This window comes from Schauerella aestuarii, from assembly GCF_009866805.1.
Taxonomy (GTDB): Bacteria; Pseudomonadota; Gammaproteobacteria; order Burkholderiales; family Burkholderiaceae_B; genus Schauerella; species Schauerella aestuarii.
The window spans coordinates 113,994-171,664 of the sequence record NZ_SIZW01000039.1 but is presented as its reverse complement, the minus strand read 5'-3'; the positions used below and the strand labels follow the sequence as shown (position 1 = coordinate 171,664).

At 64.1% G+C, this 57,671-nt stretch carries 51 protein-coding genes and 1 pseudogene (2 of these 52 cut by a window edge); 30 read left to right on the top strand and 22 right to left on the bottom strand.

Annotated elements, in window-relative coordinates:
* A protein-coding gene (locus EYW45_RS03865; RefSeq protein WP_161134058.1) for a LysR family transcriptional regulator crosses the window boundary here: on the bottom strand, positions 1-375 show its beginning. The gene continues 603 nt to the left of window position 1, outside the view; only the first 375 of its 978 coding nucleotides appear in the window; it begins with the start codon at positions 373-375; its stop codon lies off the left edge, out of view.
* Between the two features lie 342 nt (positions 376-717).
* On the opposite strand from EYW45_RS03865, the pseudogene EYW45_RS24425 reads away from it, so the two are divergent.
* The 3 genes and pseudogenes from EYW45_RS24425 to EYW45_RS03850 form a co-directional block, all read left to right on the top strand.
* A pseudogene (locus EYW45_RS24425) lies at positions 718-825 on the top strand (type II toxin-antitoxin system HicA family toxin); the annotation flags it as partial.
* Positions 826-892: 67 nt separating this feature from the next.
* Positions 893-1,306: a type II toxin-antitoxin system HicB family antitoxin gene (locus tag EYW45_RS03855; protein WP_161134057.1), complete on the top strand. Its 414-nt coding sequence runs from the start codon at positions 893-895 to the stop codon at positions 1,304-1,306.
* Positions 1,307-1,308: 2 nt separating this feature from the next.
* The gene (locus EYW45_RS03850; RefSeq protein ID WP_161134056.1) at positions 1,309-1,833 is read left to right on the top strand and encodes a hypothetical protein; all 525 of its coding nucleotides are present in this window, start codon (positions 1,309-1,311) and stop codon (positions 1,831-1,833) included.
* A gap of 95 nt (positions 1,834-1,928) precedes the next feature.
* Here the strand turns inward: EYW45_RS03850 and EYW45_RS03845 are convergent, their stop codons facing one another.
* From EYW45_RS03845 to EYW45_RS03820, 6 genes are all read right to left on the bottom strand, one after another.
* A complete protein-coding gene (locus EYW45_RS03845; protein WP_328703589.1) occupies positions 1,929-2,399 on the bottom strand; it encodes a MaoC family dehydratase in 471 nt (156 codons plus the stop codon).
* The gene (locus EYW45_RS03840; protein WP_161134055.1) at positions 2,396-3,364 is read right to left on the bottom strand and encodes a Bug family tripartite tricarboxylate transporter substrate binding protein; all 969 of its coding nucleotides are present in this window, start codon (positions 3,362-3,364) and stop codon (positions 2,396-2,398) included. The genes EYW45_RS03845 and EYW45_RS03840 overlap by 4 nt, the downstream gene beginning before the upstream one ends.
* A gap of 47 nt (positions 3,365-3,411) precedes the next feature.
* A complete protein-coding gene (locus EYW45_RS03835) occupies positions 3,412-5,889 on the bottom strand; it encodes an acyl-CoA dehydrogenase (RefSeq protein WP_161134054.1) in 2,478 nt (825 codons plus the stop codon).
* Positions 5,886-7,109, bottom strand: a complete 1,224-nt coding sequence (locus EYW45_RS03830) for a CaiB/BaiF CoA transferase family protein (protein ID WP_161134053.1) — start codon at positions 7,107-7,109, stop codon at positions 5,886-5,888. Before EYW45_RS03830 ends, EYW45_RS03835 begins: the two co-directional genes overlap by 4 nt.
* A gap of 101 nt (positions 7,110-7,210) precedes the next feature.
* A complete protein-coding gene (locus tag EYW45_RS03825) occupies positions 7,211-7,993 on the bottom strand; it encodes an enoyl-CoA hydratase/isomerase family protein (protein WP_161134052.1) in 783 nt (260 codons plus the stop codon).
* A 24-nt stretch (positions 7,994-8,017) separates the two neighbouring features.
* The gene (locus EYW45_RS03820; RefSeq protein ID WP_161134051.1) at positions 8,018-9,238 is read right to left on the bottom strand and encodes a CaiB/BaiF CoA transferase family protein; all 1,221 of its coding nucleotides are present in this window, start codon (positions 9,236-9,238) and stop codon (positions 8,018-8,020) included.
* 261 nt (positions 9,239-9,499) lie between these two features.
* Here EYW45_RS03820 and EYW45_RS03815 point away from each other — a divergent pair, with 261 nt between their 5' ends.
* Positions 9,500-11,851 (top strand): acyl-CoA dehydrogenase, encoded by a 2,352-nt coding sequence (locus EYW45_RS03815; protein ID WP_235938827.1) that lies wholly within the window; start codon positions 9,500-9,502, stop codon positions 11,849-11,851.
* Here the strand turns inward: EYW45_RS03815 and EYW45_RS03810 are convergent.
* A complete protein-coding gene (locus EYW45_RS03810; protein ID WP_161134050.1) occupies positions 11,840-12,103 on the bottom strand; it encodes a hypothetical protein in 264 nt (87 codons plus the stop codon). The genes EYW45_RS03815 and EYW45_RS03810 overlap by 12 nt on opposite strands.
* Here EYW45_RS03810 and EYW45_RS03805 point away from each other — a divergent pair.
* Positions 12,093-13,061: a Bug family tripartite tricarboxylate transporter substrate binding protein gene (locus EYW45_RS03805; protein ID WP_161134049.1), complete on the top strand. Its 969-nt coding sequence runs from the start codon at positions 12,093-12,095 to the stop codon at positions 13,059-13,061. The genes EYW45_RS03810 and EYW45_RS03805 overlap by 11 nt on opposite strands.
* A gap of 156 nt (positions 13,062-13,217) precedes the next feature.
* On the opposite strand, the gene EYW45_RS03800 is transcribed toward EYW45_RS03805, so the two are convergent.
* Complete coding sequence (locus EYW45_RS03800) at positions 13,218-14,156, bottom strand: LysR family transcriptional regulator (RefSeq protein ID WP_161134048.1); 939 nt, start codon at positions 14,154-14,156, stop codon at positions 13,218-13,220.
* A 118-nt stretch (positions 14,157-14,274) separates the two neighbouring features.
* Here EYW45_RS03800 and EYW45_RS03795 point away from each other — a divergent pair, with 118 nt between their 5' ends.
* Both EYW45_RS03795 and EYW45_RS03790 read left to right on the top strand, forming a co-directional pair.
* Positions 14,275-15,243: a Bug family tripartite tricarboxylate transporter substrate binding protein gene (locus tag EYW45_RS03795; protein WP_161134047.1), complete on the top strand. Its 969-nt coding sequence runs from the start codon at positions 14,275-14,277 to the stop codon at positions 15,241-15,243.
* Positions 15,244-15,328: 85 nt separating this feature from the next.
* Positions 15,329-17,356: a BCCT family transporter gene (locus EYW45_RS03790; RefSeq protein WP_161134046.1), complete on the top strand. Its 2,028-nt coding sequence runs from the start codon at positions 15,329-15,331 to the stop codon at positions 17,354-17,356.
* A gap of 94 nt (positions 17,357-17,450) precedes the next feature.
* On the opposite strand, the gene EYW45_RS03785 is transcribed toward EYW45_RS03790, so the two are convergent.
* The 5 genes from EYW45_RS03785 to EYW45_RS03765 are packed head-to-tail and all read right to left on the bottom strand — an operon-like array spanning position 17,451 to position 22,271.
* Positions 17,451-18,464 carry a proline racemase family protein gene (locus tag EYW45_RS03785; protein WP_161134045.1) on the bottom strand — a complete coding sequence of 338 codons (1,014 nt, stop codon included), beginning with the start codon at positions 18,462-18,464 and terminating at the stop codon, positions 17,451-17,453.
* 41 nt (positions 18,465-18,505) lie between these two features.
* A complete protein-coding gene (locus EYW45_RS03780) occupies positions 18,506-19,294 on the bottom strand; it encodes an ABC transporter permease (RefSeq protein ID WP_161134044.1) in 789 nt (262 codons plus the stop codon).
* Entirely contained in the window at positions 19,291-20,127 is an 837-nt protein-coding gene (locus tag EYW45_RS03775; RefSeq protein WP_161134043.1) for an ABC transporter permease, read from the bottom strand. The genes EYW45_RS03780 and EYW45_RS03775 overlap by 4 nt, the downstream gene beginning before the upstream one ends.
* A complete protein-coding gene (locus tag EYW45_RS03770; RefSeq protein WP_161134042.1) occupies positions 20,127-21,200 on the bottom strand; it encodes an ABC transporter ATP-binding protein in 1,074 nt (357 codons plus the stop codon). The genes EYW45_RS03775 and EYW45_RS03770 overlap by 1 nt, the downstream gene beginning before the upstream one ends.
* 12 nt (positions 21,201-21,212) lie before the next feature.
* The gene (locus tag EYW45_RS03765) at positions 21,213-22,271 is read right to left on the bottom strand and encodes an ABC transporter substrate-binding protein (RefSeq protein ID WP_161134041.1); all 1,059 of its coding nucleotides are present in this window, start codon (positions 22,269-22,271) and stop codon (positions 21,213-21,215) included.
* Between the two features lie 105 nt (positions 22,272-22,376).
* Here EYW45_RS03765 and EYW45_RS03760 point away from each other — a divergent pair, with 105 nt between their 5' ends.
* The 8 genes from EYW45_RS03760 to EYW45_RS03725 all read left to right on the top strand — a co-directional run bounded on the left by EYW45_RS03760 (position 22,377) and on the right by EYW45_RS03725 (position 30,657).
* Entirely contained in the window at positions 22,377-23,414 is a 1,038-nt protein-coding gene (locus EYW45_RS03760) for a GlxA family transcriptional regulator (RefSeq protein WP_161134040.1), read from the top strand.
* Positions 23,411-24,304, top strand: a complete 894-nt coding sequence (locus EYW45_RS03755) for a LysR family transcriptional regulator (protein WP_161134039.1) — start codon at positions 23,411-23,413, stop codon at positions 24,302-24,304. Before EYW45_RS03760 ends, EYW45_RS03755 begins: the two co-directional genes overlap by 4 nt.
* Positions 24,305-24,651: 347 nt before the next feature.
* Complete coding sequence (locus EYW45_RS03750; RefSeq protein WP_161134038.1) at positions 24,652-25,698, top strand: TRAP transporter substrate-binding protein; 1,047 nt, start codon at positions 24,652-24,654, stop codon at positions 25,696-25,698.
* A gap of 162 nt (positions 25,699-25,860) precedes the next feature.
* Complete coding sequence (locus tag EYW45_RS03745) at positions 25,861-26,481, top strand: TRAP transporter small permease subunit (protein WP_161134037.1); 621 nt, start codon at positions 25,861-25,863, stop codon at positions 26,479-26,481.
* On the top strand, positions 26,478-27,761 hold the full coding sequence (locus tag EYW45_RS03740; protein WP_161134036.1) for a TRAP transporter large permease: 1,284 nt from the start codon (positions 26,478-26,480) through the stop codon (positions 27,759-27,761). The genes EYW45_RS03745 and EYW45_RS03740 overlap by 4 nt, the downstream gene beginning before the upstream one ends.
* A 37-nt stretch (positions 27,762-27,798) precedes the next feature.
* On the top strand, positions 27,799-28,479 hold the full coding sequence (locus EYW45_RS03735; protein WP_161134035.1) for a DUF2848 domain-containing protein: 681 nt from the start codon (positions 27,799-27,801) through the stop codon (positions 28,477-28,479).
* A 19-nt stretch (positions 28,480-28,498) separates the two neighbouring features.
* Positions 28,499-29,854, top strand: a complete 1,356-nt coding sequence (locus tag EYW45_RS03730) for an amidase (protein WP_161134576.1) — start codon at positions 28,499-28,501, stop codon at positions 29,852-29,854.
* Between the two features lie 8 nt (positions 29,855-29,862).
* Positions 29,863-30,657: a putative hydro-lyase gene (locus EYW45_RS03725; RefSeq protein ID WP_161134034.1), complete on the top strand. Its 795-nt coding sequence runs from the start codon at positions 29,863-29,865 to the stop codon at positions 30,655-30,657.
* 113 nt (positions 30,658-30,770) lie between these two features.
* On the opposite strand, the gene EYW45_RS03720 is transcribed toward EYW45_RS03725, so the two are convergent.
* Complete coding sequence (locus EYW45_RS03720; protein ID WP_161134033.1) at positions 30,771-32,027, bottom strand: MFS transporter; 1,257 nt, start codon at positions 32,025-32,027, stop codon at positions 30,771-30,773.
* A 77-nt stretch (positions 32,028-32,104) separates the two neighbouring features.
* Between EYW45_RS03720 and EYW45_RS03715 the strand changes: the two genes are divergently transcribed.
* Positions 32,105-32,806, top strand: a complete 702-nt coding sequence (locus EYW45_RS03715) for an ArsR/SmtB family transcription factor (RefSeq protein ID WP_161134032.1) — start codon at positions 32,105-32,107, stop codon at positions 32,804-32,806.
* 73 nt (positions 32,807-32,879) lie between these two features.
* Here the strand turns inward: EYW45_RS03715 and EYW45_RS03710 are convergent, their stop codons facing one another.
* Positions 32,880-33,788, bottom strand: a complete 909-nt coding sequence (locus EYW45_RS03710; protein WP_161134031.1) for an EamA family transporter — start codon at positions 33,786-33,788, stop codon at positions 32,880-32,882.
* 379 nt (positions 33,789-34,167) lie between these two features.
* On the opposite strand from EYW45_RS03710, the gene EYW45_RS03705 reads away from it, so the two are divergent.
* From EYW45_RS03705 to EYW45_RS03680, 6 genes are all read left to right on the top strand, one after another.
* Entirely contained in the window at positions 34,168-35,148 is a 981-nt protein-coding gene (locus tag EYW45_RS03705; RefSeq protein WP_235938825.1) for an SDR family oxidoreductase, read from the top strand.
* A 94-nt stretch (positions 35,149-35,242) separates the two neighbouring features.
* A complete protein-coding gene (locus EYW45_RS03700) occupies positions 35,243-35,746 on the top strand; it encodes a MarR family winged helix-turn-helix transcriptional regulator (protein ID WP_161134030.1) in 504 nt (167 codons plus the stop codon).
* A gap of 306 nt (positions 35,747-36,052) precedes the next feature.
* Positions 36,053-37,261 carry an ABC transporter substrate-binding protein gene (locus EYW45_RS03695; RefSeq protein WP_161134029.1) on the top strand — a complete coding sequence of 403 codons (1,209 nt, stop codon included), beginning with the start codon at positions 36,053-36,055 and terminating at the stop codon, positions 37,259-37,261.
* A 60-nt stretch (positions 37,262-37,321) separates the two neighbouring features.
* Complete coding sequence (locus tag EYW45_RS03690; RefSeq protein ID WP_161134028.1) at positions 37,322-39,283, top strand: ABC transporter permease; 1,962 nt, start codon at positions 37,322-37,324, stop codon at positions 39,281-39,283.
* Positions 39,280-40,059 (top strand): ABC transporter ATP-binding protein, encoded by a 780-nt coding sequence (locus EYW45_RS03685; RefSeq protein ID WP_161134027.1) that lies wholly within the window; start codon positions 39,280-39,282, stop codon positions 40,057-40,059. Before EYW45_RS03690 ends, EYW45_RS03685 begins: the two co-directional genes overlap by 4 nt.
* On the top strand, positions 40,056-40,802 hold the full coding sequence (locus EYW45_RS03680; RefSeq protein ID WP_202444574.1) for an ABC transporter ATP-binding protein: 747 nt from the start codon (positions 40,056-40,058) through the stop codon (positions 40,800-40,802). Before EYW45_RS03685 ends, EYW45_RS03680 begins: the two co-directional genes overlap by 4 nt.
* Positions 40,803-40,806: 4 nt before the next feature.
* On the opposite strand, the gene EYW45_RS03675 is transcribed toward EYW45_RS03680, so the two are convergent.
* Genes EYW45_RS03675 through EYW45_RS03665 form a run of 3 tightly spaced genes read right to left on the bottom strand, consistent with a single transcriptional unit; the run spans position 40,807 to position 45,814 of the window.
* Positions 40,807-44,112, bottom strand: a complete 3,306-nt coding sequence (locus EYW45_RS03675; protein ID WP_235938823.1) for a c-type cytochrome — start codon at positions 44,110-44,112, stop codon at positions 40,807-40,809.
* Positions 44,109-44,630 carry a (2Fe-2S)-binding protein gene (locus EYW45_RS03670; RefSeq protein WP_161134026.1) on the bottom strand — a complete coding sequence of 174 codons (522 nt, stop codon included), beginning with the start codon at positions 44,628-44,630 and terminating at the stop codon, positions 44,109-44,111. Before EYW45_RS03670 ends, EYW45_RS03675 begins: the two co-directional genes overlap by 4 nt.
* 23 nt (positions 44,631-44,653) lie before the next feature.
* On the bottom strand, positions 44,654-45,814 hold the full coding sequence (locus tag EYW45_RS03665) for an FAD-dependent monooxygenase (protein ID WP_161134025.1): 1,161 nt from the start codon (positions 45,812-45,814) through the stop codon (positions 44,654-44,656).
* Between the two features lie 333 nt (positions 45,815-46,147).
* Here EYW45_RS03665 and EYW45_RS03660 point away from each other — a divergent pair, with 333 nt between their 5' ends.
* The 8 genes from EYW45_RS03660 to EYW45_RS03625 all read left to right on the top strand — a co-directional run bounded on the left by EYW45_RS03660 (position 46,148) and on the right by EYW45_RS03625 (position 54,930).
* Complete coding sequence (locus tag EYW45_RS03660; protein WP_161134024.1) at positions 46,148-46,900, top strand: maleate cis-trans isomerase family protein; 753 nt, start codon at positions 46,148-46,150, stop codon at positions 46,898-46,900.
* Between the two features lie 18 nt (positions 46,901-46,918).
* Positions 46,919-47,743: an alpha/beta fold hydrolase gene (locus EYW45_RS03655; RefSeq protein WP_161134023.1), complete on the top strand. Its 825-nt coding sequence runs from the start codon at positions 46,919-46,921 to the stop codon at positions 47,741-47,743.
* 32 nt (positions 47,744-47,775) lie between these two features.
* Positions 47,776-48,831: a M29 family metallopeptidase gene (locus tag EYW45_RS03650; RefSeq protein WP_161134022.1), complete on the top strand. Its 1,056-nt coding sequence runs from the start codon at positions 47,776-47,778 to the stop codon at positions 48,829-48,831.
* A complete protein-coding gene (locus EYW45_RS03645; RefSeq protein ID WP_161134021.1) occupies positions 48,828-49,475 on the top strand; it encodes an isochorismatase family protein in 648 nt (215 codons plus the stop codon). The genes EYW45_RS03650 and EYW45_RS03645 overlap by 4 nt, the downstream gene beginning before the upstream one ends.
* Positions 49,450-51,759, top strand: a complete 2,310-nt coding sequence (locus EYW45_RS03640) for a xanthine dehydrogenase family protein molybdopterin-binding subunit (protein ID WP_161134020.1) — start codon at positions 49,450-49,452, stop codon at positions 51,757-51,759. Before EYW45_RS03645 ends, EYW45_RS03640 begins: the two co-directional genes overlap by 26 nt.
* A 130-nt stretch (positions 51,760-51,889) precedes the next feature.
* A complete protein-coding gene (locus tag EYW45_RS03635) occupies positions 51,890-52,441 on the top strand; it encodes an ureidoglycolate lyase (RefSeq protein ID WP_268894260.1) in 552 nt (183 codons plus the stop codon).
* 197 nt (positions 52,442-52,638) lie between these two features.
* Positions 52,639-52,989: a hypothetical protein gene (locus EYW45_RS03630; RefSeq protein WP_161134018.1), complete on the top strand. Its 351-nt coding sequence runs from the start codon at positions 52,639-52,641 to the stop codon at positions 52,987-52,989.
* A gap of 186 nt (positions 52,990-53,175) precedes the next feature.
* Positions 53,176-54,930, top strand: a complete 1,755-nt coding sequence (locus EYW45_RS03625) for a M14 family metallopeptidase (RefSeq protein WP_161134017.1) — start codon at positions 53,176-53,178, stop codon at positions 54,928-54,930.
* Between the two features lie 62 nt (positions 54,931-54,992).
* Here the strand turns inward: EYW45_RS03625 and EYW45_RS03620 are convergent, their stop codons facing one another.
* From EYW45_RS03620 to EYW45_RS03610, 3 genes are all read right to left on the bottom strand, one after another.
* On the bottom strand, positions 54,993-55,979 hold the full coding sequence (locus tag EYW45_RS03620; RefSeq protein ID WP_161134016.1) for a Bug family tripartite tricarboxylate transporter substrate binding protein: 987 nt from the start codon (positions 55,977-55,979) through the stop codon (positions 54,993-54,995).
* Positions 55,980-56,060: 81 nt separating this feature from the next.
* Positions 56,061-57,260 carry a CaiB/BaiF CoA transferase family protein gene (locus EYW45_RS03615; RefSeq protein WP_161134015.1) on the bottom strand — a complete coding sequence of 400 codons (1,200 nt, stop codon included), beginning with the start codon at positions 57,258-57,260 and terminating at the stop codon, positions 56,061-56,063.
* A gap of 18 nt (positions 57,261-57,278) precedes the next feature.
* On the bottom strand, positions 57,279-57,671 hold the end of the coding sequence (locus EYW45_RS03610; RefSeq protein ID WP_161134572.1) for a hydroxymethylglutaryl-CoA lyase. 597 nt of this gene lie beyond the right edge of the window; 393 of the gene's 990 nt are visible here — the last part of the coding sequence; its start codon lies off the right edge, out of view — the gene reads right to left on this strand; it ends in the stop codon at positions 57,279-57,281.

The following is a 57,671-nucleotide window of genomic DNA, read 5'->3' as shown; positions in this document are numbered from 1 at the left end:
CGAGAACAAGCGGCGAATGAGCGGATGCGCTGTGGACGGCAATAATCCCAGCGTCACTTCACCGGCCGGCTCGCGCGCTTCGGCATTCAATTCGAGCTCCAGCGCTTCGGCATCGCGCAGCAATGTCTGCACGAGCGGAAACAGGCGCGCACCGATTTCCGAGAGCTGCACGCCACGGCCGGTGCGATTGAAGAGCCGAGCATTGCAATCGCGTTCGAGCGCGTTGATGCGGCGGCTCAATACCGACTGATCCTGATCCAGAAAAAGTGCCGCGCGCGTAATGCTGCCGAGCTCGGCGGTCGCCATGAAGGCGCGCCATCGCTGCAGATCGGCAGTGACGTCGAGTTGAACGCCGGTGGCCTTCGATTTATTCATCGTGCGGTGTGCCATGAGGTCGCATCAGAGATGCGCCAACTTAGCACACTGGCACGCGGTGATTGCGCGCGAATCACTTAGGATTGGCGCGCTGAAGCGCATCGGCGATGTTGGCAGACAGAAGGCGGCGCGTACCCGAGCGATGAAGCCGTAGTCATCTTTGTACGGGCCGAAATCGGCGTGGAAAACAGACTACAGCGATCACAACATATTTGTTTCTTAAAACAACATATATGTTGTATATTCGGCAAGTGATCGAGGCAAATGAAATACAGCGAATTCCGCAGATGGCTTATCAAAAACGGCGTGGAACTCATCGCGCACTAGGCCGGAAGCAGTCATTTCAAAGCAACCCTGAACGATCGAACCTCGATCTTTCCAGACCACGGCGGTAAGGAGATCGGTACCGGACTGGTGAACAAGATCAAGAAGGACCTCGGACTGAAGTAGCGCAAGCGACTCGCAAGGGATGCAGCTCACCGCTGCACGAATGCGCGCCAACCGCAAAGGACACGCCATGTTGACGTATTGCTACACCTTGACGCCTGACGACAACGACACACTGCTCGTTCAATTTCCCGACCTGCCCGAAGCCGCCGCCGTCGGCGAGAACGCGGACAACGCAAAAGCCAATGCAGTGGAAGCGTTGGAAGCTGCACTGCAGATGTACCTTGACGCGCGCCGGCCTGTTCCCCTGCCCGCCGCCGTCGGCGCCGGCGCCGTTACCTTGCCGGCCGTTCAAACCGCAAAAGTACTGTTGTCCAACGAGATGGTCATGCAAGGCATCCGCAAAGCGGAACTCGCGCGGCGTCTGACCCTGCACATGCCGCAAGTCGACCGCATGCTCGACCTGTCACATGCATCCAAGATCGAAGCGATCGAATCTGCGTTTGCTGTATTGGGCAAACGTCTCAACATTGAAGTTGTCTAACCATGACCCTGACCCCCACCCTACCTGTACAGCATCTCGATCCCAGCTATATCTCAGCAAACATCGACGAGCGGTTTCGTCCTTTTTTCCTGATCAGCGCCGCCGACATCCCTATTGCGATGAAAGACACGATCGATTCGCTGTGCGTGGCCGTCAATCTGTTTGGCGAGCGCGTTCGCTTTCGCGTCGCCAAACATTTGGTGGTGGGTGGATCGCCATTCAATATCGAGCTCGCCAGCGGTTCCCTGTTGTATACGCCGAAGAAGGAAACCATTCACGTGAACATCGAGGAGTACATCTTTCTCGACGTGAACAAAGCGCAGGCCCTCTCGAAAAACATCCGAATCGCAACGTTCGTGGAAGAGTTTGTGCACGCTTTCATGAACATCACGGATGAGGATTTGACGGCGAAAGTGGTGTGCCTCATCTATCCCCAAGTGCAATTCATCGAGGGCCAGTACTTCGATATCGGCGCCATCGCCGAGCCATCGGGGTTCGGTCTTCCGCCGAGTCAAACTATTCCCTGACTGTCGGTTCGCTCGACGTGGAACCCGGCGAGGTCGCCGGGATGTTCCGATGGCCTGCAATCTCCTGCAGGCACGTGCCGGCAGCGGGGCCACGCTTACGCCGCCGGCGCATCCTCGAACAGCACGATGCAGTCCGCCACAAAAGCGGGCCGTTCACTGCCCTCGATCTCCATGGTGCATCGCAAGGTGACCTTGGTGCCTGCGCCTTGTCGCGCAGCCGCCGCCACCGTTTGATGCAGCCGCAGCCGGCATCCCACCGGCATTGCGGCGGTATAGCGCACGCGATCCGTGCCGTAGTTCAACCCGCGCCCGCGCTTGGCGATATGGAAGATCTCGCGCTGCATGCGGGGCACGAGCGACAGCGCAAACAACCCATGCGCAATCGTCTTGCCTTGCGGCATTTCCCGCGCGGCGCGCGCCACGTCCACGTGAATCCAGAAGTCGTCGCCCGTCAGCTGCGCGAAGCCATCGAGGTGCGCCTGAGTCACGGTAAACCAGTCGCTTGCGCCCAGCGATTCGCCAATCCGCGTCTCGAAGTCGGCCGGCGTGGCAAGGTGCACCGTCACGGCTGCGCCTCACCCAGTTTGCCGTCCTTGATCACTTTGCCCCACTTCACGAATTCCTGGTCCATCAGCTTGCGGTACTCCTCAGGCGTGGTGGTGACCGGCAAGGCACCTTGATCGATCAGCTTCTTGCGCACCTCCGGCTCGTTGACGGCGGCGATCACCGCCTGGCGAAATTTCTCGATGATGGCAGGCGGCACGCCCTTCGGCGCGATGATGCCGTAATTGGAATCCGACACGACGCCCGGCAGGCCGAGTTCGGCTGTGGTGGGGACGTCGGGCAAGCCTTCGAAACGCTTGGCGCTCGACACGGCCAACGCCTGCACGCGGCCCGCTTTGATGAAGCCGATGGCGGCCGACGCATCGCCCGGAAACACCTGAATCTCGTTGCCCATCAGTGCGGTGACCGCCGGTGCCGCGCCTTTATATGGGATGTGCGTGAGCTTGATACCCGCCTGCTGATTGAGCAGTTCGCCGCCCAGATGCGGGGTGGTCACATTGCCGGCCGAGCCGAAGTTGTACTTGCCCGGATTGGCCTTTGCGGTGGCGATGAGTGCGGGCAGCGTCTTCTCGGGAATGCTGGTGCTCGCCATGATCACCTGTGGAATGCGCACCACCAGCGTCACGTAATTGATGTCCTTCAATTCATACGGCACCTTCATCACGTGCGGCAGGCCCGTCAACGCCCCCGGCACGCCGAAGCCGAACGTGTAGCCGTCGGGTTCGGCGCGCACCGTGGCGTCCGTGCCGATGGTGCCGCTGGCGCCCGCGCGGTTGTCGATCACCAGGGATTGCCCCAGCTTGGCCGACACCTCCGGCGCAATCAGGCGCGCCACGTTATCCACGGGGCCCCCAGGCGGATACGGCACGATCAATTTGATGGGGCGCACGGGCCAGTTGTCCTGCGCAGCGCCCGCACTGCCCATCACAGCCAGGCCGATTGCGGCCGCGGTCAAGATACGTTTCATGGTTGTCTTCCTCCTTCGGATTCGCCGGTCTTGCGCGACCGGTCATCTCATTGATGGGCCAGGCCCAACACCTGTTTGGCCAGGATGTTTCGCTGCACCTCGTTGGTACCGCTGAAAATGGTTGCCGCCAGCGCCGCCAGATAAGGCGCCTGCACATGCACATGCGTGTCGGGATAGGCGCTGCGGGCATGCGTCCCGCCCCACATCTCGGCCATGTCGATCAGGAGCGCACCGATGCGCTCGTGCGTTTCCGACGCCCAGATCTTGAGCAACGACACCTCTGCCGGCAGCGGCCGGCCCGACTTCGCGATATCGGCAAACACGCCATACATCGCAGACAGGTCCGCGGCATCGAGTTGCAGGCCGGCCAACCGATCGACGAAGACGGGGTCACGCATCCGATCCTGGTGCGCGGCCAATGCCGCGACCTGACCTAGTGCGTAATGCGAATGCTTGGGGCTGCCGCTGAAGAGCCGCTCGAAACCCAGCAGCGCTTTGGCAATCGTCCAGCCGCCATTCAGTTCGCCTACCAGATGCTTGCGCGGCACGCGCACGGCATCGAAAAACACCTCTGCAAACTCGGCGTCGCCCGATAGGGTTTCGATCGGCCGCACGGTCACGCCGGGCTGCTTGAGATCGACCAGCAGAAAGCTGATGCCGGCCTGCTTCTTCACCGTTTTGTCGGTGCGCACCAGCATGAACATATGCGTGGCGTCCTGCGCCAGCGTGGACCAGGTTTTCTGGCCCGTCACGATGAAATCGTCGCCGTCGGCAATGGCCTCGCAGCGCAGTGCAGCGAGGTCGGAACCGGCATTGGGCTCCGAGTAACCTTGTGCCCACACATGCTCGCCGGACAGGATCGGCGGCATGAACGCCGCCTGCTGTTCGGGTGTGCCGAAGCGCGACAGGATCGGCCCCAGCATCACCAAGCCCTGATCCGGCGCGCGGGCTACGCCGTAGCGCTCGGCCTCTTCGATGAATGCGATCTGCCGGGCGGGCGACAACGCCATACCGCCATGCTCGCGCGGCCATGACGGCGCAATCCATCCTTGCCGCGACAACGTCGTATACCAGGATTCGATCTCATGCCAGTGCAAGCGCCACGGCATATGGCGCAAACGCTCTGGATAGTGGGCGGCGAAAAACGCGCGCAGCATGCCGCGAAACGCGGGCTCGGGCATCGCTTCCCAGTCCGCATCGCGCGGAAAGTCGGCCGAGGTCCACGGCGTCACGTCGTCGTCCGGCGCGGCCAGTTCCGACTCTGCCGCCATCGTGAGGCCTTGTGCGTAGCGGCGCCGATGCGCATCCACGTTCCCCAGCCAGGTCGACAGATGCAGCGCACGCTTGAAGTACAGTCCGATGTCGTACTCGGCGGTGTAGCCGATCGCGCCATGCAATTGAATCGACAGGCGCGTGACCTCGCGCACCGCACGGTTTGCGCGCGCCTTTACGCGGCTGGCCAGCAACGCGCGCCTGGCCGCCGGCAATGTTGGCGTCCACGCCTGCAAAGCATCGGTGAGGCTGGCGGCCGCCAGCTCGATCTGCAGCAACGCATCCACCAAACGATGCTGCAGCGCCTGAAAGCTGCCGATTGCCTGGCCGAACTGCTGCCGCGTATTCACATAATCCACCGTCGCGGCCAGCGTGTGACGCGCGACGCCGATCGATTCGGACGCGATGATGAGACGGGTCGCGTCCAGCGCTGCGTTCACCGCGCGCGGCACGGCTTCGCCGGTCGCGACGATGTTGTCGGCCGCCACTTCCACGGCCTGCAAGTGCAAATGGGCGACGGTGCTGTCATCGGCGCGTGGTGCGATCGCTGCCGTCAGCCCCGGCGCGTTGGCCGGCACCCACAGCAGCATCGCTTCCGCATCACGCTGCGCGACAACCAGCCAACCGTCCACGCCTCGGCCGGGGACGATGAATCCCACGTCGCCGTCCAGCTGCATGCCGCCCGATGCGATCGCGGTCGCGCGCACGCCAGCGTCATGATGCAAAGGTGGCAGCGCGCGGTGCGCCGCCGAGATGGGATCGTGGCGCGCTTCGAAAGCGTTCATCGAGTCGCCGTCGGCGCTACCCCTGCTGCTGCCTTCGACAGGGCAACTCACTTGTCCTGCACGCATGGGGTCCACATGCATTTGCTCCGCATGCGTCTGCCACGCCACTGCCGCCACAACCTCGCCGCTGCCGATCCGAGCAATCAACGCATCGCGCCGGTCGCCCGCCGGCAATGCTCGCAGCACTTCCATCGGCAGCACCCCGCACGCCGCAAACGGTTCGGGCAATAGCGCACGGCCGGCCTCTTCGGCGATCAATGCGGCTTCGCTCAGCGTGAGTCCCAAGCCGCCCTCCGCTTCCGGCACCGTCAGCAGCAACCATCCCAGGTCGGCCATCTCCTGCCAGTAGCCACGGTCAAAGCCGGCGGGTGGCGTGTGGGCGGCGAGCGCCCGCACGCGCGCACGTTGATCGGTGCCGTTCAGAAAATCACGGGCACTGTCGCGAATCGCACCGGCGTCCTCGCTCATACGATGCCCTCGGCGCGCAGGGCGGCAATCTCTTGCGGATTCAATCCCAGCTCGGCGGCCAGCACGGCATCGGTATGCTCGCCCAACAGCGGCGGCGGCAGTTCGTACGCAATCGGCGTATCCGAAAACACCACCGGATTCTTGATCAGGGGCATCTCGCCGATCAGCGGATGCGCCATCGATCCCAACACGCCACGATGCTTGACCTGCGGATCCTCGAACACCTGATCCATCTCATAGATCGGGCCGCACGGCACATTGGCGGCCGACAGCGCCTCGTTCCACGCCGCTACGGTGCGCGCCGTCATCGCTTCGGCAATCAACGGCACGAGCACCTTGCGAGCCGCTGCACGTTCGAGGTTGGTGGCGAATCGCGGATCGCTAGCCAGTTCCGGCCGCTCGATCACCCGGCAAAAGCTTTGGTACTGCGAGTCGTTGCCCACCGCGATCATGATGTGCCCATCGGCGCATTCGAACGCTTGATACGGACACGTGATTTGCGACGACGTACCCACGCGTTCGGGGCGCTCGCCGGTCGCGAAGTAATTCATGCTCACATGCGAGATCGCCGCGATTTGCGCATCCAGCAATGCCATGTCGATGTGCTGCCCAGTGCCCGACACGAGGTCGCGATGATGCAAGGCCGCCAGGATGGCGGCGATGGCGTAGAAGCTGGCTGTGAGATCGGAGACCGAATACCCCACCTTCACCGGCCCGGAGCCGGGCTCCCCCTCGGCCACGCCCGTCACCGCCATCAGCCCGCTCATCGACTGAAAAATCGGGTCGTAGCCCGGCAGATGGCTGTAGGGCCCGGTTTGTCCGAAGCCTGTGATCGAGCAATAGATCAACTTGGGATTGATCGCTTTCAGCGCCGCATAATCCAGGCCGTAGCGCACCAGGTCGCCGGCCTTGAAGTTCTCGATCAGGATGTCCGACTGCGCGGCGAGCTTGCGGATCAACGCCTGGCCCGCAGGCTTGGACATATCGATGGTGATGGATCGCTTGCCGCGATTCATGGCGATGAACGACGACGTCTCCGACGTGGGCTGGCCTGCGCCGTCCTTCACACGAAAGCCCTGATGACGCACATCGTCGCCCCGGCCCGGTCGCTCCACCTTGATCACATCGGCGCCGAAGTCCGCCAGCATCTGCGCGGCCCACGGCCCCGAGAATACGCGGCTCAAATCCAGCACTTTGACATTCGACAATACGCCGGCCATCGCTCTGTCTCCATATCTAATCGTTATGCAGTCAGGATAGCGACGGGGCCTCGCAATCGCGAGGCCCCGTCAGGCAAAGCTGGTTTGCTGTTGGCGCCGGATCAGCGCCCCTCGAACACCGGCGCACGCTTCTCCAGAAACGCCTGGCGCGCCTCGCCCGCATCGTGCGTCTTGGCGATCGCCGCCGTCATATCCTGCTCGTAGCGATAGCCATCGCGCAGGCTCATCTCCTCGATGGCATTCATCGTCTGCTTGGACAACTGCACCGACAGCGGGCTCTTCGAGGCAATCGTGGTGGCAATGCCGAGCGCCGTATCCAGCACCTGATCGGCCGGCACGCTCGCCTCCACGATCCCCAGGCGATACAGCTCATTGCCATCGACGCGCATGCCGGTGAAGGCCATGCGGCGCAAGCGAGAATGACTGAAGAGCCGCATGCCGTGGCGCCCGCCACCCAGCAGGCCCACGTCGATCTCCGGCAGTCCCACCACGGCCGTGCTGGCCGCCACCAGAATGTCGCACGAGGCCGCGATGGCCAGTCCGGCACCCAGCGCTGCGCCGTTCAGGCCGCACACCACCGGCTTGGCGCACTCGCGCAGTGCATGAAAAAGTTCTCGCGTGCGCCGCGAATGTTGCGGCAGATCGCCCGGGCCCTTGATCGTGTCGCCGCGGCCCTTCAGATCGGCACCCGCGCAGAACACCCGGCCTTCGCCGATAAGCACGATGGCGCGGACCTCATCGCTTTCCGAGCACACATCCAGACAGTGTGTGAGCTCGTTGATCAGCGTGGTCGACAGCGCGTTCACCGGCGGGTTGGCCAGATGAATGACGGCCACGTGCTCGCGCATTTCCAGTTTCAACGCGGTGTAGGCAAGATGGGGCATGGGGTTCTCCTGAAAATAAGATGATCAAGTGACGGCGCGCTCGGCAAGCTGGGCGATGTCGGCATCTGAATACCCCAGTTCGCTCAGCACCTGCGCGGTGTGTTCGCCAAGTAACGGCGGGGGCAATTCGGCACACGAGGGCGCCGCCGAAAACCGCAGCGGATTCATCACCTGGGGCACCGTGCCGGCCAAGGGATGCGGAATGTGCCGCAGCATGCCGCGGTGCACCACCTGCGGATCGGCAAACACCTCAGGCACCGTGTTGATGGCGCCTGCCGGCACGTTGGCCGCGCTCAACCGTTCGAGCCAGACGGCACGATCCTCGGCGCCGAACGCCGCATCCAGAATCGGATCGAGCAGCGCCTGATTGACCACGCGACGCCCATTGGTGGCGAAGCGTTCGTCGCTCGCCAATTCCGGGCGACCCATCAGCCCACATAAGGTGGCAAATTGCCCGTCGTTGCCCACCACCACCACGATCTGCCCGTCGCGGCAGTCGAACGTGCGTTGCGGCTGGATGTTCGGATGTGCCGTGCCGGTGCGTTTGGGCGTGCGGCCGGCCAGCAGGAAATTCATCGCCTGGTTCATCAGCAATCCAACCTGCACGTCCATCATGCCCAGATCCACGTGCTGCCCGCGACCCGTGGTGTGGCGGCCGATGATGGCGGCCAGGATGCCCACGGCCGCGTACACACCCGTCACCATGTCCACGATCGGCACGCCCACCTTCTGCGGGCCGCCGCCGGGCTTGTCGTCGCGTTCGCCGGTCACGCTCATCAAGCCGCCCATGGCCTGGATGAGGAAATCGTAGGCGGGCTGCTTGGCGCGCGGCCCGGTTTGTCCAAATCCGGTGACCGAGCAGTAGATCAATTCGGGATGGTTTGCGGAGAGATCGGCATAGCCCAACCCCAGACGCTCGAGCGTGCCCACCTTGTAGTTCTCCAGCACCACGTCCGACTGCGCTGCCAGTTGCTTGACGATGGCACGGCCTTCTTCGGTTTTCAGATCCAGCGTGATCGAGCGCTTGCCCCGGTTGGCCGCCACGTAGTAGCCCCCGTCTTCCGTATCGCTGCCATCGGCGCGCTTCAGAAACGGCGGCCCCCAGGCGCGGGTATCGTCGCCGCGGCCGGGCTTTTCGACCTTGATCACATCGGCGCCCAGGTCGGCCAGGATCTGGCTGGCCCAGGGCCCGGCAAGCACCCGGCTCAGATCGAGCACGCGGATGGACGAGAGCAATGCAGACAATGCGGTCTCCTTCGTTATGGCGGCGGCGCGACGCGCAGCGCGGTATTTGTTGCCAGTCTATGCGGCTCCCGCGCGCCAATCCAGGACGGGCGGCGTAAACCAGATATGCCTATTGCGTCATATCGACGCCCCGACGGTTGCACGAATACGCAACTCTGGTTTGCCGTCGCGTTGCTGGTTGGCGCCCCGGGAAGCCCGTAGACTGCCTCTCACAACATCGAGCGCGCACGCCCCGCAGCGCCCCATCAGGAGACACCACCCATGGTCATGCCCGCCGTCGCCGCCGACCGCGACACGCTCACCGCGTTTCGCGACAGCGCACGCGATTTTCTGCGTCAGACCGCGCCGCGCAGCCGCCTGCGGGCCTTGCGCCGGACGCGGCCCGGTTTCGAGCGCACGGTGTGGCGGCAGATGGCCGACGCCGGCTGGTGCGGGTTGCTCACCCCGGAATCGCTGGGCGGACTCGACCTTGGCTTGAGCGCGGTGGCCGTCATTGCCGAGGAAATCGGCCGCAATCTGCTGTCCGAGCCTTTTATCGGCGGTGCCGTGCAAAGCCCGTCGCTGCTCGCCGCGCTGCCCACCAGTGCCTTGCGCGACGATCTTTTGGCGCGCATTGCCCTGGGCGACGCGTTGATCGGCATGGCGTGGCAGACCGATACCGCGCGCACGCCGTCAGACGGGCCGCGCATGGCGCGCGATGGCGAGACGCTCGTGCTCGATGGTGCGGCGCATTGGATCCACCCCGGTGCCGATCTCGACGGCTGGATCGTGGCAGTGCGCCCCGCACCGGTCGATGGGCATGCCGAGGCCATCGAGGCGCTCGTCTACGTGCCGCGCACGGCTGACGGCGTTCACACGCACACCGACGATCGCGTGGACGGCACGCCGGTCGGCAGCTTGCGTTTGCGCCAGGTGCGCGTGCCCGCTGCACACCTTTTGGCCAAAGGCGCAGCCGCCTCGCGTGCGGTGCAGCATGCCATCGCCTGCACGCGCGCCATTCAATCGGCCGAGCTGCTCGGCATCGCCCGTCAGTCGTTCGACACCACGCGCGATTACCTGGCCACCCGCGTGCAGTTCGGCAAACCTATCGGGGCCAACCAGGCGCTGCAGCACCGCATGGTCGACGCGCTGCTGTACATCGAATTGGGCGACGCCGCACTGCGTGCGCTGCTTGCGGGCGATCACACGCCCGCCCCCGCCTTCGATGCCGCCTGCGCCCGCGTCAAAGCGCGTTGCGCGCAAGCCGCCCTGCACATGACGCGGCTGGCCATCCAGTTTCACGGCGCGATCGGCTACACCGACGAGCTCGACGTAGGCCTGTATCTCAAGCGCACGCTGCATCTGTGTGCGTGGCACGGCGGCGTGCTCGAGAATCAACGCGCAGCGCTGCCCGAACCGTTTTCCGCCGTGCGGGCCGACGAGGCCCTGGCGGTCGATGCACGGACCATCGAACCCGGCACGTCAGCCGAGGACTGGAACGCCATGTCGGAAAAAGATTTCCGCACGCGTATCCGCAGCTTCATCCGCGCACACTATCCCGATGCCCTGCGCAATCCGCCACGGCGTCTGCATTGGGATGAACTCAAGGGCTGGTATCTGAAGCTTTCCGCGCAAGGCTGGATCGCGCCCGCCTGGCCGCGCGAATATGGCGGCATGGCGCTCGCGCCCGACAAACTCATCGCCTTCATCGAAGAGATGGAAGACTACGGCGTGGCGCGCATGCCGGATCAAGGCCTGATAAATATCGGGCCGGTGCTGATGCGCTACGGCACGCCCGCGCAACGCGAACGCTATCTGCCGCGCATTCTGAAAGGTGACGACGTCTGGTGCCAGGGTTATTCCGAACCCAATGCCGGATCGGATCTCGCTTCGCTGCGCACCGAAGCCGTCCGCGACGGCGATCACTTCGTGGTGAACGGCCAGAAAATCTGGACCACCCTGGCGCAAGATGCCACGCATATCTTCATGCTGGTGCGCACCGATAAAACGGTCAAGAAACAGGCCGGCATCAGCTTTCTGCTCGCCGATCTCAGCACACCCGGCATCACCGTCAAGCCCATCCGAAATATCGGGGATGAAGAAGAATTCTGCGAGGTCTTCTTCGACGACGCGCGTGTGCCGGTCGAGAACCTGGTGGGCGAACTCAATCAAGGCTGGACCATCGCGAAAGCGCTGTTGGACTTCGAACGCATCTTCGTCGGCAGCCCCAGTCAGGCCAAGTACGCCCTCAACCAGCTGCGATTGGTGGGTCGGCACACCGGTGCCGCGGACGATCGCGGGTTTGTCGATCGCTACATCGGCTTTGCGCTCGACGTGGCCGATCTGCAAGCGCTGTATGCGGACTTCGCCGACATGGTCAAACGCGGCGAGCCGCTACCCGCAAGCGTCTCGCTGCTGAAAATCTTCGCCACCGAAACGTATTCGCGACTGTGCATGGCCGTGGTGGAAGCGGCCCAGGAGCGCGGCGGCGACGCGGCCGCCTTCATGGTGGACGGCACCCAGATCGCACCGGCCAATCGCCTCTACAACTCCGCCATCACAACGATCTATGGCGGAACCAACGAGATTCAGCGCAACATTCTGGCCAAGGCGGTGATCGGTTTACCCAGCTGACCCACCACCCGGCGCAAACAGGCGCGCCCATTCGCCGCGCAAGCATCGTGATTCGTGGCTCCGCTTTAGATGCCCCGCTTCATATTCCACCGCTTCAATTTGCACCGCTTCAATTTGCACCGCTTCAATTTGCACCGCTTTCACATTGCTTCGCTTCACATTGCTTCGCTTCACATATAACGACAACAACGACAACCACCACAACGATCGATAACCAGAGAACGATCGAGGAGACATCACCATGCCGTTCAAGACACTGATCGCAGGCCTGCTGCTTACGCTGGCAATACCTGCTGCGCACGCTGCCGACACGCCCTACCCCAATCGCCCGATTCGTTTGATCGTGCCGTTTGCGCCAGGCGGCGGCGCCGATGTGACGGCACGCATCGTGGCGGAAGCGACCGGCAAGGTGCTCGGACAAAGCATTGTGGTCGAGAACAAGCCCGGCGCCGGCGGCACGGTAGGCGCGACAACCGTGAGCCGCGCCACACCCGACGGCTACACCCTGCTTTACACCACGCCGGGCCCGCAGATCACCAATCCTTTTCTGATGCGCTCCCTGCCGTACGATCCCGAGCGCGATCTGGTGCCCGTTTCGCGTCTTGCCGTCGTGCCCAGTGTGCTGGTGGTGGGCAAGCAACTGCCGGTCGACAGCGTGGACGGCTTGATCAAATACGCCCGCGCCCATCCCAACGAAGTGCGTTTCGCGAGCGCCGGCATCGGCGCCACGAGCCACCTGTCGGGCGAACTCTTCAAGCGCATGGCCGATGTGCAGATCGATCACATTCCCTACGGCGGCACGGGCGCGGCGCTGCAGGATGTGCTGGGCGGCCGCGTCGAGATGGCGATCGACAGCGTGGCGGTGTATTTGCCGCAGATCAAGTCCGGCGCGGTCAAAGCGCTCGGCGTGACCACGCCTCAAGAGCTGCCGATGCTGCCCGGCGTGCCGCCGATCGCCGACCAGTTGGCTGGCTTCGATGCGTCTCCGGTCAATTATCTTTCGGCACCCGCCGGCACGCCGCCCGCCGTGATCGCCACCCTCAATCAAGCGGTCAACAAAGCGCTCGACGATCCGTCGGTCAAGCAACGCATGCTGGACCTCGGCCTTCTGCCCAGCCCCAGCACACCAAAGGAAATGGCGGATCAAATCGCCACCGAGCGCGCGAAGTGGAAGCAAGTCATCGAGAAATCGGGCGCCCGCATCGACTGATGCAGGCCGCGAGCATGTGAGCGTGGTCAGGTCTAACTATCCTTGAGTCGGCGCGTCACGCGCCTTTAGATCGCGCAACAGCCTAGGTCCACAACAAGGACACGGGCAAGGACGAGGGCAAGGGCAAGGACGATTCAAGCTTGGAACCGATCGCCCTCAACCTGCAAACACCTGCTGCGTTTCAGGGCGCTCGCCGATCGCGCGCAACGCTTTGGCGGTGGTGCGCGCCGCCAACGACAACGGTCGCACCGCTGTGGTCGCCAACACCACCTGCCGCGCAATCACGGGATCGACGATGCGCGCAGCCTGCAAGCTGCCTGCCGCCCACTCGGCCGCAATTGCGTGGCGCGGCAGCACCGTATAGGCGCCGCCCTGCGCGGTGATGGCCTTCTGCAGTTGATTCGAATCCGCCGCCACCACCACGTCGAGGGCGATGCCGGCGCGTCGCGCCAGTTGATCCAGCAGCACCCGCACGCCGCTTGGCGCGCTGGGCAGCACCAACGGCAATCCATCCAGCCGCGCAAACGGCACCGTATCGCTGGCGGTCACGGCATCGCCCGCGTGTCCCACCAAAAACGAATCGCACGTGGCCAGCACCTCGACTTCGGCGACCGATGCATGCCCGTATCGATACGGCAAACCGATATCGATATGCCCGCTGGCCAGCCACTGATCGATCTGACCCGCCGAGCCTTCGAAGATATGCAGCGTGATGCCCGGAAAGGCTGCGCGCAGATCGAAGAACAAGGGCATCACCAACGCGCGATACAGCGACGGCAAAACCCCTAAGCGCACGTCGCCAAACGGCATGCCCGCCGTATCGGCCACTTGCTCACCCAGCGCATCCGCCTCGAACAGCACCCGTTCGATCTGCGGCAGCAGCCGCTGACCGAACTCGGTAAGCGCCATGCCGCGCCCGGTGCGGCCAAACAAGCGCCCCCGGCATTCCTCTTCGAGCCTGGCGATCTGCCTGCTGATCGCCGGCTGCGGCTGGCCCAGCAGTGCCGCAGCCTGCTTCAGGCTGCCGGCGCGCGCCACCGTGGTGAACACGATCAGGCGGTTCAGATCCCAGCGCGGCATTTTGGGTGAGGACATAACCAGGATCGCAATGCTGATATGCGCTCGCCACGACTGGTTTGGCGCGCTCGGCGCACCTAGACTGAACGTCGTCACGGCGCGCAGAAGCCGCGAACATAATAATGAGAGGAAGACAATGGTAAACAGATTCGCGACGTTCCTGACCGGTATCGTGTTGTGCACCGCAACGACTTTCGGCGCCCACGCGGCGGGCTTCCCCGACAAGCCGGTTCAACTGGTCGTACCCTACTCGCCCGGCGGCATTACCGACAACCTCGCCCGGCTCTACGCCGAACGCCTGCAGGCGTTATGGAAGCAACCCGTGATCGTGGAGAACCGTCCCGGCGCCGGCGGCTCGATCGGCGCCGGCAACGTGGCGCGCGCCCCCGCCGATGGCTACACCGTGCTGCTGGGCAGCGTGGGCATGGTGACCAATGCATTGTTGCTCAAAAAATTGCCCTATGACGCGAATGCGCTCACCCCCTTGGCGCTGGCCGCGCTCGCACCCAATGTGCTCTACGTGCATCCCTCGGTGCCGGCCACCACCACGGCCGAACTCGTCGACTATGCCAAACGCAATCCCGGAAAGTTGTCGTTCGCCTCGTCGGGCGTGGGCTCCAGCCCCCATTTGGCCGCCGAGCTGTTCGCAGCGCGCGCCGGTATCGACGTGCTGCAAGTGCCTTACGGCGGCACCGGCCCGGCCCTCGCCGACTTTCTGGGCGGCCAGGTCAACGCCTACTTCGACACCATGCAATCGATGTCTTACGCCAAGAGCGGCAAGATTCGCGCGTTGGCGGTCACCACATCGAAGCGACTGGCCGACGAGCCGGGCTTGCCCACCGTCGAGGAATCCGGGGTCGCACCCGGCGTCGTGTCGAGCAGCTGGTTTGGCTTCTTCCTGCCCAGCACCACACCACCGGCCACCCAAGCCACCTTCGCGGCGGCCCTGGCGGAAGTCTCGCGCGACCCCCAGGTGCAATCGCGGCTCAAGGCGCTCGGCGTCGTCCCCGACTTTCGTGACCAGCAGGCCTTCACGGCGTTCGTGAAAGACGAAGCCGTCAAATGGGAGGATGTCATCCGGACACAAAGAATTTCGATTCAGTGAACAGGGGTAAGGGTGCTGGCCGAGAGATTTAAGCAAATGTTAAGGTGATCGGCCACGAAAAATAGACCGACCGAGAGAAGCCCCAATGACGTCCCCTAGCCAGACCGGCGCCGGTACACCGCCGCCCGGCGCGCCCGATCACACGCCTGATCCCGCACCCAAATCCTCTCTCAATCCTCCCGTGTTCTACACCTCGGCTGCCCTCGTGCTGCTGCTGGTCGCCTTTGCCGTGATCGCGCCCGACACCGCCGCGCGCGTCTTCGGCAGCACACAGGATTGGATCCTCACCAACGCGAGCTGGTTCTACATTCTCACCGTGGCCATCGTCCTGGTGGTCACCGTGTTTCTGGCGATCAGCCGCTACGGCGACATCAAGCTGGGGCCGGACCACAGCGAACCCGACTACCGCAACCTGGCCTGGTTCGCGATGCTGTTTTCCGCCGGCATGGGCATCGGCATCATGTTCTTCGGCGTGGCCGAGCCCGTGATGCACTTCATCGAGCCGCCAATCGGCGAGCCTGGCACCGCCATCGCCGCCCGCGAAGCCATGAAGCTGACGTTCTTTCACTGGGGCCTGCATGCCTGGGCGTTGTATGCCATCGTCGCGCTGATCCTGGCATTCTTCAGCTACCGCCACGGCCTGCCGCTCACGCTGCGCTCGGCGCTCTTTCCCATCATCGGCAATCGCATCCACGGACCCATCGGTCATGCTGTCGATATCTTCGCCATCATCGGCACCGTACTCGGCGTGGCCACCTCGCTCGGGCTCGGCGTGGAACAGATCAACAGCGGCCTGAACCACCTGTGGGGCGTACCGATCAGCACAACCACGCAGATCATCCTGATCGTGGTCGCCTGCGGTTGCGCCACACTATCGGTTGCCAGCGGCCTGGACAAAGGCATCAAGATTCTGTCGGAGCTCAATCTCGGGCTTGCCGCCATCCTGATGCTGTTCGTACTTATCGCCGGTCCCACCGTATTCATTCTGCAGACCTTCGTGCAGAACACCGGCGGGTATCTGTCGGAGATCGTCAGCAAGACCTTCAACCTGTACGCCTACAACCCCACGGACTGGATCGGCGGCTGGACCCTGTTCTACTGGGGCTGGTGGCTCGCGTGGTCGCCCTTCGTGGGCATGTTCATCGCGCGCATCTCGCGTGGCCGCACCATCCGAGAATTCATCTGCGGCGTCCTGTTCGTGCCCGCCGGCTTCACCCTGTTCTGGATGACGGTGTTCGGCGACTCGGCGTTGCACATGATCCTGATCGACGGCGCCAAGGATCTTGCCGCCACGGTCGATGCCAACACGTCGCTCGCGCTCTTCGCCTTCCTCGAAAAGCTGCCGTTCAGCTCGATTGTGAGTGTGCTGGCGATCGTCATGGTGATCGTGTTCTTCGTCACCTCGGCTGATTCAGGCGCACTGGTCGTCGACCTCCTGGCTTCCGGTGGCCGCGAAGGCACGCCGATGTGGCAACGCGTGTTCTGGTCGCTCTCGATGGGCGCCGTCGCGATCGCGCTGCTGCTCGCCGATGGCCTGACAGCCTTGCAGACTGCCACCATTGCCAGCGCGTTGCCATTCTCGGTGATTCTGCTGCTGTCGATCTGGGGGCTATTCAAGGCGCTCAAGCTCGATGCCACCAAGCGCGGCATCCGCTATCAATCGCTCACGCTGTCGCGCCCTGCCGGCGCAAGCGATATGTCGTGGCAACGCCGGTTGCGCAACATCGTGATGATGCCGCGCCGCACGCATGTGGTGCGCTTCATCGCCGATACGGTGCGCCCGGCGTTCAACGATGTGGCCGAAGCCTGGCGCAAGGAGGGCTACACGGTCACCGTATCCGAACCCGAAGAAGAAGCCGCCGAGATCGTGGTATCGCACAACGATTTGCTGGACTTCACCTACGCCGTGCATGCTGAAGAGCACACGCGCCCCAGTCTCAGCGCACGCGATCACGCCAAACTGGACGACGACGCCAAGTACTTCCGCGCCGAAGTTCACTTGCGCGAAGGCGGCCAGGACTACGACATCATGGGCTGGACCCGCGACGACGTGATCGGCGACATCCTCGATCAGTACGAACGCCACCGCCACTACCTGCACGTGGTGCGATAGCGCCTGGACTGGGCGCACGCCGCAAGCGAGAGAATCGCTTTGACGTGCCACCGGACAAGCGTCGATCAGGATGGCCCATCGGGCCATCCTTTTTTTATCGCACCTGAAACCCCGCGCCCACCGGATCGTTGCGATCGATCACCCAGCGTGCCGTGCCCAGGATGCTGGCCGTGCCTTTCACGGTGGGCCGCACCGCGCGCGTGCCGGCCAGATCCACTTCGCCCAGCAGGCAACCCTCGAACGTGCCGCTACCCAGCAATCCTTCCGACAGGATCGGTTGATTCAGCCCCATCTTGCCGCGCGCCTCGAACATCGCCATCATCGCGCTGGTGCCCGTGCCGCCGGGCGAGCGATCGAGCTGGCCGTGGCTGAACACGTGCACATTCTTGTAGAACGCGCCCTCGATCGTGGCGGGATGCCAGAACGTGACAAAGTTCAGATTGTTGATATGTGCCTCGGTTGGGTGCTGGATGCGATGTTGCGCATTGAGCTGGTCGCGCACCATCAAGCCCAGGCGCGCCAGCTCGGAGCCGTTCTCCGGCGAGATGCGCAAGGCGCAGTTCGTCAGATCGACGATGCCGAAGTAGTTGCCGCCCCACACGATGTCGGCTTTCAGATCGCCGTACTCGGGCAGCGTGACCGGCAGGTCCTGCGCTTCGACGTAAGCCGGCACGTTCTCGAAACGCGTCCACAAAATCTCGTCGCCTTCGGACTTCACTTCCGATACCACGAGCCCTGCCGTCGTCTCGAAACGGATCTTGGTCAGCCCATCCGGGCTGCGCGGCACCAGGCCCAATGCCACCATCGCCATGCTGACGGCGATCGTGCCGTGGCCGCACATGTGCGAGTACTGGCTGCCGTCGATATAGATCAGGCCGGCATCGAACTCGGGGCCGGACGGCGGCGTGAGAAACACGCCGAACATGTCGTTATGGCCGCGCGGTTCGCGCATCAGCGCGCAGCGCAGCCAGTCGTAGTTGGCCTCGAGAAACGCGCGCTTCTCGAGAATGCTCGAGCCGGCGGGATACGGAATACCGCTATGGACGATGCACAACGGCTCGCCTTCGGTATGGGTATAGATGACGTCGAACGCGTCTTGCTTGCGCATGACCAGGTGCTCCAGAAGAAGGTGGGTAGAAAAAGACGGGGTTATTTGCGCTCAGACAGCATGTCCAGGCCAACGGTCAAATCCAGGATGACGATCGCCAATACCGCGACCACGATGGTCGCGCCGGACACCGCGGCAATCGTCGGGTCGATCGTGTACTGCACGTAATTGAAGAGCTTCACGGGGATGGTGTTGAGATCCGCCGTGGTGTTGAAGATCGACAGCTCGACGTTGATCCACGACGAGATGAACGCGAAGATCGAGCCGGTCACGATGCCGGCACGAATTTGCGGCAACGTCACCAGGAAGAATGTCTGCAGCGGATGCGCGCCAAGGTCGGACGACGCTTCTTCCAGCGCTCGTTGCTCGGGCGAAAGCAGCGCAAAGGTCGATCGCAATACGAACGGCGCCACGATCACGGTGTGCCCGATCAGCAACGCCAGAAAGCTGCGCGTCAGACCGAAGTAGCCGCCGAACTGCAGCAATGCGGCACCCAGCACGATATGCGGCAACACAAGCGGCGACATCAACAGGGCCGACATCGCGGCCTTGCCCGGAAAGTCGTAACGCGCCAGCGCAAGGGCCGCAGGTACCGTCATCAGCACGGCGATCAGCGTGGCCGCCATGGCAAGCAGCGAGCTGGTCACGAAGGCCGACACATAACTCGCGTCGCCCAGCATCTGCCGGTACCAGTCAGATGTCCAACCTTGCGGCGGGAACGTGAGATAAGGCGTGGTGGTGAACGAGGCGCCCATGATCACCACGAGCGGCAGCACGAGATAGATCAACAACGCCCACGCCACCAGCCGAACGAGCCATCGCACGATCATCGCGCACTCCCCGCCGGCACACCGATCCGGCCCGCCACCGCAACCATGATCAACGTGAACACCAGCAATACGATGCTGAGCGCACCGCCATAATGAAAGTCGAACACGCTGCTGTACTGCTGGAAGATCAGCATCGACAGCACCGAGATGCGGCCGCCGGACAGCAACGCCGGGGTGACATACGCGCTCACCGCCAGCGTGAACACCATGATGGCGCCGGCCACCACGCCTGGCAGCGTCAACGGAAACGTGACGTGCAGGAACGTCGCTGCCGGGCTCGCCCCCAGATCGGAGGACGCCTGTTCGCAGGCGGGATCCACCCGCGCAAGCGCATTGCCCACCGCCAGCACCACGAAAGGCAGCAGCACGTACACCATGCCGATCAGAATGCCGAGTTCGGTGCCGAGAAACCGCATCGGCCGATCGATCACGCCCACGCCCATGAGCGCATCGTTGACCATGCCATTGCGGCCCAGCATCACCATCCACCCGAACGAGCGCACGATGTTGCTGGTGAACAGCGGCACCACGAGCACGATCACGCATACCCGTCGCCACCACGGCCACTGCACGATGCGCACCAGATACCAGGCCAGCGGATAGCCGAGCAGGATGCAGATCGCCGTGGTGGCCAGGCCAATGCGAAACGTCACGGCAATCACGTCCCAGTGATAGCGGTCCGCCAGAATATGCGCGTAATTTGCGAACGTGAGCCCGCCTGCAGCCTGTGTGAGGCTGGCCACGGCCACCACACTCAACGGCGCAAGGAAAAACGCCGCGAAAAACAGCAACGGCACGCCCAGCAACCACAGCGGGGTGTAGCGGCGTGCCATCACTGTGCTCCGCCGATCAGATGAAGCTGCGCGGGATCGAAGGCAAGGCGTACTGTGTTGCCTGCCACCACGTCTTCGGGCGCGGCGCCGGCCAGTCGCGCGGTGAGCGTTTGATCGTCCACGCGAACATGCACCAGCGTATGGCTGCCGATGCGAATGACATCGGTGATCACCCCATGCAGGGCCGTTTCACCTGTGGGCGTTGCGCCGGGCGCGACCACACTCAACGCGATGTCTTCGGGGCGCAACACCGCCATGCCGGACGGCGCATCCAGCGCTTGCGCGCAGGGGAACACGGCGCCTTGCAACATCAACGTGATCGCGGCCTCGCCGGGCACGCGCCGATACGGCAGCAGGTTGGCCTCGCCGATGAACTCCGCCACGAACTGCGTGGCCGGAGCGCGGTAGATCTCGGGGCCTTGGCCGATCTGCTCGATGCGGCCCGCATGCATCACCACGATGCGGTCAGCCATGGTCATGGCTTCTTCCTGATCGTGCGTGACGAACACGAACGCAATCCCCAGGCTCTCCTGCAGATGCTTGAGCTCCAGTTGCATGCGGCGGCGCAGCTTCAAATCGAGCGCCGACAACGGCTCGTCCAGCAACAGCAGTTTGGGTTCGTTGACGATGGCGCGCGCCAGCGCTACGCGCTGCTGTTGGCCGCCCGACATCTCACGCGGATAGCGCGCCCCCATATCCGGCAGTCCGACCATGGCGAGTGCATCACGCGCCTTCTCATGCGCCTGGCGTTTGGACAAGCCATGCCGGCGCGGCCCGTAGGCCACATTGTCGAGCACGTTCAAATGCGGAAACAGCGCATAGTTCTGAAAGACGGTATTGAGCGGACGGCGGTGCGCCGGCAAACGGCTCACGTCCTGCCCGGCGATCGCAATGCGGCCGGCATCCGGCGCGAGAAACCCGGCAATGGCCCGCAGCAGCGTGGTCTTGCCGCAACCGCTGGGGCCGAGCAATGCGATGAACTCGCCCTGCTCGACGGTCAGATCGACGCGATCCAATGCCGTGTGCGCGCCGAAGCGCTTGCACACGCCGTCAATGCTCAATATCGCTGCCATCGTCCGCCCCGATCAGCGCTTGCGCGCCACTTGGCGGTTCCACGCGTCGGTGATTTCCGCCCGGCGCGCATTGACCATATTCCAGTCGAGCAAACTCAAGTCCGCAATCGAGCCGCCCACGCCCCACGGCAGCTTGCGCGCCACATAGTCCGCCACCTTCACGTTCTTGACCGCCGGACCGAGATAGAGCTTCGTGGCGAGGCATGCCGACGCTTCGGGCGTCAACGCGGTATCGATGAAGCGCTGGGCGGCGGCGCGGCGCGGCGATCCCTTGACCAGATGCAAGCGGGCGTCCGTGGCCCACACGCCTTCCTGCGGCACCGTGAAACCGATCGGCAAGCCTTTATCGATCAGGTCCCACGCGCCCACGTTGAAGTGCGCGCCAATAACGGCTTCGCCCGATTGATAAGCGTTGGTGGCCGCGCCCGAGCTATCGAAAAACAAGGCGGTATCCAGCGCAGCGATCTTCTTGTAGAGCGGTGTCAGATCCGCCGGATCGTTGCCCCACACCTTGGCCAGGAAGAACACGAACGGCACGCCCGACGAATTGGACGGCGACGGAATCGCGATGGCGCCGGCATACTCCGGCTTCCACAAATCCTTCCAACTCTTGGGCGGCGTTTTGACTTCCTTGGTGCTGTACGTCAATCCCAGGGCGTAGTAGCCGGAGCCCACCGCAAACGCATCGGCGCCTTGCTTGTACACCGCCTGATCGACCACGTTCGCCAGATTGGGAATGCCCTGCACATCCAGCGTATCGAGCACGCCTGCCTGCTGTGCAAGTTCGCTGATGCCCCCATCCATCCAGGCCACATCGATCGTCGGCGCGGACTTCTGCTGCTGCAACTTGGCCAGCGTCGTCGTGGACGTGCCCACTTCCGGCGTGACGGCGATGCCGGTGGCTTTCGTGAACGGGTCGGCCACGCACGCTTTGAACGCGTCGCCCCAGTTGCCGCCATACCAGGCCACGGTGATGCGGTTGTCCTGCGCGACAGCCGTGCCGCCGACGGTCAAACCGGCCGCCAACGCGGTGGCCAGCAGGGTGCTGCGAAGGTGTACGGGTAATGCCATGACGTTTTCCCCTTGTGCGTGGTCATTCGGATACACAGGCACATCTTGCGCTGCCGACACACGGCAAGCTTGAAATGCGTGGTCATAAAATTGAATAATTGCGTCATGATGATCGCCAGCGCCGGTACGACGGGCTTCGCGCCCCGCGAAGACGCGCATTTCGAGGGAAAACCCGAACTTTCGATCGGGTTGATTCTGCTCGATCAGTTCACCCTGGCGGCATTCTCCGGCCTGGTGGACGTGCTGCGGCTGGCAGGCGACCATGGCGGGCGCAGCCGGCAGATCCACACCGCGTGGCGCGTGATGAGCTGGGACGGCAAACCGCGCCGTTGCAGCGCCGGCATCGCCCTCGACGTGGACGGCGCGCTGCCTGCCGATCCCGAACGCTTCGACTACATCGCCATCTGCGGCGGTAACGACTATCCCAATATCCATCTGCCGCCGGTGCTGGCCGAGTGGCTCAAGCTCGCCGCCGCACGGCGCGTGCGCATGCTGGGCATCTGCACCGGCACCTTCGCGCTGGCGCAAGCGGAGCTGCTCGGTTCGCGGTCGGTGTGCGTGCACTGGAATGTGCTGGATGCCTTTCGCGCGCGCTTTCCGCGCACGCCCGCCGTGGTCGACCGCCTCTTCATCGACGAAGGCGATCTCATCACGTGCGCAGGATCCACGGCCGCCATCGATCTCGGGCTGTATCTCATCGACCGCCACTGCGGCCGCGACAAGGCACAACAAGCGGTGCGGCACATGATGCTGCAAGGCATCCGTCCCGCCCGCGTGCCGCAAGCCCATTTCTACAACGACCTCACGGGCATCGAAGACATGCGCGTGCGCCAGGCCGCCCACTACATCGAGCAACGGGTGGATAATCCGCCCTCACTGGACGCGATCGCGCGGTATGTGGGTGTGGGCCGCCGCCAGCTCGAACGGGCCTTCAAGCAGGCCATGGGCGTCACACCGATGGCGTTCCAGCGCGACATGCGGCTCGCCTACGCTCATTGGATGCTGCACCACAGTGCCGCCAACATCACCCAGATCGCGCTCGACTGCGGCTTTTCCGATGGCGCCCATTTCTCGCGCGAATTTCGCACCCGCTACGGCCTCTCGCCCCGGCAGTTTCAACGCAACAGGACCGTGCCCGCATGATCGATCTGCGCAATATCGAAACCTTTTACTGGGTCGCCACGCTGGGCACCTTCAGCGCGGCCTCCGAAAAACTCAACACCACGCAGCCCACCATCTCGCAACGCATTGCCGCGCTCGAGAAGGATCTGGGTGTGCGCCTGTTCGATCGCGATGCCCGTGGCGTCAAGCTCACGGCCAAGGGCCACGAACTGTTGTCGCACGCCGAACGCATGCTGCAGGGCCGCAGCGACATGATCCAGGCTGCGCGTGAGGAGAACGTGTTCACCGGCACGATCCGGATCGGCGTGGCCGAGACCATCGTGCAAACCTGGCTCTCAGCCCTGATCGAACAAATCCACGCCACCTACCCCGCGCTGGTCATCGAAATCGAAGTCGACACCACCCATGTGCTGCGTTCGCATCTGCAGTCCCGCAGCATCGATCTGGCCTTCCTGATGGGACCGGTGCTCGAGGCACGGGTCGAGAACGTGCCGTTGTGCACGTACCCGTTGGCCTGGGTGGCGAGTCCCTTGCTGGATCTGGGCCCGGAGCCCTTGACGCTGGACCGGGTGGGACGACTACCCATCATCACCTATCCGTCCAACAGCAAACCCTATCAAGCCGTGCGCGACATGTTGACCACCGCCGGTATCCACAAGCCGCGCATGTACGGCAGTGCCTCGCTGTCGATGGTGGTGCGGATGACCCAGGATGGCATGGGCACCAGTGTGATTGCGCCGATTTTTCTCGGCAAGGAACTGGCCAGCGGCGAGTTGCGCATTCTGAACGTGGATGCCGGCCCATTGCCCGAGCTGAGTTTTACCGCCACCTGGATTTCCGGTCCCGACAGCCATGCGATCCGCGTCATCGCCGAACTCGCGCAGCGTGTTGCCAACGCTGCCGCACACTAGGACTTTCCCTTAGCCGATCCGCTTTGGCAGCGCCCAGGCAAATGCCGGGCGAAGCTGGCTCAACGTCCTGGACCCGCGCCAGTCAACGCTATGCGGCAGGTCCTACACCCCGACGCACACAGCCATAAGAGAAATTTATACCCCCGCATGCGTACGAACAATTGGACGCTATGGCGAGGGCTGGGATGCAATGCGTTACAGAGCCATATCGAAATAGCCAGATTCCAAGGGGTTGGCCGATACCGCGCGGTATCGGATCTGGACTTGATCGCCTATGCCATCCAGCGCGCGCCGTGTACGGGCACCCCGCGCGCTCATGACATCCCGTCCTCAGGAGCATCGTCCCAATGAAGAAGCATCTCGTTTTTGCCGCCGTCGCCGCCTCGCTGGTTGCCGGCAGCGTGTCGGCCCAAGACCTGCCCAAGACGCAATTGCGCATTGTCGGCGGCTTGAGCAATCTGACCGCCTACAACGATTACGAGCGTCCGTTCTGGACCAAGACGATCCCCGAACTGTCGAAGGGTCAGGTCACCGCGGAAATCAAGGGCTTCAATGAAATGGGCCTGAAAGGCCCGGAATTGATGCGTTTGATGTCGCAAGGCGTGATCGAATTCGGTACCGCCACGCTGTCGTACTTCGCCAGCGATAACCCGATCAACGAAGCCATCGATCTGGCCGGTCTCGCGCCCGATGTGAAAACGGCCCGTGCGGTTACGAAGTCGTTCGAACCCGTCTATGCCAAGTTCTACGGTGACGGCGCCAAGGTGAAGCTGCTGGGCATCTCGACCTACCCCGCGCAGGTGCTGTTCTGCAACGCCACGATCACCGGCCTGGCCGACATCAAGGGCAAGAAAGTGCGCACCAGCAGCCGCACCACGGCTGAGTTCGTCGAAGCGCTGGGCGGTTCGAGCGTGACCATGGCTTTCGGTGAAGTCGTGCCGGCCCTGCAGAACAAGGTCGTCGACTGCGCCATCACCGGTTCGCTCTCGGGCTATTCGGCCAAGTGGTACGAAGTGTCGACGCACTTGGTGGCCCTGCCCATCAACTGGAACCAGCAGATCCACGCCGTCAACCAGAAGGCTTGGGACAAGCTGGATCCGAAGGTGCAGGCGTTCCTGCAAACGAACGTGACCAAGCTGGTCGACGACATCTGGGACGGCGCCGCGCGTCAAACCCAGGAAGGCTACGACTGCAACACGGGCGCGGCCGCCTGCACGCTGCCGGTGAAGGGCAAGATGAAACTCGTCGAACCCAGCGATGCCGATCGCGCGTTGCTCAAGAAGGTGCTGCAAGAGTCGGTGTTGCCGAAGTGGGCAGCCCGTTGCTCGGCAGACTGCGTCACGGACTTCAACGCCACCGTCGGCAAGACGGTGGGTTTGACGGCCAGCAAGTAAAGGCATGACGACGCCGGGTCATCGTTTGGCCCGGCGTCACGCAGTATCGCGCACCGGCCACGCCGGTACGCCCTGAAGCCGCCATCGCCGCGGCGCTGTACGACACCCATCGCATCATTCGCATTACCGACCAACGCGGCATTTCTGCCCAGAGGTTCACACATGACCACATCCCCTCGTTTTCAGACGCTCGCGCGCCTGCTGCGCCTGGCCGAATCGCTCTCACGCGGTGCAGTCTGGGTAGGCGGCGGCCTCACGATCGCCAGCGTCCTGCTCATTTCCTTCGACGTGCTGGCGCGCAAATTCTTCGGTTTCAATACCGGTGGCGCCGATGAACTATCGAGCTACGCCTTCGCGATCAGCACCTCCTGGGCACTGGCCTTCGCCACCCTGCAGCGCGCGAATGTGCGCGTAGACGTGATCTACCAATACTTCCCCGTTCGCATTTCAGCGCTTCTGGACTGGATCGCGCTCGTCGCACTCGGCGTCTTCATGGTGTTCCTCACGTTCTACGCCTATGAAGTTGCACTGACGTCACTGCAGGAAAAAGCCGCCGCCAACACGCCGCTGGCCACACCGCTCTGGATTCCGCAGGGCCTGTGGGTGCTGGGTCTGGCGTGGATGTGCGTGGTGGTGGCGCTCATGCTGTTGCGCGCCTCCGCCGCACTGGTCACCGGTGATGTCGCGCTGGTCAAGGAAATCTGCGGCGTGCGTTCTTCACAGGAAGAAGCCGAAGAAGAGGCCGCCGCCGGCGAACGTATGGTCAAAGGAGAACCGGCATGATCGCCACCGCACTCACTCTATTGCTCGTCCTGATTGGACTGAGTATCCCCGTAGGCGCCGCGCTCGGCGTACTCGGTCTGCTGCTCGACCCGATGTTCTCGATGCTGCCGCTCACGCGCGCCATCGGTGAAATCTCGTGGAGTTCGAACAACGAGTTCCTGCTCGTCGCCATTCCGCTCTTCATCATGTTGGGCGAGGTATTGCTGCGCGCCGGCTTCGCAGAGCGCATGTACTCTGCCATGAGCTTGTGGCTATCGTGGCTGCCGGGCGGACTGATGCACGCCAACATCGGCGCCTCCACGTTGTTCTCGGCGACCTCGGGTTCGAGCGTGGCCACCGCCGCCACAGTAGGCACGGTCGCCATTCCACAGATCAAGAAGTACGGCTACAACGAGCCGCTGTTCCTGGGCAGTCTAGCAGCCGGCGGCACCTTGGGCATCCTGATTCCGCCGTCGATCAATCTCGTCATCTACGGCGTGCTCACCAATTCGTCGGTGCCCAAGCTGTATCTGGCCGGCATCATTCCCGGCTTCGCGATGGCGCTGCTCTTCATGTTGACGGTGATCTTCGCCTGCGTCGCCAAACCGCACTGGGGTGGCAAGAAAATCCACGCGACCTGGGGCCAGCGTTTTGCCAGTCTGGTTCATTTGGCGCCGCCGCTGGGCATCTTCTTCCTGGTCGTCGGTTCCATCTATGCCGGTTTGGCGACGCCCACGGAAGCGGCTGCGCTGGGCGTGCTGGGTGCATTGATTCTCGCCGCCTGGTTCCGCCGCCTGACCTGGAACATGCTGCGCGAAGCGATCGAAGGCACGATGAAGTCGACCGCGATGATCATGCTGATCGTGATTGCGGCGAGCTTCCTGAATTTCGTGATGTCGGCCACGGGCCTGACGGATGCGCTCACTCAGTCGATCACCGGCCTGGGCCTGTCGCCGGGCATGATGCTGCTCATCATCATCGTGTTCTATCTGGTGCTGGGCTGCTTCATGGAAACGCTGTCGATGATGATCACCACGATCCCCATCGTCGCACCCATCATGATCGCGCTGGGCTACGACCCCATCTGGCTCGGCATCGTCATCATCGTGCTGGTCGAAGCGGCTTTGATTACGCCGCCGGTCGGCCTGAACCTCTTCGTCGTGCAGAGTCTGCGCAAGAGCGGCCCGATGAGCGCCGTCATCGTCGGCAGCCTGCCGTTCGTCGCCGCCATGTTCGTCATGCTGGCGCTGCTGGCCTTCTTCCCCGATATCGCGCTGTGGTTGCCGCGCGTGTTCGGTTGATCACTCGTTTCAGAACATTCTTTTAGCAGAGCCTCACATGAAAGTAGCCTTCAACATCATCGGCACCGACAGCCGCATCGAAACCGACATCGCCAACGTGGTCGTGGCCGGCTGGGCCGGGCGCGACCGCGATGCGATCGAGCATCACATCGAAGAACTGGCCGCCATCGGCGTGCCGCGTCCCAGCACGGTGCCGCTGTACTACCGCATCGCCGATAACCAACTCACCCAGGCCGCCAAGCTGCAAGCGGTGGGCGGCGAATCGTCGGGCGAGATCGAAACGTTCGTGTTCACGGTCGACGGCGTCATGTACGTCAGCATCGCCTCGGACCACACCGACCGCAAACTCGAATCGCACAGCGTTGCGCTCTCCAAGCAGTTGTGCGTGAAGCCTCTGGCAAGCGACGCCTGGAAGTTCGACGACGTGGCCGACTACTGGGACGAGCTCGTCATCCGTTCGTATATCGAAGAAAACGGCGTGACCGTGCTGTATCAGGAAGGCACCCTGGCGTCGCTGCAATCGCCGCTGGATCTGATCGCCGGCTACACGGGCGGCGCGCGCACGTTGCCCGAAGGCACCGGCATGACGTGCGGCACGGTGGGCGCCATCGGTGGCATTCGCCCCGCCGCGGCGTTTACGATGGAGCTTCACGACCCGCGCCGCGACCGCACCCTGCGCCACGCCTACCGGGTTGAATTCCTCCCTGAAATCGCCTGAGCCCGTTGCCACCATGACCCTGCTTCCGACGCTTAACGACCTCTCCGCCTCGCTTCTTTCCGGCAGCACCACCGCCGCGGCGCTCGCCAACAACGCGATCACGCGCGCCACCGATCCGTTCGGCGAAGGCGAGCGCGTGTTCGTCGAGGTCTACGCCGAGCAAGCGCGCGCCAGCGCTGCTGCTGCAGATACCTTGCGCGCGGCCGGTCTGCGCCGCTCGCCCATTGATGGGCTGCCGATCTCGATCAAGGACTTGTTCGACTACAAGGGCAGCATCACCAAGGGCGGCTCGGTCGCGCTGGATGACGCGGCACCGGCCACGGCCAACGCGGTCGTCGTCGATCGTCTGCTCGCGGCGGGCGCGGTCATCGTGGGTCGCACCAATATGACCGAGTTCGCGTACTCGGGGCTGGGCATCAATCCGCACTACGGCACGCCGCGCAACCCGTGGGACCGTGCCACCGGGCGCATTCCCGGCGGGTCGTCCTCCGGCGCCGCGATCTCGGTGACCGACGGCATGGCAGCCGCCGGCATCGGTTCCGACACCGGCGGCTCGGTACGCATTCCGTCCGCGCTGTGCGGGCTCACCGGCTTCAAACCCACGGCCCGCCGCGTGTCGATGCAAGGCGTGCAACCGCTTTCGGCCAGCCTGGACTCCATTGGGCCGCTGGCGCCGTCGGTCGCCTGCTGCGCGGTGCTCGACGCCATCCTGGCCGGCGAACCCATTCATGTGCCGCAACCTGCCGCACTGCGCGGCTTGCGGCTCGCGGTGCCGACCACGGTCGCGCTCGACGGCATGGACGACACCGTTGCCGCCGTGTTCAGCGACACGATCGAGAAGCTGCGCGCGGCCGGTGCGCACGTGGACGAGATCGCCATTCCCGCTTTCGCCAAGCTCGCCACCATCAACGCCGCCGGCGGCTTCACCGCGTCGGAAGCGTGGGCGTTCCACCGCAAGTTGATCGGCACGAGCGCCGACCGTTACGACCCGCGCGTGGTGTCGCGCATCAAGCGCGGCGAAGCGATCTCGGCGGCCGACTATATCGACCTGCTGGCCGCACGCCAGGCGTGGGTGGCCGAAGTGTGCGCCACGATCGCCCCGTTCGACGCGTTGATCATGCCCACGGTGCCTATCGTGGCGCCGTCGATCGAGGTGCTGTCCGCTGCCGATGACGCGTACTACGCCGCCAATGGCGCCATCCTGCGCAATCCCACGCTGATCAACTTCCTCGATGGTTGTTCGTTGTCGGTGCCTTGCCACGCCGAAGACGAAGCCCCGGTGGGGATGATGATTTCCGCCTGCGCCGGCGCCGACCAACGCGTACTGGCCATCGGCCTGGCCGTAGAAGACCTGCTGCGCGCCCCCCAACGATAAGGATCCGCATGACCGCCCACACTGCCATTGCCCCCGCCTACCAGGCACGTCTCGATGCACGCGCAGGCCGGTTGTCCGGCCCCACCGCGAACCTCGCACCGGGCAATGTGCAGGCCAACCTGGCGATCCTGCCGCGCGACCTGGCGGCGGATTTCCTGCGCTTCTGCCAGCGCAATCCCAAGCCCTGCCCCGTGCTGGCGGTATCGGAGCCCGGTGATCCCTCCTTGCCCGACTTGGGCATGGACATCGATATCCGCACCGACATCCCACGCTATCGCGTGTGGCATGACGGCGAGCTCGTGGCCGAACCCACCGACGTACGCGATATCTGGCGCGACGATCTGGTGTCGTTTCTGATCGGGTGTTCGTTTTCGTTCGAAGAAGCCATGCTCGACAACGGCCTGCCGGTACGGCACATCGAACAGGGCTGCAATGTGCCGATGTATCGCACGAATATCGCGACCCGAGCGGCGGGGCCGTTCTCGGGTCCGCTGGTGGTCTCGATGCGGCCGATGAATGCTGCCGACGCCATCCGCGCGGTGCAGGTCACGTCGCGCTTTCCGTCGGTGCACGGCGCGCCCGTGCATCTCGGCGATCCCGCATTGATCGGCATCCAGGATATTTACCGGCCCGATTACGGCGATCCCGTCGAGATCAAGCCCGGCGAGATGCCAGTGTTCTGGGCCTGCGGCGTGACGCCGCAGTCGGTCGTCGCCGCCACCCGCCCCCCGTTCTGCATCACACATGCACCGGGTCACATGCTGGTCACGGACCTGATCAATAGCCGGCTCGCCGCGCTTTGAATGTCCGGGTCGACGCGGGCGCAGGCTCGCGTCGATGAACGCGCGACCTGGCGGCTTAGCCTGCCTTCGATCATTCGTTTCGGCTTACCGGGCGATCCACGCTCGCGACAGCATCAAGCGGCAGCAATCGTTTGTTGCCGCGCACGGCCCGCATAAAACAGCGCCGCTGCCATCGCTTGCACCGCAGCCGCCACCACAAACACCAGATAAGGCGAGACTGCCGCCGCCTGCAGGCTGCGCAGCATGCCGAATACGGCCGGCGCAAACGCATACGTACCCTGCGATATCGCCACGATCAACGGCACCACGCGGGCCACGTCGGCACGCTCGAACTCGGCCTGCGCAATCAATGGCGGCAACGACGTCGCATTGCCGATGCCCGATCCAAACAACACGACACCCAGCCACAGCAACGCCGGATGGCCGCCCGCCAGCATCAGCACGATCGACCCCACGATCTGAATCGCATAGGCGGTCACCGCCACCATGCGCCGATCCATGCCCGGCGCCAACACCTTACCCACGGCATATCGACCGCCGATCGCGCACAGCGTGGCAAGCGCCATCGCCCACCCGGCCGCCCGCTCACCCACCTGCGGCACCAGAATGGAAAACAGGTGCGCAATCAAACCGATCTGCGCGAAGAGGCCCAGGGCCATGCCGGCAGCCAGGGTGATGAAACGACGGTCGGCCGAGGCGTGCGTAAAGGGCGCCCGCACGATCGCGCCCCGTCCGGTGGATGCCGCACCGGTGGCGGCAAGCACGGCACCATCCGGTTGCTGCCCCAACTGTTCAGGTGTGTAGCGAAACACAAACCGCGCCAATAACGCCATGGCAATCGTCATCACGATGCCCACAAGCGCTGCGGCCCACGCAAAGCCGAACTGCGCGATCAGGCCCACCCACAAGGGCGACATCACGATGCCACCCACGCTTGCGCCGTTGTAGGCCATGCCGAGCGCCGCCGGGCGCTTGACCACGAACCACGGCGCAATCAAAGCGTTGACGGCAGCGGCGCCCAACGCGACCCAGCCCGCGCCGCTCACGGCCGCCGCGACCAAGAGCTGCACGGGGGTGGCGGCCACTGCCCAGCCATACACGCCCAACGCCGTGGCCAGTGCCCCCGCGAACGTGGTCCCGGCCACACCCCAGCGGCGATAGACCTTCGGCAGATTGGCGACCACGAACGCGCCGAGCACGAAATGCAACGTCACCGCCCACGACACAAAGCCCACACTCCATCCCGTGCGCTGGACGACAGCGTGCAGAAAAATCGGCGGCCCGTAGAAGCCCACGCCCCATCCAAATACCGCCAGCACGAACGTGGCGGCGAGAACCTTGTTGCCGAAAAAGGGCGTTGCTGTAGACATCGTTTGCGTCTCTGGAAAAGGATCGTGGATCGCAGTATCCTGGCTTTTTACGTCAACACTTCGGGTTTGAGCGAATCATGGATGCACACCGTACCGATCTCGACGTCGCGGCCATTGCCGCCGCTATCGGCGACCCCGCCCGCGCGCAGATGCTGTGCAGTCTGCTTGACGGCTGCGCCCGCACCGCCACCGAACTTGCCGCATTGGCCGACGTGGGCGCATCTACTGCCAGCGGTCATTTTGCGCGACTGCGTGAACAAGGTCTGGTCGAGATCGCCGTGCAGGGCAAGCATCGCTATTACCGCCTGGCCAATGACGACGTGGCCGCCGCGCTGGAAGCCTTGCTCGTTGTGGCGGGCGTCAAGGGCAAGCCGTTCAAGCCCAGCACGCCCACGGATATGTGCCATGCCCGCACCTGCTACGACCACATGGCCGGCGACATCGGCGTAGGCATCCACGACCGCCTGATCGCCAAGCGCTTTCTCGCGAAGCAGGATCAGGATTACGTGCTCACCCCATCGGGCGAAGCATTCATGCAGGAAATCGGTCTCGACATCGAGACTGCGCAAAAAAAGCGGCGCAGTTTCGCCAAACCCTGCATGGACTGGAGCGCCCGGCGCCCGCACCTGGGCGGCGCGTTGGGCGCAGCACTGCTCACGCACGTGCTGCATCACGGCTGGGTGGAAAAGGATCTCGATTCACGCGTCTTGCGCGTCACGCCCAAAGGCAGCAAGCCGCTGGAAAAACTTTTCGGATTGCCTGCCCGACGCATGGTTTAGCCGGTCAGGATCGCAGCCAGGGGTGCGCACTCTCGACCCATCCCGCCGCAACGCCCGTCGCGGGCGTTGGGTTCTAGTTGCGGCGTAGCAGCCGGCCGCCGAGCTGGTTCACGAGCAACCCGAGCAGCACGATCGCGGCGCCCACCCACTGAATCGTGAGCAGGTGTTCGTCGAACGCCCATGCGGCTGCGGTCAGGCCAACCACCGGCACCAATAACGAAAACGGCGCCACGCGCGCGGCGGCATGGCGCATTAGCAGACGCGTCCATAGCGAATACGCGAGGATGGTCGCGAGCAGCGCCAGATACAGCGCCGACAGGAATGCCGGCCAACCGATGTTCACCACGGATGACCACGCCACATCTGCGCCGTCCATTGCGACGGCGGCGAGTACGAACGGCACGATCGGCGCAGCGCTGCTCCAGATGATGAACGACACGGGGTCATAGCCCGGCGCTGCGCGGCTGGCGATACGCACGATCAGATTGGACGAGGCCCACATGAAGGCCGCGCACAGCGTAAGGACGAAGCCGATCATCGTCATCGCCGCTGGGCCCTGGCCACTCGCCGAAGCGATCACGGCAAGCCCGGTGGCGGCCACGATCAGTCCCAGCCAGTGATGCGCGCGTGCCGGCTCGCGCAACAGCCCCGCCGCCAACATCAATGTGAAAAACGCTTGCGTTTGAATCACCAGCGACGCCATCCCGGCCGGCATGCCCAAGTGGATCGCCGTAAACAAAAACCCGAACTGCCCCACCCCTTGCGCCAGCCCGTACACCACCACCAGCCGCCACGGCACGCTGGGCCGTTTGACGAACAGCATGAACGGCAAGCTCGCCAAGGCGAATCGCAACGCCCCCAGCATCATCGGACTCAAGGTTTGCAGGCCGATCTTCATCACCACGAAGTTCATGCCCCAGACGAGCACGACAACCAGCGCGCACAGATAATCGCGAGCGGTAAAAGGGTGTGAAGCGTTCATGACAAGATGGCCTGAAAAGAAAAACAGCGTCCCGCCACGCAGGAGAAAACGGCGTACCGACCCACAGGTAACAACAGCGTCCAGACCCGAAGTGTGCAGGGTGCGACATGACGAATGCCCGGCAGTATGCGCGCACCGCGCCGAGAACACTTCGTCACTTAGCTAAATGTGAATGCGAGCTGCGCAAAGTGATGCAGGCGGACGCCGCTCCCACGGGCGAACGCCTCTCGCACCGACCTCGCACCGACATCGCATCGACCTCACATCGACCTCGCCCGAACTAGCCCGAACGAGTCCGCAGGCGCCGACGCTTGCCACCGATCACGCCCAAGCTCGCCACCGATCGCGCCCCATTGTTGCCCCAATCAGGCATGATGGCTTGTCAACGCCGTCTCTCAAAGCATGGACGCCGCGCCACCTCATCAAGGACATCATGCCCGCCTGGACACGCAACGATATGCCCTCCCAAGCCGGGCAACGCGCCATCATTACCGGCGCCACTGGCGGCCTGGGTTTCGAGACCGCGCTCGCGTTGGCGCAAGCGGGCAGTGCAGTGGTACTGGCCGCGCGCGATCCCGCCAAGGGCGCCGATGCGTTGGGGCGACTGCGCGCAGCCTGTCCCGGCGCCGACGTTCACTTTGCGCGGCTCGACCTCGCCAGTCTCGCCTCGGTTCGCGCCTTCGCTCAAACCGAGATCGATCGGGGTCGGCCGTTGGATCTCTTGATCAACAACGCCGGCGTGATGGCGCTCCCCACGCGTCGGGTCACCGAAGACGGTTTCGAGATGCAGATGGGCACGAACTATCTTGGCCACGTTGCACTCACCGCTGCCTTGCTACCCGCCTTGCGCGCAGCGCCGGCGCCACGTGTCGTCTCCTTGAGCAGCCTGGCGCACCGCGGCGCACACATCAAGGAGCGCGATCTGCAGGCGGCCAAGCGCTACACCCCTTGGGGGGCATATGGGCAGTCCAAGCTTGCGATGCTGATGTTTGCGCTCACGCTGGAACGCCAAAGCGCCGCGCACGGGTGGGGGATCGCCAGCAATGCCGCCCACCCCGGCCTGGCGACCACCGACCTTTTCACCAGCGGACCGGGCCGCCGAGGAATCGGCAACCGGCTGATGCAGCGTGCACTGCCTTTTTTCGGCCACAATGCGGCCAGCGGCGTGCTCCCGGTGTTGTATGCCGCGACCGCCCCTGAAGCGGCCGGGGGTGGCGGTTACTACGGGCCGGCGGGGTGGTTCGAAATCAAGGGGCCGCCCGCCAAAGCCCGCGTGGCGTCGGCGGCAGCCGACACCGCCGCAGGCGCGCGCCTGTGGCGTCAGGCTACCGCGCTCACCGGCGCAATCTGGCCGGATTGAACGGCAGCAGGCCGCCGGCGCCACGATTCAAGTGTGTACGTCATATCAACCGCTATACTGAACCGATCGCGGATGCCGGCGCTTACTCATTGCCATGCCGAAAAATAAAACTTCTCCTGCGTCCAACACACCGGACTACCAATTTTCCGAACAGGTCGGGCATCTATTGCGGCGCGCGTATCAGCGCCATGTAGCACTGTTTCAGCAAACGATTCCCGACTCGCAACTCACCGCCGCGCAATTCGTGGCGCTCTGCGCCGTGCGCGACAACGGCGCCTCGTCGTTGAGCGACATCGTGCGCGTCACAGCTATCGACCAGGCCACGGTTCGCGGCGTGATCGAACGGTTGAAGTCGCGCGCGCTGCTCGCGGTGTCGCATGACCCCGCCGACCGCCGTAAAGTGCTGGTGACGCTCACGCCGGCCGGACGTTGCGTGATCGACGACGTCGTGCCGTTTGCTCACGACATCACCGAAGCCACGTTCGGCAATCTGAACCCCGCCGAGCGCGTCGCCATCGTTTACCTGCTGCGAAAGATGAGCGGCGCGGACGATCTGGCCGCCTCGCGTCACGACGGCGACACTGGCGAAGACGCGTAATTCCAACCTAGGGAAAACACTGAGCGAATAGAGTGTAAACGCTCTTTTCACCACTCAATTCCCGAAGGTATCCGGCCCACACCTGCGCACACCCCCGGTATTGCAGATCATCAGTAAGCCACTGATTTAACGCTGTTTAGGGTATTCCCCAACCCCATTTAGGCGGCATGGCGCATCGCACCACACACCCACGGGTTGCCCCTATTCCCATCGATAAATTGAGTGTGTACACTTTATCGAAAATCAGCTTCGCACTTAGCCGGGCGACCGGTCGTGGTGACATGCAACAACGTCCAAGGGGAATACATGAACGGCCGCATTCGCTTCACCCTATTGCTGTCCGCCGTCGTCGCAGCAATGCCGCTGTCGAGCGCGACAGCACAAAATGCCACGATCAAGATCGGCGAGATCAACAGCTACAAAGCGCAGCCTGCGTTTCTGGGCCCTTACCGCAAAGGCATGCAACTGGCGCTGGACGAAGTCAACGAAGCCGGTGGCGTCAATGGCAAGAAGCTCGAGCTCATCATCCGCGACGACAATGCCACGCCTGGCGATGCCGTGCGCGCGGCCGAAGAGCTGATCTCGCGCGAACGCGTGGATATGCTGACGGGCTCGTTCCTGTCGCATATCGGCCTGGCGCTCACGGATTACGCCAAGGAAAAGAAAGTCTTCTTTCTGGCGAGCGAGCCGCTCACCGACAAGATCACCTGGGAAAACGGCAACCGCTATACGTTCCGCCTGCGCACCTCGACCTACATGCAGGTCGCGATGCTCGTGCCCGAAGCCCTGAAGATGAAGAAGAAGCGTTGGGCCATCGTGTATCCCAACTACGAATACGGTCAATCCGCCGTATCGACCTTCAAGACATTGATGAAGGCCGCCCAGCCCGACGTCGAGTTCGTCTCCGAGCAAGCCTCGCCACTGGGTAAAGTGGATGCGGGCAGCGTGGTCCAGGCGCTGGAAGACAGCAAGCCCGACGCCATCTTCAATGTGCTTTTTGCCGCGGACGTGACCAAGTTCGTGCGCGAAGGCAGCACCCGTGGCCTCTTCAAGGATCGCCCGGTGGTGAGCGTGCTCACCGGGGAGCCGGAATACCTCGACACCTTCCGTGACGAAGTCCCCGAAGGCTGGGTCGTCACCGGCTACCCGTGGCAAACCATCGAAACGCCCGAACACCAGGCGTTCCTGAAAAGCTACCAGGCCGCGTTCAAAGAGTATCCGCGCCTGGGCTCGGTGGTCGGCTACAGCGCCATCAAATCGCTGGCAGAAGGCATCAAACGCGCCGGCTCCACGGATACCGAAGCGATGATCAAAGCCTTCCAGGGGCTGAAGTTGACCATTCCGTTCGGGCCCATCGAGTATCGTGCGCTGGACCATCAATCCACGATGGGCGCCTACGTCGGCAAGTTGGGCTTGAAAGACGGCAAGGGCGTGATGGTCGACTATCGTTACGTACCCGGCAACGAAGCGCTGCCCTCCGACGACGTCGTGCGTTCGCTGCGCAAAGCCGACTGACCCCGCGATCGGGCTGCCGCAACTGCGGCAGCCCGACGACTCATTACGGATTCCGAGGTTATGGATCTGACAGGATTTCTCGCGCAGTTGCTCAACGGCCTGGCCGAAGCATCGTCGCTGTTTCTCGTGGCCGCGGGCCTCTCGCTGATCTTCGGCGTCACGCGCATCGTCAACTTCGCACACGGCTCGCTCTACATGCTGGGGCTGTACGTCGCCTACACGTTGATCGAACGTTTCGGCTCGACCGGTCTGGGCTTCTGGGGAGGCGTCATCGCGGCCTCTTTGGTGGTAGGTGCCGTGGGTGCGGCCATCGAGATCGTGCTGCTGCGGCGCATCTACCGCGCGCCTGAGCTCTTTCAGTTGCTGGCCACCTTTGCCCTGGTGCTGGTGATCAACGATGCCGCCTTGTGGTTGTGGGGCGCCGAAGATCTGCTGGGCCGCCGCGCGCCCGGCCTCACCGGCGCCATCGATCTGCTCGGCCGCCAGTATCCCGTCTACAACCTCGTGCTGATCGCGCTCGGGCCCCTGGTGCTCGCGCTGCTGTGGCTGCTGCTGACCCGCACCCGCTGGGGCACGCTGGTGCGCGCCGCCACACAAGACCGCGAAATGCTGGGTGCATTGGGCATCAATCAAGCGTGGCTTTTTACCGGCGTCTTTGCGTTGGGCGCCATGCTCGCGGGCCTGGGCGGCGCCGTGCAACTGCCGCGCGAACCGGCCAGCCTCGGCCTGGATCTGCGCGTGATCGGCGATGCCTTCGTGGTAGTGGTGGTGGGCGGCATGGGCTCCATTCCGGGCGCCTACGTGGCCGCACTCATCATTGCCGAGATCAAGGCCATCTGCATCGGGCTGGGCAATGTGTCGATGTTCGGCATGACGGTGTCCTTCTCCAAGCTCACCCTCGTCGTCGAGTTCGTCTTCATGGCGCTGGTACTGGTGTTTCGTCCGTGGGGCTTGTTCGGACGCCCGCAACCCGTGAGCCGCAACTCCGCACCGGTCGAAGCGCCGATCCGCAAATCGTCGCCGCTCTTCAAGGCATTCGGTGTGGCAGTGCTGCTGGTGCTGATCGTGCTGCCGCAGTTGTCCACCTGGTTTCCGTACGCCTCGGTGCTCACGCTGGACATCATGATCGCGGCGCTCTTCGCCGTCAGCCTGCACTTCATCATGGGCCCCGGCGGCATGCACTCCTTCGGCCATGCCGCGTACTTCGGCCTGGGCGCATACGGCGCCGCGCTCCTGCTCAAGGCGGCCGCGTTGCCCATGCTCGCCACATTGGTGCTGGGCCCGCTGGTCGCGGCCGTGGGCGCGCTGATCTTCGGCTGGTTTTGCGTGCGGCTCTCGGGCGTGTATCTGGCGATGCTCACGCTGGCGTTCTCGCAGATCGTCTGGTCCATCGTCTTCCAGTGGGACGACTTCACCGGCGGCTCCAACGGCATCATCGGCGTATGGCCGGCGCAGTTCCTGTCGGGCAACGCGTTCTACTACCTCACGCTGGCCGTGGTGGCCTTCGCCGTGGTGGCGCTGCGCCGCATCCTCTTCTCGCCCTTCGGCTTTGCGCTGCGCGCCGGACGCGACTCGGCCTTGCGGGCCGACGCCGTCGGTATCGACGTCAAACGGGTGCAATGGATGGCCTTCGTCGTTGCCGGCTTGTTTGCAGGCTTGGCCGGCGCGCTCTTCACATTTTCCAAGGGCAGCATTTCGCCCGACGCCATGGCCGTCACCAAGTCGGTCGACGGATTGGTGATGGTGCTCTTGGGCGGCATCCAAACGTTGGTCGGCCCGCTGGTGGGCGCTGCCACCTTCAACCTGCTGCAAGACACCATCATGCGCAGCACCGAATATTGGCGCGCGCTCTTCGGCGGCATCATTCTGCTGCTGGTATTGGTATTTCCGCAAGGCATCGCCGGCTTCTGCCAGCAGATTGCCGAACGCATCGGCCTGCGTCGCAGTACGCCTGCTCGCCGCCACGCCGCCCTGGGCGCGGCCCCCGCCACCCCCGCCGGCGTCGAGGAGAACCGGGTATGAGCTTGCTCGAAGTACGTCACATCAACAAAGCCTTTGGCGGCGTCAAGGCCGTCAATGACGTGAGCTTCGATCTGGCCGCCGGCGAATTGCTGGCGCTGATCGGGCCCAACGGTGCCGGCAAGTCCACCACGTTCAACATGGTGGGCGGCCAGTTGCCGCCTACTTCCGGCTCGATCAAGCTCGATGGCCGCGAGCTGACGGGCATGCGCCCGCGCGACATCGCCAAGCTGGGCGTGGGCCGCACGTTTCAGATCGCCGCCACCTTCGCGTCGCTGACCGTGGCCGAGAACATTCAGATGGCGCTGCTCGCGCATCACGGCAAGGTGTATTCGCTGTGGACGCCGGCCTCATCGCAGTACCGCAAGGAAGCCTTGGCGCTTCTGGAACAGGTGGGCATGCGCGAGCAGGCCGAACGACCTTGCAGCGAACTGGCCTACGGCGACGTCAAACGCGTCGAACTCGCCATGGGGCTGGCCAACGATCCCAAGCTCTTGCTGATGGACGAGCCCACGGCCGGCATGGCGCCGCAGGAACGCAATGCGTTGATGGCCTTGACCAAGCAGCTCGTGGTCGACCGCAACATGGCCGTGCTGTTTACCGAGCACAGCATGGACGTGGTCTTCGCCTATGCCGACCGCATGATCGTGCTGGCGCGTGGCGAACTCATCGCCGAGGGCACCGGCCCCGATATTCGCAATCATCCAAAGGTGCAGGAAGTGTATTTCGGTACGGGCAAAACATTTGAAAAGACGCGTGCCGCCGAGGTGCCGGCATGAGCGCGGCCATCGATTCCAACGCGCCGCTGCTGCGCGTGGAAGGCCTGGACGCGGGCTACGGCGCAGCGCATATCCTGTTCGATGTCGCACTCGAAGTGAAGCGCGGCGAAGTGGTCGCGTTGATGGGCCGCAACGGCGCCGGCAAGTCCACCACCATCAAGGCGATCATGGGCCTGCTGCCTGCATGGAAAGGCCAGGTGCATTTCATGGGGCAGAACGTGACGGGACGCCAGCCCTTCGAGATCGCGCGCATGGGCCTGGGGTTCGTGCCGGAAGACCGTCGCGTCTTCACGGATCTCACCGTGACGGAAAACCTCGAAGTGGGCCGGCAGCCGCCACGCAAATGGGCCGACGGCACAAATGCCCCCAATTGGGAACCGGCCGCGCTCTACACCTTGTTTCCCAATCTTGGCGCCATGCAGGATCGCCCGGGCGGCCAGATGAGCGGCGGCGAACAGCAAATGCTCACGGTCGCCCGCACGCTGATGGGCAATCCTTATCTTGTGTTGCTCGATGAGCCGTCGGAAGGTGTGGCACCCGTGATCGTCGAACAGATGGCGCACATGATTCTGGCACTGAAGGCACAAGGCGCGAGCATTCTACTGTCCGAGCAGAATGTGCACTTTGCCGAACTCGTATCCGACCGCGCGTATGTGCTTGAGAAAGGTCAGATCCGTTACAGCGGCACGATGCAATCGTTGGCGGATGACGAGGCCGTGCGGCGGGCATACCTGACGGTGTGACCGATCAATCTCCGTGCTGGGCGCGAAGGGCACCGACGCGGGCCTGGGTATCGGTCCACACCGGCTTCTCTGGCGCATAGCGGTGGCGCATGTAATCGACGAGCGCCGCCACCTGCTTATCGTTGAAGCTGTCGCCGAACGCCGGCATGTAGCCCAATGCGGGGTTGGCCGGGTGCTCGATACCCTGCAGGATGACTTGAATCAGGTTATCGGGCCGCGCGCTGTGCACATTGCTGTTCAACGCCAACGCCGGCTTCGCGCCATACACCGTGGCACCATCGTCATGGCATGCCGCGCAGGCCCCGCGAAAGAGCGCTTCGCCTTGAGCGTCGAAAACGCGCGCGCCGGTTGCGGCGAGCGTTGCCGTTGCCGTTGCCGTTGCCGTTGCCGTCAATGATGATGATGATGTCGACGCTGCTTCGGCCGCCGCTGCTGCGCCTGCCGCAGCCGTTGACGTCGCGCTGACGCCTTCCGGTGGTTGCGCCTGCACCGACAGCGACGTGAGATAAACCGCCATCGCCCGAATGTCGCTATCCGACAACTGCGACAACCCATGAATCACGGGCGCCATCGGGCCTGCCGCCACGCCATGGCGTGCCGAAAAACCCGTGCGCAGATAATCGAACAGATCGCCTTCGGTCCATGCCAGTGGCGCAGCCGATGTGCCATTCAGCGCCGGCGCATCCCAACCGTCCGCATTGCCGCCGCCCAGGAAAGCCGCGCCTGTGCGCTCGGCGCCCAACGGATTGCGCGCCGTGTGGCAAGCCCCGCAATGTCCAGCGCCTTGCACGAGATAAGCACCGCGATTCCACAGCGTGGAGCGGTCAGGATCGGGGGTATACATCGCATCGCGATGGAAGAGCGCATTCCAGCCGGCCATCAGGCCACGCAGATTGAACGGAAACGCGAGCTGCGTTTCCGGCGGCCGCGACACGACCGGCGGCTGCGTCATCATGTAGGCATAAAGCGACTGCATGTCCGCTTCCGTCAACTTCGCGAACGAGGTGTACGGAAACGCAGGATAAAGATGGCGGCCGTCGCGATGGATGCCCTGCCGCATGGCGCGATCGAAGGCTGCAAACGACCAGGCACCGATGCCCGTTTCAGGGTCCGGCGTGATGTTGGTCGTGTACACGGTGCCGAAAGGCGTATCCAGCGCCAGACCGCCTGCGTTAGGCGCGCCGCCGGGCACCGTGTGGCACACCACGCAATCGCCAGCAGCCGCCACCAGCCGCCCACGCTCGAGTGCCGCCACCGAATACAAGCTTAGATCGGGTGCCGCCACCGGCGCAATGGCTGCGCGCCACGGCAAGGCCGCAACCACCAAGCCCGCTGCGGCGGCCGCAATCCCACCCATCCACGTGTAGGCTCGCCGACGCGAACCGCGATCGGTACGCTGCGCACGATCGGTCGGCACGTTGGACCCCGCATCGCCGCGCAGCAAGCCCTGCGTACGCGCATCGCCAAACGGCGCGTCGCGCAAGCGCACGCCGGTGGCTGCAAACACGGCATTCGCCACCGCGGCCGCCGCCGGCAAGGCAGCGTGCGCATGCCAATCCACCGCACCCGGCGGCGTGGCCGCCCGCCCCGTGGCCACATCGGCACGCGCCCCACCGCCGCTGCTCACCACATCGATCGTGGGTAAGAAATCGGTGGCCGGCGGCGCGTCTGTGCGCCAGGTGTCGAAGGCATCGGGCGCCTCGAGCAAGTGATGCGTCGTGGCGCGCACCGCCATCTCGATGGCGGCCGTGTCGACATCAGGATCTGCACCTCGTGCATCGTCACGAGATTGCTCGGCATCGTGGCCCACGACGACGCGCGTCACCGCGATCCGGCCATCCTGCGGATCCACCGCCACATCCGCCACCCATGCCGACCAGGTACGCACGGGGGGGTATTGCGTGTCGTCCCACGCACACGCATAGGCGATGCCGCGTCCAGTGGCAGCGACGGTGTCCGCCGTATCGGCACTGGACATCGTATTGTCGGTCGCCGACGTCGTGGCGCAAGACGGCCTGGTTGCGCTCGACTTGATATCTGCATCGAACATTGTACTCGCGGCAGACGGCGTCCATGCGGCAGCAAGGGCCACACGCGCCAGCAAGTCGGCCCCCCGCGGATCCTGCAGCCGCGCCAGGCGAAACGCCAAGGGGTCCTCGCCCGCCCGATGCGCCGCCTCGTCAATGAAGGATTCTTGCGCAAACACAACCGGCAGATAGGCCTGCGTCCCTGTCGCCTCCGGTGTCCCGAGCGCCAGGTTTTTCGGCCAGTGCACACGCGCGTCACCCAGCGCATATGCTGGCGACAGCACTGCGACGTCACCACGAGCGGCAATCCCGTTGTCGTCCTGCAGCGTGGCAGCTCCGCCCATCAACAGACGTGCAATCGATGGCCGGCGGCCGAGATAGCGCGATGGCGCGACGCTGTAGTGTCCTGCGTCGTGCGGTTCCGTTATTACTGCAGACAACCCAATGACGGTATCGCATGCAGCCAATGTCGCACGATCCAACGCAGCCTGCGTCGCGATCTCCGAGGCGGCGGTCGCGCCGAATGCGGGCGACCGTTGCACCCCGTCGTCGTGCGCATCGGCACTTACGCGCACCGGCCCGGCCACCGCACGCGACAATAATGCTGCATCGGCGGCAACGTCCATATCGTTCATCGAAGGCACGGCACCGGTCGCCACGATAAGAATCGCCGTTGCCGGCATCTCCAGCAACGCGGCAAGCTCGGCGCGCAACGGCGCCGGCGCATCGGTTGCCGACCAGACGGTAATGCCGTCGCCATGCCACCAGGCAACCGCACAGGCTTGCGTTTTCACTGCCTCGGCCATCGGCCATCGATACGTTGCCGACAGCGCCAAGACCCCGCCGCGGTCTCCTGACGTCTCTTGCGCAGCGGCGGACGCTTTTCCATCCGCATTGGCGCGCACATCAGGTCTCGAGTTGGCGGCGTCGCTCGTGCGGGACGACGGCCGTTGCCACCGCCACGTTGCCTGGTCTACGGCCGCATGCGCCTCTCGCGCTGTGGCGGCTACGATCCCCACAAAAGTGCCAATCACGATCAGCCGCGCTCGGCTACCTAAGCTGGGATCAGGGTGGCCTTCAGCATCCGCACGCGCAGCCGTCGCGGGGTCGATATCGCGGTGAAGAAACGTCGGCCCGGTGTATCGCTCGCCGTTCCATGTCATCTCGGGAGGCCGCACCACCATGCCCACGGCCGCGTCGGAAGGCGGCCGATCCGTCACCGCATCCGGTGCGGAGATGTCCAACGCATGGCGCGGCGTGCGGGCCTCCGGCGGCGACGTCATCGGTGGCGATCGCCTTCGGCGTCTCGCCAGTACTGCACCGCCAATCGCACGGCCGCCAGAATCTCGATGTGGGTACCACAGCGGCACAAGGTGTACTTGAGCGCGTCGCGAATCTCGCGCTCGGTGGGTTCGGGATTGCGCCGCAACAGGGCTTCGGTCGTCATGATCATGCCGTTGAGGCAATAACCGCACTGCGCAGCTTGGGCGTCGATGAAGGCACGCTGCACAGGGCCGGGCGCATCTGCGGTTCCCAAGCCTTCGAGCGTGGTGACGGCGCGGCCGTGCAGCCCGGCGATCGGCATGACGCAGGACCGCGCCGCCTGCCCATCGATCAACACCGTACAGGCGCCGCACTCACCCAATCCACAGCCGAACTTGGGACCGTTGAGCGCCAGATCGTTACGCAACACATACAGCAAGCGAGCCTCGGGCGCGGCCGGGACGGCATGCTCGGCGCCGTTGACACGCAACATCACGCCAGCCCGTGCGATCGGCGCAGGCGAAGACGCGGCGGACATCGCGGGTGGCATCGGCGTCGGATTCAGACGGCAGCGGGCGTTTTCGCGGCCGCGTCCAGTAGCGGCACCTCGAAAACGTCGTAGCCGAAGCACCAGTCGGGATTCTCATTGGTGCGCAACCAGGTGTTGTCATGCGACACGCGCTGCACGCGGCTTGCACGCACCGTGCGATTTTGCTCATACACCGCAAAAGCCTGCGCGTGATCGGTCATGCCCACCTCTTCGAATACCCGCGTGAGCATGGCGGCGTCTTCGATCGCCATCGCGGCGCCTTGCGCCATGTGCGGCTTCATCGGATGGCAGGCATCGCCCAGCAAGACGATGCGGCCACGGCTCCACAACGGCAGCGGGTCGCGTTCGAGCAAGGGCCACTTCGATACTTCGGGCGTGGCCTCGATCAACGCCTGCACGGTGGGGTGCCAGCCAGCGAACGCCTCCCGCATGGCCTCCTGGCTGCTGGGTACCCAGCTCTTGGTCATGTCCCACTGCGCTTCGGGCACGCCCGTGACGTAATAGATCTCGTCGCGTTTTTCGGTCACGTAATAGACCATCATGTGACGATCGTCCGACCACCACTTCACGCACATATCGAATGGCAGCGTACCGCTGTCCAACGGCGTCGGAAACACGGCACGGTGCCCGACGAAGCCGGTGTATTTGGGCGGCTCGGCGCCCAGCAGGTGCTCGCGCAAGCGCGAATTCACCCCATCGGCGCCGATCACGATATCGGCCACCTCGGACGTGCCGTCTTCGAACGTCAGCAACACATCGGCGCCGCGGTCATCGACCGACGCCAGCTTTTTGTTGAACGTGAGCACACCTGCAGGCAACGCCGCCGTCATCAGCGCATGGAAATCGCCACGATGCACCGTGAGGTAGCTGGCACCGTAGTGCGACAGCGCATAGTCGCCTAGCGGAATCTTGGCGAGCTCCTCGCCCGTTTGCCAATGGCGGCTGTACCAGAAGTCGGGATGTGAGCCGCTCGCGTTGAGTGCGTCTTCGATCCCGATGCGCCGCATGATCTTCATCACATTGGGGCCGAGGTGGATACCGGCGCCAAGACGCGAGAAGGCGGGCGCCTGCTCATAGAGCCTGACGTTGAAACCGGCACGGGCCATCAGCGCGGCAGCCGCCGTTCCACCCAAGCCGGCGCCGACAATTGCGATTCTCGGTTTGCCTTGCACGATGTATCTCCTGGAGTCGCGCGGAAAATCGCGCTCAAAATGCGTTGATAAAAAGTGTACACACTCAATTTTTGAGTGTAAACAGGGTTTTCCCCTGACGACTCTCCAACGCGTCGGCGCGCTCTAAAAATCTGATCATCCGCCGCAAACATCGCTTCATATTCATTGTTTTATAGGGTTTTCCCGTAAATTCCAGTCGCGCACACAGGCAGGGAAAACAGCCATTGTCAGCCGCCGGCTTAACTGCAAGAATAGAGCGTACACATTCATTATTGCCGTCGACCGCCAATACTTCTGGCGATCCCGTGCGCCAAAGACAGCAGGAGTCGCGTCGTGCAGAAGTCCTATCGCATCGGGCAGATCGTGCCCAGTTCCAACACCACCATGGAAACGGAAGTGCCTGCCATGCTGCTGGCGCGCCAGCAGATCCGGCCCGAACGCTTCACGTTCCATTCCAGCCGCATGCGTATGAAAACGGTCGCCAAGGAAGAGCTGGCGGCCATGGATGCCGAGTCCGACCGGTGCGCGCTCGAGCTCAGCGATGCGCGCGTGGATGTGCTCGGATACGCGTGCCTTGTCGCCATCATGGCCATGGGCCATGGCTACCACCGTGTCTCGCAAAAGCGGCTGGGCGAGCGCACGGCAGAAAACGGCGCGGCGGCACCGGTGATCACCAGTGCAGGTGCTCTGGTCGATGCGTTGCACATCATGGGTGCCAAGCGCATCGCGCTGGTCGCCCCTTACATGAAACCGCTCACGCAACTGGTGGTGGATTACATCGCCCACGAAGGATTCGAGGTCGTGCATTGGCACGCGCTCGAAATCCCGAACAATCTCGACGTTGGCCGCCACGATCCCGCGAAGCTCCCGGGCATCGTCGCCGGCATGCAAACCAGCGACGTCGATGTGATCGTGTTGTCGGCATGTGTGCAGATGCCATCGCTGTCCGCGATAGCCAAGGTTGAAGCGCAAACCGGCAAACCCGTGCTTACGGCCGCTGTGGCCACCACCTACGCCATCCTGAAGGCGCTCGACCTCGAACCCATCGTTCCCGGTGCAGGCGCCCTGCTCTCGGGCGCCTACTGATACTCAACCGGAACCGCCATGACCCGCTCGTTCTTGTACGGCGCCAACGTGCGCGCCAACGACATCCGCCAGCACTATCTGCGTTACGGCGGCACCGACGGCGCTCGCGCGCAACGCGATGCCATCATCATCATCCCGGGCATCACCAGCCCGGCCGTGACCTGGGGCTTCGTCGGCGAGCGCTTCGGCCAAAGCTTCGACACCTATGTGCTCGACGTGCGCGGTCGCGGGCTCTCCGAAGCGTCCGATTCGCTCGACTACGGCCTCGATGCGCAAGCCGCCGACGTCATCGCCTTCGCGCAAGCATTGGGCTTGCAGCGCTATGCGCTTGTCGGTCACTCGATGGGCGGGCGCATCGCCATCCGTGCCGCGCGCAGTGCGCCCGCCGGGCTTACCCGCCTGGTCGCCGTCGATCCACCCGTATCCGGTCCGGGCCGCCGCGCCTATCCGTCGAAGTTGCCGTGGTACGTCGATTCGATCCGCCTGTCGCAACGCGGCATCACGCTGGCCGAAATGCGCGAGTTCTGCCCCACCTGGACCGACGCGCAAGTGCGCTTGCGGGCCGAGTGGCTGCACACTTGCGACGAGCGCGCGATCGTCACGAGCTTCGATGCCTTTCACACCGACGATATCCATGCCGACCTGCCTGCGGTCGCGCAACCGCTGATGCTGATGGTGGCCGGACGGGGTGACGTGATCCGTCCTGAGGATGTGGAAGAAATCAAGACCTTGGCGCCGCATACACAAGTCAGTCACGTGCCCGATGCGGGTCACATGATTCCATGGGATGACGAAGCCGGGTTCTACGCTGCGTTCGGCGATTTTCTTGGCGCCCCTGTCTAACCGATGATGCCGATCACACCGAGGAGATATCCATGCCCGTAAGCGATGCCGACATGATGGCCGCCTGGCGCCAGGTGCTCACGCTGTCCAAGCTTGAATCCGGACAGATCGTGACCGTACTGACCGGCGCGGCCACCCACCCGCAAACCCTGCGCACCGCCATGACCACGGTCGCGTCGATGGGCGCCATCGTCAACCGGCTGGATCTGCCACCGGTCAATGGCGAGAAAGCGATCAGCCGCGACGCGCTCGCCTATCTGGGCACCACGCCGCTCACCGGCAACCGCGCCGCGATCGCCGCGTTGAAAGAAAGCGATCTGGTGCTGGATCTGATGACGTTGCTGTTCTCGCCCGAGCAGCACGACATCCTGAGCGGCGGCACCAAGATTCTGCTCGCCGTGGAGCCTCCCGAAGTGCTGTGCCGCATGGTGCCCACCGAGGCCGACCGCGCACGCGTCAAGCGAGCGGCCGCGCGCATCGAAGCGGCCAAGACGATGCACATTACATCGCCTGCCGGCACCGACCTGCATTGCCCGCTGGGCGAGTTTCCCGCGATCAGCGAATACGGTTATGTGGACGAACCGGGCCGATGGGATCATTGGCCCAGCGGCTTCGTGCTGACGTGGCCCGATGAGCGCGGCACCCAAGGCCGCATCGTGCTCGATCGGGGCGATATCCTGCTGCCGATGAAGCAGTACATCAGCGAGCCCATCACCCTGACCGTCAAGGACGGCTTCGTGCGCAAGATCGAAGGCGGCGTGCATGCCGATCTGCTGAACGAGTACATGGCGTCGTTCAACGACCCGGAAGCCTACGCCATGTCGCATATCGGCTGGGGCCTGCAGCCGCGCGCGCACTGGTCGATGTTGGCGCATTACGATCGCGAGGCCACGATCGGCATGGATGCGCGTGCGTTTGAAGGCAACTTCCTGTTTTCGATGGGTCCCAACAACGAAGCCGGCGGCGATCGTAATACCGCCTGCCACATCGATATTCCCATGCGCGGCTGCACCGTGCGTCTCGACGACGACATCGTCGTCGACGCCGGCCGCGTGATCGACACCGCCACCTCCGAGGCTGCCGCATGAAAGACGATATCTCCGCATACGCTCGCCAGGGCTTCGGCACCGACCTGCCGCTGGCCGCTCCCTTCGGCTTGCTGATCGTCGACTTCGTCAATGGCTTTGCCGACCCCAATCGCTTCGGCGGCGGCAACATTGCACCCGCCATCGCGCAAACCGAGGCGCTGCTGGCCTTCGCCCGTGAGCACGCATTCGCCATCGCGCATACCCGCATCGTGTTCGCCGACGACGATAGCGATGCCAATGTGTTTTGCATGAAAGTGCCAGGCATGCTCACGCTCAAGGAAAACGATCCGGCAAGCGCCATTGTGCCGTCACTTACGCCCCGGGCCGGAGAAGTCGTGATTCGTAAAACGTTGCCCTCGGCCTTTCACGGCACGACCTTGCAAGCCTGGCTGGCGCAACGCGGCGTGCAAACGCTGCTGATCGCCGGTGCCACCACCAGCGGCTGCGTGCGTGCGAGCGTCGTCGATGCGATGTCGGCCGGTTTTCGGCCGTTGGTGGTGTCCGATTGCTGCGGCGATCGCGCCATCGGTCCGCACGACGCCAATCTCTTCGACATGCAGCAAAAATATGCGGCCGTCATGCCGTATGCGGAGGCCGTGTCGCAGTTGAGCGCCCACCTTGACCGCCACCCCGCGCACGCCTAAGGCGGCGCATCGCGCGCTGCTCGATCGGCCGGGCACACTGCTCGTGCTGCGCACCCCTGTGCGCGGCGTCGTGCCGGCGGCGGGGCAACCCGGCGCCGCGTCGAACTACGTGCCGAGCACCCCAGATATCTTCATCGCCTTATGCGATGACGGCCGCATCGAGGCGTTCAACGGCCACGTCGATCTGGGCACGGGCATTCGCACGGCGCTTGCGCAGATCGTGGCCGAAGAGCTTTACGTGCCGCTCGATCGCGTGACGATGACGCTCGGCCACACCGAAGCCGCGCCCAATCAGGGCCCGACGATCGCCAGCGCCACGATTCAAATCGCGGCCGTGCCCCTGCGACGTGCGGCGGCGCAAGCGCGCGAGTGGCTGCTGGATGCGGCTGCCGAGCGGTTGCAGGTACCGCGCGAGACGCTGCAGATCCACGATGGCGTGGTGTTCGCAGGCACAACGCCCGACGCACCCGACCCGGCGCGCAGCAACGGTCCGCACAGCACACCCAACGATCCGCCTGCCCACCTTTCCTACGCCGACCTGCTTACCGGTCGGCGCATCGCGCTCACCCTCGCCGACGACGTGCCGCTCAAGCCGGTCTCGGCGTACCGCATCGTCGGTAGCGCCCCGCCGCGTGTGGACATTCCCGCCAAAGCCACCGGCGTACTCACTTTTGTGCACGATGTGCGCGTGCCCGGCATGCTGCACGGCCGCGTCGTGCGGCCGCCCTATACCGGCCGCGATTGTGGCGCGTTCGTCGGCACCAGTCTCATCGATGTCGACCGCACTGCGGCCCTGCGCTTGCCTGGCGTACGGCATATCGTGGTTGAAGGCGATTTCATCGGCGTGGTGGCCGAACGTGAAGAGCAGGCGATCGCGGCCGCGCGCCGGATCAAGGCCCGCTGGCGGCCCATCCCGCCGGGCCCCGATCTGTCGTCCATCGAAACGGCACTGTTGCATGCATCCTCAACGGCGCGTCCGTTAACCGCGCACGGCGACGTGGATACCGCGTTGGTGCACGCTGCGCAGCCGCTTTCGCGCACCTACGTGTGGCCGTATCAGATGCATGCCTCGATCGGGCCATCTTGCGCGGTGGCCGACTACACCCCTGACGGCCTCACAATCTGGGCCGGAACGCAAAACCCGCACATGTTGCGCATCGATCTCGATCGGTTGCTGGGTATGGGCGAAGACCGCATCGAAATCGTGCGTCTCGAGGCCTCAGGGTGCTACGGCCGCAACTGCGCCGACGATGTTGCCGCCGATGCCGCGCTCCTGTCGCGCGCCGCAGGCGCCCCTGTGCGCGTGCAACTCAGCCGCGAACAAGAACATGCGTGGGAACCCAAAGGTGCCGCACAATTGATGACGGTGCGCGGCGCACTCGACGCCGATGGCGGTTTGGGCGCGTACGACTTCACCACCCGCTATCCCTCCAACGATGCCCCGCTTCTGGCGTCGCTGCTTACCGGCAAGATCGCCGCCACGCCGCGGGTACTCGAAATGGGCGACCGCACCGCCGTCAGCCCCTACCGCTTCAAGCATCTGCGCGCGGTCTGCCACGACATGCCCGCGCTGGTGCGCGCGGCCTGGCTGCGCGGCGTTTCCGCATTGCCCAATTCCTTTGCCCACGATTCGTTCGTCGACGAACTGGCGCATGACGCGGGCGCCGATCCGGTCGACTTCCGGCTGCGGCATCTCGACGATACGCGTGCGGCCGATCTGCTGCGCGCCGTCGCCACCCGCGCCGCCTGGCAAGCCGGGCACCATGGCACACGGGGTCGACCCGCCGCCGACGGGTTGTTGCGCGGCCGCGGCGTGGCCTACGCGCGCTACGTGCACAGCCGCTTCCCGGGCTTCGGCGCCGCGTGGTCGGCGTGGGTCGTCGACCTCACCGTCGATCCCACCACCGGCCGGATCGTGATCGATCGCGTCACCATCGGCCAGGACACCGGCATGATGGTCAATCCCGATGGCGTGCGACATCAAATGCACGGCAATGTGATCCAGGTGCTCAGCCGCGTGCTCAAGGAGCGCGTTGCCTTCGATGCCGACGGCGTCGCAAGCCTTGAATGGGGCGGCTATCCGATCCTGAGTTTTGACGAGGTGCCCGAGATCGACGTGCTGCTGATGCCGCGGCAGGATGAACCGCCCTTGGGTGCCGGCGAATCCGCGTCGGTGCCGGGGCCGGCCGCCGTTGCCAATGCGTTGTTCGATGCCACCGGCGCGCGCTTTCGCGCGCCGCCGTTCACCCCCGATTCCGTGCGGGCAATGCTATCGTCGCGCTGAACTGCCCGACTGGATTGCCATGCCCCCGTTTTCTCGTTTGCCCACATCGCGGTCCGCGCCGCGCGCCGCTGTGCCCGCGCTCACTCCCGAACGGCAAGCCACTGCCGATCGCGCCTCGACCGACCAAGGCTTGCCGCTGACGGCGCCTGCCGATCTTCCCTTGGCGATTGGACCGCTTTCCGCGGCCGCCTTCGCGCCGTATGGCGCGATGCTGGGCCAGCCGTACGACGCAAACGCTCCCACGCCGGCATTCACCAACGCCAATACCGACTTCTGGCATCAGCATGCGTTCGACACCGGCAGCGGCGGCCGCACCGAAGTGCTGGGAGTGAATTACCGCCGCTGCGATGGTCGTATCGATACGCTCGAAGTGCATCACCTCACGCAGCAGGCCATCGTGCCGCTGGGAAGCGTGGGCGTCATACATGTGGTGGCCTGTTCGGACGCGCAAGGCGCACCCGATCTCACGACGTTGCGCGCATTCGAGATCCCACCTGGCCAAGGGATCTGCATGCAACCCGGCTGCTGGCATGCGACGCAGGTAGAAGCCAGTGAGGCCATGTGTCTGATGTTGACGCGCGACTCGACCACGGTCGAATTGGTCGCGCACATGCAGCACGGCGCGCCCGCCCAGGAGTCGGCGTTCCAGCGGCTCCCCCACGCTTATCTTCTTAGCCGTTGAGCTGATCTTCTTAGACGTTGAGCTGATCTTCTTAGCCGTTGAGCTGATCTTCTCGCGTTGAACTGATCTTCTTGAGCGCTGACCGAAAACCCGGTTACATGAATGGCCGCGCACGGGCAGGCATCCGGGTTATGTTGACCGGGACCGCGACGAACTTTTTTCAGACCTCGCCGCGCCCATTTTGAAAGGACAGCTTCATGAACCTGATTCGCAGTGCCTTGTATGCGTGCGCCGTGGCCGGCACCCTCGCCGCCTCGGCCGCCATGGCCCAACCCGTCCCCACCGCTACCGCTGACGGCTTTCGCTATCCCGAACCAGGCAACGTGGTGGCCGATCCCAATGCGCCGCCACAGCTGCGCATGCGCGAGATCCCCGATCCCAGCGCGCCGCCGCCCCCGCCGCTGGTGACCAACTCGCCCGAGAGCCTGGAGAACTACAACCTGTGCGTGGAGCGGGTCAATCGTGAAACCAGTACGCGCGCCGAAATGCTCAATGGCACCAGCCAGTGCATGCGTGAACTGGACGAGCGCCGCCGCATGGGGCGCTGATCGCCTTCCCCACGGGCGATTCCTGCATAAAAAAAGTGATTTTTGGTGTGCGGGCGTTTCACGTTTGTGATTATCCTTAAGCCCTTCGGCGATGCGATGACGCCGCGCACATAACGTGTGCGGCGTTACTTTTTCCGGCCAAGTGGTTCGGCTGGCGCATCAGGCACGCTAAGGATCTCAAGGCTCATGACGACGTTGTTGGAACGGCGCTTTGCGCGCACGCTGGATAGTCTGATCGACGAATTTTCTGCCGATGCATGGCGGGGCGGCACGCTCGACGCCTGGGTATTCGAAGATCGCACCGCTCGCGTCGCCGCCGAGCAGCGCTTGGCCCGCGCCGGCGTGACCGCGCGTTTTCGCTCGGCCTACAAGCCGCTCGTGCATGCCTTCGTCGAAGACATCGATCTGACCGATGTCGAACGCGTCACGGTGCGCTACCCCGTACACCCCGCAGCAACGCCAAAGCGCTTTACGCTCGAAGCCTATCCGTTGATCGGCATGCTGGCGGACGTCGAGGTCACGCTAATGCCGGGCGGTTCGGCGCTGGTCTACGAGGTGGAACTGTCGTATCGCGACGGCCGCACGCAGCAGGTCGATGTGTTCGCACCCAACGTCGAACGCACAGATCACACGGGCGCCGTAAACCTCACACCCACCGGTTGGGTGCGAGCTTCGCGCGCGGATGATGAAAGCGAAGGCAAAGGTGCGCAGGATGCCGCCCGCACCACCGATCTCGAGACCGCGTTCGCGGCGTTGATCGACACCGTGCGGTTGCATCCCTGGGGGACGCACGAACCTTACTTCGACCGCCTGTGCGTGCGCCTGGACATGCCGGGATCGGAACTCGATCTGCGCTATGGCGATGAGATCGTGAGCCTTTTCGAAGCGCTGCATGAAGACATCTATTTCAGCTTGCTGGAAATATTCCAGTTGCACAGCGGCCGCCCCCTGGGCGATCGCGGCTTGCAACCCGGCCAGCTTGCGCCCGACGTGCGCGCCAGCGCCGACGGCGCCATACACCTGCGCATTGCCACCGAGCCTTTCCCCGCAGTGACGCCCCCCGCGCCGTCGAGCGACAACCCGCCGCTTGCCGCAGCCACGCGCGCATTGCCGATCGAACGCGTGGCATATGAACTGGATGCGCTTGGCGGCGAACGATTCGACGCGCGCTCACGCCAGGGCCGCACGGTATGGGGCACGTACGTCAAAAGCGCCCAGCCCGCGATCGTGATCTCGGCCGCGCAGCATGCCAACGAGAGCTCGGGCGTGGTGGGGGTGCTGCGCGCCGCGCACGCGTTGCGCGATGAAGCACACTTCGCGCTCATCGGCGTCGAGAATCCCGACGGCTACGCCATGCATCGCGAACTGTGCGCCACGCATCCGCGTCATATGCATCACGCCGCGCGCTACTCCGCATTGGGTGACGACATCGCCTATCGCGAACGCGCACCGTTCTACGAGCGCGAAGCGCGCCAGCAGGCGCTCGCCATCAGCGGCGCGGCGCTCCACATCAATCTGCATGGCTACCCCGCGCACGAATGGACCCGCCCAATGTCGGGCTATCTGCCGCGCGGGTTCGAACTCTGGACGATTCCCAAAGGATTCTTCCTCATCCTGCGCCATCACTCGGGATGGGGCGACCGCGCGCGCGCAGTGATCGAACACGTCACGCAACGCTTAGGGCGACTGCCCGGCTTGCTTGAATTCAATGCACGTCAGATCGCCCTCTTTCGTGCCCACGCACTGGAGGCCGGATTCGAGATGCTCAACGGCATCCCGATCCTGGTGGCTGAAGATACGCGCGAAGCGGCGCCGCTTGCCCTGATTTCGGAGTTCCCCGACGAAACGATCTACGGCGACGACTTCGTCTTTGCCCATACCGTGCAGATGGAGACGGTGCTGGCCGCGCATGAAGGTTATCTGCGCGTGTCAGGCACCTAGAATGATCTGCGGGCACCAGGCACCGGCAACGTCGCGCTGGCGCCCTTCTCGCCGTGCCGACCTTACTGCGCTTCCAACCCCGAAGCTTTGACGATCGCGGCGTACTTCTTCAGCTCCGATGCAAAGTACGCCGCCGTTTCGGCAGGCGGGCGCAGCACCACGGTATTGCCCTGCGTGGCCATTTGCGCTTTCACTTCCGGGCTCGTATAGGCTTTCTGGAAGCCGGCGTAAATGCGATCCACATCGGCCTTCGGCAGCTTGGCAGGTCCCACCACGGCTACCCACCCTTCGATCTCGTAGTCAGGCATGCCCTGCTCGCGCACCGTGGGCAGATTCGGTAGCGTGGCCGTGCGTTGCGGACCGCATACGCCGAGGGCCACAAGCGCGCCGCTTTGCACGTGCGGCAGTGCCGAAGGCAGCGACACCACACCCACGTCTACCTGACCGCCGATCAGGTCGGTGACCATCGGCCCGGTGCCCTTGTAGGGAATGTGGCGCACTTTCAATCCCGCCTGCTGCATGAACAGTTCCGCCGCCAGATGCAGCACCGTGCCGTTGCCCGACGACGCATAGTTGAACGCATCGCTCTTCTCGCGCAACATCGCCACCAGCTCGGGCACCGTTTTCACCGGCAGCCGTTTGGGATTGACGACCAGCAGAAACGGCGTGGTACAGACCACCGAGATCGGTGTGATGTCGGCAATCGGATCGAACGGCAGCGACTTGTACACGCTCGGATAGATGACATGGTTGTTCGACACCATCGACAGCGTCAACCCGTCAGGTGGCGAACGCACGAGTGCCGACGTGCCCACGATGCCGCCCGCGCCCGCCTGATTTTCGACGACCACCGTATGGCCCAACGCGGCCGATAGCGCGGGACCCGCCGCACGCGTAATTGCATCCACACCCGAACCCACACTCAACGGCAGGATGAAGCGGATCGGCCGATCGCTTTGCGCCCATGCTGGCATGGCGGCCAACGCAGCAGTACCGCCCAAAGCCGCCAACAAAGCGCGGCGCGTGTGATCGACAGCATTCGTTTTCATGTGTTGTCTCCTCATTATTGTTGTTGCACGCGCCAGCTCTTTTGCGGCCGGCGTCGGTGCGCGGCGATTCGAATCAGCGCGTCATGCCACCACGCCGTCCTTGTTCAACCCTGCAATTTCTTCGGCGCTGAAGCCGAGCTCGCCCAGCACCGTTGCGGTGTGCTCGCCCACGGTCGGCGGATCGCTGCGCACACCCAGCCGCGCGCCGTCCATGGTGATGGGAAAGAGCGCCGCCCCCACCGTTTGCCCGGCGCGGTCGCCATCGGGCAGGCGCACGTCCGCCAGGCCGCCGGTGGCCTGCAGGTGCGGATCGTCATAGAGCGCTTCGGGCTTGACGATGGGCGCGAACGGCAGGCCCTGCGCCTCGAAGATCGCCGTCAGTTCAGCAACCGAATAGCCGCTCAACCGATTGCGCAGTTCAGGCATCAGGGTGGCGCGTGCAACCACGCGCTTGTTGTTGGTGGAGAGTTCAGGCGCCGCCTTTAAATCGTCGAACCCGAAGGCGTCGCAAAACGTCACCCACTGCGAATCGCTCACGGCCGCCAGAAAGATCTGGCCGTCGCGAACGGTGAACACGTCGTACAGCGCCCAAGCGGAGATCCGATCCGGCATGGGCGCGGCCGCCTGTCCGGTGATCGCGTATTGCAGCATGTGCTGGCCCACCAGAAACACGTTGTTCTCGAACAAGGCCGACTGCACTTCCTGGCCGCGGCCCGTGATGCCGCGCTGGATGAGTGCCGCCATGGCACCGATCGCGCCAAACATGCCGCCCATGATGTCGTTCACGCTCGTGCCGGCGCGCAGCGGATCGCCGGGCCGGCCGGTCATGTAGGCCAGCCCGCCCATCATCTGCACCACTTCGTCCAGCGCCGTGCGCATCTCGTAGGGGCCTGGCAAAAACCCCTTCAGGCTCACATAAATGAGCTTGGGGTTGACGGCCGAAAGGGCGGCGTAATCCAGGCTGTATTTGGCCATCGCACCGGGGCGAAAATTCTCGGCAAACACATCGGCGCTGGCCGCGAGCTTGCGTGCAACGGCCGCGCCGCGCGGGTCGCGCAGATCGAGTGCCAGGCTTTTCTTGTTGCGGTTGAACATGGGAAAGAAGCCCGATCCCGCCCCCAGCAGATGACGTGTGCGGTCGCCTTCGATCGGCTCGACCTTGATGACTTCGGCGCCCAGATCGGCCAGCACCATGCCGCAGGTGGGGCCCATCACCATGTGGGTGAACTCCACCACACGGAGGCCGGCCAGCGGCAAAGCACGGGATGATGATGCGGTCATGCGAGATTCCTTGATGAGTCAGGCGTACGCGCGCGGCGCGACGTAGGTTGCGGGCAAGCCGGCACGCCATAGCGCGCCGCTCAGGGGCTCGCCGGCCAGCCACTGCGCCACGTCCGCTCGCAAGGCAAGCAGTCGCGCAATGTCCAGGCCGGTATCGATGCCCATGCTGCCAAGCATAAAGGCCAAGTCCTCGGTCGATACATTGCCGCTGGCGCCCGGCGCGTGCGGGCAGCCGCCGATACCGGCCAGGCACGCGTCGAACCGATCGATGCCGGTGTCCAGCGCGGCCAGCACATTGGCCAGCCCCAGGCCGCGCGTATCGTGAAAATGCGCACAGCACAGCAGATCGCCCACTTGGCGGCGCGCCGCTTCGAACAGTCTCCGCACGCCCGCAGGGTCGGCGTAGCCAAC

Excerpts from the sequence above, each read along its gene's own strand:
- EYW45_RS03800 (WP_161134048.1), bottom strand. The coding sequence starts at position 14,156 with ATGTCCTCACCCAAAATGCCGCGCTGGGATCTGAACCGCCTGATCGTG.
- EYW45_RS03815 (WP_235938827.1), top strand. The coding sequence starts at position 9,500 with ATGGTCATGCCCGCCGTCGCCGCCGACCGCGACACGCTCACCGCGTTT.
- EYW45_RS03615 (WP_161134015.1), bottom strand. The coding sequence starts at position 57,260 with ATGACCGCATCATCATCCCGTGCTTTGCCGCTGGCCGGCCTCCGTGTG.
- EYW45_RS03795 (WP_161134047.1), top strand. The coding sequence starts at position 14,275 with ATGGTAAACAGATTCGCGACGTTCCTGACCGGTATCGTGTTGTGCACC.
- EYW45_RS03775 (WP_161134043.1), bottom strand. The coding sequence starts at position 20,127 with ATGGCACGCCGCTACACCCCGCTGTGGTTGCTGGGCGTGCCGTTGCTG.
- EYW45_RS03840 (WP_161134055.1), bottom strand. The coding sequence starts at position 3,364 with ATGAAACGTATCTTGACCGCGGCCGCAATCGGCCTGGCTGTGATGGGC.
- EYW45_RS03760 (WP_161134040.1), top strand. The coding sequence starts at position 22,377 with ATGATGATCGCCAGCGCCGGTACGACGGGCTTCGCGCCCCGCGAAGAC.
- EYW45_RS03620 (WP_161134016.1), bottom strand. The coding sequence starts at position 55,979 with ATGAAAACGAATGCTGTCGATCACACGCGCCGCGCTTTGTTGGCGGCT.
- EYW45_RS03835 (WP_161134054.1), bottom strand. The coding sequence starts at position 5,889 with ATGAGCGAGGACGCCGGTGCGATTCGCGACAGTGCCCGTGATTTTCTG.
- EYW45_RS03675 (WP_235938823.1), bottom strand. The coding sequence starts at position 44,112 with ATGACGTCGCCGCCGGAGGCCCGCACGCCGCGCCATGCGTTGGACATC.
- EYW45_RS03855 (WP_161134057.1), top strand. The coding sequence starts at position 893 with ATGTTGACGTATTGCTACACCTTGACGCCTGACGACAACGACACACTG.
- EYW45_RS03695 (WP_161134029.1), top strand. The coding sequence starts at position 36,053 with ATGAACGGCCGCATTCGCTTCACCCTATTGCTGTCCGCCGTCGTCGCA.
- EYW45_RS03690 (WP_161134028.1), top strand. The coding sequence starts at position 37,322 with ATGGATCTGACAGGATTTCTCGCGCAGTTGCTCAACGGCCTGGCCGAA.
- EYW45_RS03745 (WP_161134037.1), top strand. The coding sequence starts at position 25,861 with ATGACCACATCCCCTCGTTTTCAGACGCTCGCGCGCCTGCTGCGCCTG.
- EYW45_RS03765 (WP_161134041.1), bottom strand. The coding sequence starts at position 22,271 with ATGGCATTACCCGTACACCTTCGCAGCACCCTGCTGGCCACCGCGTTG.
- EYW45_RS03830 (WP_161134053.1), bottom strand. The coding sequence starts at position 7,109 with ATGGCCGGCGTATTGTCGAATGTCAAAGTGCTGGATTTGAGCCGCGTA.
- EYW45_RS03685 (WP_161134027.1), top strand. The coding sequence starts at position 39,280 with ATGAGCTTGCTCGAAGTACGTCACATCAACAAAGCCTTTGGCGGCGTC.
- EYW45_RS03755 (WP_161134039.1), top strand. The coding sequence starts at position 23,411 with ATGATCGATCTGCGCAATATCGAAACCTTTTACTGGGTCGCCACGCTG.
- EYW45_RS03680 (WP_202444574.1), top strand. The coding sequence starts at position 40,056 with ATGAGCGCGGCCATCGATTCCAACGCGCCGCTGCTGCGCGTGGAAGGC.
- EYW45_RS03785 (WP_161134045.1), bottom strand. The coding sequence starts at position 18,464 with ATGCGCAAGCAAGACGCGTTCGACGTCATCTATACCCATACCGAAGGC.
- EYW45_RS03740 (WP_161134036.1), top strand. The coding sequence starts at position 26,478 with ATGATCGCCACCGCACTCACTCTATTGCTCGTCCTGATTGGACTGAGT.
- EYW45_RS03625 (WP_161134017.1), top strand. The coding sequence starts at position 53,176 with ATGACGACGTTGTTGGAACGGCGCTTTGCGCGCACGCTGGATAGTCTG.
- EYW45_RS03770 (WP_161134042.1), bottom strand. The coding sequence starts at position 21,200 with ATGGCAGCGATATTGAGCATTGACGGCGTGTGCAAGCGCTTCGGCGCG.
- EYW45_RS03735 (WP_161134035.1), top strand. The coding sequence starts at position 27,799 with ATGAAAGTAGCCTTCAACATCATCGGCACCGACAGCCGCATCGAAACC.
- EYW45_RS03670 (WP_161134026.1), bottom strand. The coding sequence starts at position 44,630 with ATGTCCGCCGCGTCTTCGCCTGCGCCGATCGCACGGGCTGGCGTGATG.
- EYW45_RS03700 (WP_161134030.1), top strand. The coding sequence starts at position 35,243 with ATGCCGAAAAATAAAACTTCTCCTGCGTCCAACACACCGGACTACCAA.
- EYW45_RS03720 (WP_161134033.1), bottom strand. The coding sequence starts at position 32,027 with ATGTCTACAGCAACGCCCTTTTTCGGCAACAAGGTTCTCGCCGCCACG.
- EYW45_RS03710 (WP_161134031.1), bottom strand. The coding sequence starts at position 33,788 with ATGAACGCTTCACACCCTTTTACCGCTCGCGATTATCTGTGCGCGCTG.
- EYW45_RS03645 (WP_161134021.1), top strand. The coding sequence starts at position 48,828 with ATGAAAGACGATATCTCCGCATACGCTCGCCAGGGCTTCGGCACCGAC.
- EYW45_RS03850 (WP_161134056.1), top strand. The coding sequence starts at position 1,309 with ATGACCCTGACCCCCACCCTACCTGTACAGCATCTCGATCCCAGCTAT.
- EYW45_RS03805 (WP_161134049.1), top strand. The coding sequence starts at position 12,093 with ATGCCGTTCAAGACACTGATCGCAGGCCTGCTGCTTACGCTGGCAATA.
- EYW45_RS03715 (WP_161134032.1), top strand. The coding sequence starts at position 32,105 with ATGGATGCACACCGTACCGATCTCGACGTCGCGGCCATTGCCGCCGCT.
- EYW45_RS03725 (WP_161134034.1), top strand. The coding sequence starts at position 29,863 with ATGACCGCCCACACTGCCATTGCCCCCGCCTACCAGGCACGTCTCGAT.
- EYW45_RS03790 (WP_161134046.1), top strand. The coding sequence starts at position 15,329 with ATGACGTCCCCTAGCCAGACCGGCGCCGGTACACCGCCGCCCGGCGCG.
- EYW45_RS03630 (WP_161134018.1), top strand. The coding sequence starts at position 52,639 with ATGAACCTGATTCGCAGTGCCTTGTATGCGTGCGCCGTGGCCGGCACC.
- EYW45_RS03750 (WP_161134038.1), top strand. The coding sequence starts at position 24,652 with ATGAAGAAGCATCTCGTTTTTGCCGCCGTCGCCGCCTCGCTGGTTGCC.
- EYW45_RS03655 (WP_161134023.1), top strand. The coding sequence starts at position 46,919 with ATGACCCGCTCGTTCTTGTACGGCGCCAACGTGCGCGCCAACGACATC.
- EYW45_RS03650 (WP_161134022.1), top strand. The coding sequence starts at position 47,776 with ATGCCCGTAAGCGATGCCGACATGATGGCCGCCTGGCGCCAGGTGCTC.
- EYW45_RS03780 (WP_161134044.1), bottom strand. The coding sequence starts at position 19,294 with ATGATCGTGCGATGGCTCGTTCGGCTGGTGGCGTGGGCGTTGTTGATC.
- EYW45_RS03825 (WP_161134052.1), bottom strand. The coding sequence starts at position 7,993 with ATGCCCCATCTTGCCTACACCGCGTTGAAACTGGAAATGCGCGAGCAC.